This window comes from Pseudomonas thermotolerans DSM 14292, from assembly GCF_000364625.1.
Classification (GTDB): domain Bacteria; phylum Pseudomonadota; class Gammaproteobacteria; order Pseudomonadales; family Pseudomonadaceae; genus Aquipseudomonas; species Aquipseudomonas thermotolerans.
This window is the reverse complement of sequence record NZ_KB822623.1, coordinates 1-51,175: the sequence shown is the minus strand read 5'-3', so window position 1 is coordinate 51,175 and position 51,175 is coordinate 1. Positions and strand designations below refer to the sequence as shown.

Annotated in this window: 45 protein-coding genes, 4 tRNA genes, 1 rRNA gene and 1 pseudogene; 24 read left to right on the top strand and 27 right to left on the bottom strand. The window is 66.6% G+C overall.

Translation table 11 applies throughout. From position 1 onward, the window contains the following. Both H165_RS0116005 and H165_RS0116000 read right to left on the bottom strand, forming a co-directional pair. Nucleotides 1-86: ribosomal RNA gene (locus H165_RS0116005) — 16S ribosomal RNA — on the bottom strand; the annotation flags it as partial. A 401-nt stretch (nucleotides 87-487) separates the two neighbouring features. After that, nucleotides 488-1,039, bottom strand: a complete 552-nt coding sequence (locus H165_RS0116000) for a cytochrome b (protein WP_017939953.1) — start codon at nucleotides 1,037-1,039, stop codon at nucleotides 488-490. A 406-nt stretch (nucleotides 1,040-1,445) separates the two neighbouring features. Here H165_RS0116000 and aroQ point away from each other — a divergent pair, with 406 nt between their 5' ends. Together aroQ and H165_RS0115990 are read left to right on the top strand one after the other, a co-directional pair. Beyond that, the gene (gene aroQ, locus H165_RS0115995) at nucleotides 1,446-1,886 is read left to right on the top strand and encodes a type II 3-dehydroquinate dehydratase (RefSeq protein ID WP_017939952.1); all 441 of its coding nucleotides are present in this window, start codon (nucleotides 1,446-1,448) and stop codon (nucleotides 1,884-1,886) included. A gap of 5 nt (nucleotides 1,887-1,891) precedes the next feature. After that, complete coding sequence (locus H165_RS0115990; RefSeq protein WP_017939951.1) at nucleotides 1,892-2,743, top strand: shikimate dehydrogenase; 852 nt, start codon at nucleotides 1,892-1,894, stop codon at nucleotides 2,741-2,743. Between the two features lie 39 nt (nucleotides 2,744-2,782). On the opposite strand, the gene H165_RS0115985 is transcribed toward H165_RS0115990, so the two are convergent. Further along, the gene (locus H165_RS0115985) at nucleotides 2,783-3,520 is read right to left on the bottom strand and encodes a sulfite exporter TauE/SafE family protein (protein WP_017939950.1); all 738 of its coding nucleotides are present in this window, start codon (nucleotides 3,518-3,520) and stop codon (nucleotides 2,783-2,785) included. A gap of 97 nt (nucleotides 3,521-3,617) precedes the next feature. Next, nucleotides 3,618-4,388: an IclR family transcriptional regulator domain-containing protein gene (locus H165_RS0115980; protein WP_017939949.1), complete on the bottom strand. Its 771-nt coding sequence runs from the start codon at nucleotides 4,386-4,388 to the stop codon at nucleotides 3,618-3,620. 202 nt (nucleotides 4,389-4,590) lie between these two features. Between H165_RS0115980 and H165_RS0115975 the strand changes: the two genes are divergently transcribed. The 4 genes and pseudogenes from H165_RS0115975 to H165_RS0115960 all read left to right on the top strand — a co-directional run bounded on the left by H165_RS0115975 (nucleotide 4,591) and on the right by H165_RS0115960 (nucleotide 9,237). Next, nucleotides 4,591-5,406 (top strand): shikimate dehydrogenase family protein, encoded by an 816-nt coding sequence (locus tag H165_RS0115975; protein ID WP_017939948.1) that lies wholly within the window; start codon nucleotides 4,591-4,593, stop codon nucleotides 5,404-5,406. Beyond that, nucleotides 5,403-7,173, top strand: a pseudogene (locus H165_RS18680) (FAD-dependent oxidoreductase). The gene H165_RS0115975 and the pseudogene H165_RS18680 overlap by 4 nt, the downstream one beginning before the upstream one ends. Then, on the top strand, nucleotides 7,134-7,454 hold the full coding sequence (locus H165_RS0115965) for an NIPSNAP family protein (RefSeq protein ID WP_017939946.1): 321 nt from the start codon (nucleotides 7,134-7,136) through the stop codon (nucleotides 7,452-7,454). The pseudogene H165_RS18680 and the gene H165_RS0115965 overlap by 40 nt, the downstream one beginning before the upstream one ends. A 16-nt stretch (nucleotides 7,455-7,470) precedes the next feature. Continuing rightward, a complete protein-coding gene (locus tag H165_RS0115960; protein WP_017939945.1) occupies nucleotides 7,471-9,237 on the top strand; it encodes an FAD-dependent oxidoreductase in 1,767 nt (588 codons plus the stop codon). On the opposite strand, the gene H165_RS0115955 is transcribed toward H165_RS0115960, so the two are convergent. The 3 genes from H165_RS0115955 to quiC all read right to left on the bottom strand — a co-directional run bounded on the left by H165_RS0115955 (nucleotide 9,160) and on the right by quiC (nucleotide 12,399). Further along, on the bottom strand, nucleotides 9,160-9,666 hold the full coding sequence (locus H165_RS0115955) for an O-acetyl-ADP-ribose deacetylase (protein ID WP_017939944.1): 507 nt from the start codon (nucleotides 9,664-9,666) through the stop codon (nucleotides 9,160-9,162). The two genes, H165_RS0115960 and H165_RS0115955, sit on opposite strands and share 78 nt — an antisense overlap. A gap of 33 nt (nucleotides 9,667-9,699) precedes the next feature. After that, on the bottom strand, nucleotides 9,700-10,359 hold the full coding sequence (locus H165_RS0115950; RefSeq protein ID WP_081609368.1) for a TetR/AcrR family transcriptional regulator: 660 nt from the start codon (nucleotides 10,357-10,359) through the stop codon (nucleotides 9,700-9,702). A 129-nt stretch (nucleotides 10,360-10,488) separates the two neighbouring features. After that, nucleotides 10,489-12,399, bottom strand: coding sequence for a 3-dehydroshikimate dehydratase QuiC (quiC, locus tag H165_RS0115945; RefSeq protein WP_017939942.1), 1,911 nt, complete (start codon nucleotides 12,397-12,399; stop codon nucleotides 10,489-10,491). A gap of 621 nt (nucleotides 12,400-13,020) precedes the next feature. Here quiC and H165_RS0115940 point away from each other — a divergent pair. Next, nucleotides 13,021-14,349 carry an MFS transporter gene (locus tag H165_RS0115940; protein WP_026146675.1) on the top strand — a complete coding sequence of 443 codons (1,329 nt, stop codon included), beginning with the start codon at nucleotides 13,021-13,023 and terminating at the stop codon, nucleotides 14,347-14,349. A 43-nt stretch (nucleotides 14,350-14,392) separates the two neighbouring features. On the opposite strand, the gene H165_RS0115935 is transcribed toward H165_RS0115940, so the two are convergent. The 4 genes from H165_RS0115935 to H165_RS0115920 form a co-directional block, all read right to left on the bottom strand. After that, a complete protein-coding gene (locus tag H165_RS0115935) occupies nucleotides 14,393-15,283 on the bottom strand; it encodes a DMT family transporter (protein ID WP_017939940.1) in 891 nt (296 codons plus the stop codon). 184 nt (nucleotides 15,284-15,467) lie between these two features. Next, complete coding sequence (locus H165_RS0115930; RefSeq protein WP_017939939.1) at nucleotides 15,468-16,283, bottom strand: sugar phosphate isomerase/epimerase family protein; 816 nt, start codon at nucleotides 16,281-16,283, stop codon at nucleotides 15,468-15,470. 61 nt (nucleotides 16,284-16,344) lie between these two features. After that, nucleotides 16,345-17,397, bottom strand: coding sequence for a Gfo/Idh/MocA family protein (locus H165_RS0115925; protein WP_017939938.1), 1,053 nt, complete (start codon nucleotides 17,395-17,397; stop codon nucleotides 16,345-16,347). A 194-nt stretch (nucleotides 17,398-17,591) separates the two neighbouring features. After that, nucleotides 17,592-18,368 (bottom strand): IclR family transcriptional regulator, encoded by a 777-nt coding sequence (locus H165_RS0115920; RefSeq protein ID WP_017939937.1) that lies wholly within the window; start codon nucleotides 18,366-18,368, stop codon nucleotides 17,592-17,594. 268 nt (nucleotides 18,369-18,636) lie between these two features. Here H165_RS0115920 and H165_RS0115915 point away from each other — a divergent pair, with 268 nt between their 5' ends. Beyond that, nucleotides 18,637-19,905: an OprD family porin gene (locus H165_RS0115915; RefSeq protein WP_017939936.1), complete on the top strand. Its 1,269-nt coding sequence runs from the start codon at nucleotides 18,637-18,639 to the stop codon at nucleotides 19,903-19,905. Between the two features lie 218 nt (nucleotides 19,906-20,123). Then, entirely contained in the window at nucleotides 20,124-21,047 is a 924-nt protein-coding gene (gene tal / locus H165_RS0115910) for a transaldolase (RefSeq protein ID WP_017939935.1), read from the top strand. A gap of 67 nt (nucleotides 21,048-21,114) precedes the next feature. Here the strand turns inward: tal and rssC are convergent, their stop codons facing one another. Both rssC and rssB read right to left on the bottom strand, forming a co-directional pair. Continuing rightward, nucleotides 21,115-21,597 carry an anti-sigma factor antagonist RssC gene (gene rssC, locus H165_RS0115905; protein ID WP_017939934.1) on the bottom strand — a complete coding sequence of 161 codons (483 nt, stop codon included), beginning with the start codon at nucleotides 21,595-21,597 and terminating at the stop codon, nucleotides 21,115-21,117. A 21-nt stretch (nucleotides 21,598-21,618) separates the two neighbouring features. Continuing rightward, a complete protein-coding gene (gene rssB / locus H165_RS0115900; RefSeq protein WP_017939933.1) occupies nucleotides 21,619-22,803 on the bottom strand; it encodes a two-component system response regulator RssB in 1,185 nt (394 codons plus the stop codon). A gap of 208 nt (nucleotides 22,804-23,011) precedes the next feature. Here rssB and H165_RS0115895 point away from each other — a divergent pair, with 208 nt between their 5' ends. Continuing rightward, on the top strand, nucleotides 23,012-23,311 hold the full coding sequence (locus H165_RS0115895; RefSeq protein WP_017939932.1) for a PilZ domain-containing protein: 300 nt from the start codon (nucleotides 23,012-23,014) through the stop codon (nucleotides 23,309-23,311). Nucleotides 23,312-23,362: 51 nt separating this feature from the next. Here H165_RS0115895 and H165_RS0115890 read toward each other — a convergent pair whose 3' ends face one another. Next, entirely contained in the window at nucleotides 23,363-24,067 is a 705-nt protein-coding gene (locus H165_RS0115890) for an MlaA family lipoprotein (protein WP_017939931.1), read from the bottom strand. A 221-nt stretch (nucleotides 24,068-24,288) separates the two neighbouring features. Between H165_RS0115890 and H165_RS0115885 the strand changes: the two genes are divergently transcribed. Next, nucleotides 24,289-24,552 (top strand): DUF4404 family protein, encoded by a 264-nt coding sequence (locus H165_RS0115885; RefSeq protein ID WP_017939930.1) that lies wholly within the window; start codon nucleotides 24,289-24,291, stop codon nucleotides 24,550-24,552. A 62-nt stretch (nucleotides 24,553-24,614) separates the two neighbouring features. Here H165_RS0115885 and queF read toward each other — a convergent pair whose 3' ends face one another. After that, nucleotides 24,615-25,448 carry an NADPH-dependent 7-cyano-7-deazaguanine reductase QueF gene (gene queF, locus H165_RS0115880; RefSeq protein ID WP_017939929.1) on the bottom strand — a complete coding sequence of 278 codons (834 nt, stop codon included), beginning with the start codon at nucleotides 25,446-25,448 and terminating at the stop codon, nucleotides 24,615-24,617. A 107-nt stretch (nucleotides 25,449-25,555) separates the two neighbouring features. Further along, nucleotides 25,556-26,101, bottom strand: a complete 546-nt coding sequence (locus H165_RS0115875) for a cupredoxin domain-containing protein (RefSeq protein ID WP_017939928.1) — start codon at nucleotides 26,099-26,101, stop codon at nucleotides 25,556-25,558. Between the two features lie 169 nt (nucleotides 26,102-26,270). On the opposite strand from H165_RS0115875, the gene fusA reads away from it, so the two are divergent. Further along, nucleotides 26,271-28,313 (top strand): elongation factor G, encoded by a 2,043-nt coding sequence (fusA, locus tag H165_RS0115870; protein ID WP_017939927.1) that lies wholly within the window; start codon nucleotides 26,271-26,273, stop codon nucleotides 28,311-28,313. A 66-nt stretch (nucleotides 28,314-28,379) separates the two neighbouring features. Here the strand turns inward: fusA and H165_RS0115865 are convergent, their stop codons facing one another. The 3 genes from H165_RS0115865 to H165_RS0115855 form a co-directional block, all read right to left on the bottom strand. Next, nucleotides 28,380-29,174 (bottom strand): ABC transporter permease, encoded by a 795-nt coding sequence (locus H165_RS0115865; RefSeq protein WP_017939926.1) that lies wholly within the window; start codon nucleotides 29,172-29,174, stop codon nucleotides 28,380-28,382. Further along, nucleotides 29,171-30,103 (bottom strand): ABC transporter ATP-binding protein, encoded by a 933-nt coding sequence (locus H165_RS0115860; RefSeq protein WP_017939925.1) that lies wholly within the window; start codon nucleotides 30,101-30,103, stop codon nucleotides 29,171-29,173. Before H165_RS0115860 ends, H165_RS0115865 begins: the two co-directional genes overlap by 4 nt. A gap of 174 nt (nucleotides 30,104-30,277) precedes the next feature. Further along, nucleotides 30,278-30,952: a transglutaminase-like domain-containing protein gene (locus H165_RS0115855; protein WP_017939924.1), complete on the bottom strand. Its 675-nt coding sequence runs from the start codon at nucleotides 30,950-30,952 to the stop codon at nucleotides 30,278-30,280. 142 nt (nucleotides 30,953-31,094) lie between these two features. Here H165_RS0115855 and H165_RS0115850 point away from each other — a divergent pair, with 142 nt between their 5' ends. Next, nucleotides 31,095-33,542 (top strand): acyl-CoA dehydrogenase, encoded by a 2,448-nt coding sequence (locus H165_RS0115850; RefSeq protein WP_017939923.1) that lies wholly within the window; start codon nucleotides 31,095-31,097, stop codon nucleotides 33,540-33,542. 116 nt (nucleotides 33,543-33,658) lie between these two features. Then, the gene (locus H165_RS0115845) at nucleotides 33,659-34,069 is read left to right on the top strand and encodes a PA2817 family protein (RefSeq protein ID WP_017939922.1); all 411 of its coding nucleotides are present in this window, start codon (nucleotides 33,659-33,661) and stop codon (nucleotides 34,067-34,069) included. A 15-nt stretch (nucleotides 34,070-34,084) separates the two neighbouring features. Here the strand turns inward: H165_RS0115845 and bsrA are convergent, their stop codons facing one another. Then, nucleotides 34,085-35,002 carry a LysR family transcriptional regulator BsrA gene (gene bsrA, locus H165_RS0115840; RefSeq protein WP_017939921.1) on the bottom strand — a complete coding sequence of 306 codons (918 nt, stop codon included), beginning with the start codon at nucleotides 35,000-35,002 and terminating at the stop codon, nucleotides 34,085-34,087. A gap of 92 nt (nucleotides 35,003-35,094) precedes the next feature. Between bsrA and H165_RS0115835 the strand changes: the two genes are divergently transcribed. Then, nucleotides 35,095-36,237, top strand: coding sequence for a sterol desaturase/SRPBCC family protein (locus H165_RS0115835; protein ID WP_026146673.1), 1,143 nt, complete (start codon nucleotides 35,095-35,097; stop codon nucleotides 36,235-36,237). A 111-nt stretch (nucleotides 36,238-36,348) separates the two neighbouring features. Here H165_RS0115835 and H165_RS0115830 read toward each other — a convergent pair. From H165_RS0115830 to H165_RS0115815, 4 genes are all read right to left on the bottom strand, one after another. After that, nucleotides 36,349-36,424 (bottom strand) — tRNA-Gly (locus H165_RS0115830). 16 nt (nucleotides 36,425-36,440) lie between these two features. Then, nucleotides 36,441-36,516 (bottom strand) — tRNA-Glu (locus tag H165_RS0115825). Between the two features lie 32 nt (nucleotides 36,517-36,548). Then, nucleotides 36,549-36,624: transfer RNA gene (locus H165_RS0115820), tRNA-Gly, on the bottom strand. 17 nt (nucleotides 36,625-36,641) lie between these two features. Beyond that, nucleotides 36,642-36,717 (bottom strand) — tRNA-Glu (locus tag H165_RS0115815). Nucleotides 36,718-36,996: 279 nt separating this feature from the next. Between H165_RS0115815 and H165_RS0115810 the strand changes: the two genes are divergently transcribed. From H165_RS0115810 to H165_RS0115770, 8 genes are all read left to right on the top strand, one after another. Beyond that, a complete protein-coding gene (locus H165_RS0115810) occupies nucleotides 36,997-37,764 on the top strand; it encodes a hypothetical protein (protein WP_017939919.1) in 768 nt (255 codons plus the stop codon). 168 nt (nucleotides 37,765-37,932) lie between these two features. Further along, nucleotides 37,933-38,910 (top strand): dipeptidase, encoded by a 978-nt coding sequence (locus tag H165_RS0115805; protein WP_017939918.1) that lies wholly within the window; start codon nucleotides 37,933-37,935, stop codon nucleotides 38,908-38,910. 99 nt (nucleotides 38,911-39,009) lie between these two features. Further along, on the top strand, nucleotides 39,010-39,540 hold the full coding sequence (locus H165_RS0115800; protein ID WP_017939917.1) for a DUF5943 domain-containing protein: 531 nt from the start codon (nucleotides 39,010-39,012) through the stop codon (nucleotides 39,538-39,540). Nucleotides 39,541-39,591: 51 nt separating this feature from the next. Further along, nucleotides 39,592-41,652 carry a dimethylglycine demethylation protein DgcA gene (dgcA, locus tag H165_RS0115795; protein ID WP_017939916.1) on the top strand — a complete coding sequence of 687 codons (2,061 nt, stop codon included), beginning with the start codon at nucleotides 39,592-39,594 and terminating at the stop codon, nucleotides 41,650-41,652. A gap of 140 nt (nucleotides 41,653-41,792) precedes the next feature. Continuing rightward, entirely contained in the window at nucleotides 41,793-43,754 is a 1,962-nt protein-coding gene (gene dgcB, locus H165_RS0115790) for a dimethylglycine demethylation protein DgcB (RefSeq protein WP_017939915.1), read from the top strand. A gap of 160 nt (nucleotides 43,755-43,914) precedes the next feature. Beyond that, on the top strand, nucleotides 43,915-45,144 hold the full coding sequence (gene etfA / locus H165_RS0115780; protein WP_017939913.1) for an electron transfer flavoprotein subunit alpha: 1,230 nt from the start codon (nucleotides 43,915-43,917) through the stop codon (nucleotides 45,142-45,144). 49 nt (nucleotides 45,145-45,193) lie between these two features. Then, on the top strand, nucleotides 45,194-45,967 hold the full coding sequence (gene etfB / locus H165_RS0115775; RefSeq protein WP_017939912.1) for an electron transfer flavoprotein subunit beta: 774 nt from the start codon (nucleotides 45,194-45,196) through the stop codon (nucleotides 45,965-45,967). A 32-nt stretch (nucleotides 45,968-45,999) separates the two neighbouring features. Then, entirely contained in the window at nucleotides 46,000-46,245 is a 246-nt protein-coding gene (locus tag H165_RS0115770; RefSeq protein ID WP_017939911.1) for a hypothetical protein, read from the top strand. A 144-nt stretch (nucleotides 46,246-46,389) separates the two neighbouring features. Here the strand turns inward: H165_RS0115770 and gbcB are convergent, their stop codons facing one another. Further along, nucleotides 46,390-47,490: a glycine-betaine demethylase subunit GbcB gene (gbcB, locus tag H165_RS0115765; protein ID WP_017939910.1), complete on the bottom strand. Its 1,101-nt coding sequence runs from the start codon at nucleotides 47,488-47,490 to the stop codon at nucleotides 46,390-46,392. A 304-nt stretch (nucleotides 47,491-47,794) separates the two neighbouring features. Between gbcB and gbcA the strand changes: the two genes are divergently transcribed. Then, nucleotides 47,795-49,087 carry a glycine-betaine demethylase subunit GbcA gene (gene gbcA, locus H165_RS0115760; protein WP_017939909.1) on the top strand — a complete coding sequence of 431 codons (1,293 nt, stop codon included), beginning with the start codon at nucleotides 47,795-47,797 and terminating at the stop codon, nucleotides 49,085-49,087. Nucleotides 49,088-49,260: 173 nt separating this feature from the next. Here gbcA and gbdR read toward each other — a convergent pair whose 3' ends face one another. Continuing rightward, nucleotides 49,261-50,358 carry a choline metabolism transcriptional regulator GbdR gene (gene gbdR / locus H165_RS0115755; RefSeq protein WP_017939908.1) on the bottom strand — a complete coding sequence of 366 codons (1,098 nt, stop codon included), beginning with the start codon at nucleotides 50,356-50,358 and terminating at the stop codon, nucleotides 49,261-49,263. A 379-nt stretch (nucleotides 50,359-50,737) separates the two neighbouring features. Further along, a partial coding sequence (locus tag H165_RS0115750) for an L-serine ammonia-lyase, iron-sulfur-dependent, subunit alpha (RefSeq protein WP_017939907.1) occupies nucleotides 50,738-51,175 on the bottom strand: 438 nt, incomplete at its 5' end.

The window sequence follows — 51,175 nt, the reverse complement described above, 5'->3', positions numbered from 1 at the left end:
AGCAAGCTCCCGTGCTGCCGCTCGACTTGCATGTGTTAGGCCTGCCGCCAGCGTTCAATCTGAGCCATGATCAAACTCTTCAGTTCAATACTGCTCGGGTTTTGTGAAAACCCTAAACTTGGCTCAGCAATCGCAAATTAACTCTCGAATTCACGAGTGTTTACTTGTGATGCTGATAATCTTGCGATCACCAGCCTTACCTCACAAGCACCCACACGAATTGCTTGATTCACTTGTTAAAGAACAGTTGGGTGAGCCTTTCGCCTCAACCAAGGCCGCGCATTCTACAGCAGCCTTACTTCCCGTCAAGCGCTTTTCAAAAATTTCTTTTCTACTTCAACCGCTTGCGCGCCACCGAAGCTAACAACCCCTCAGCGGCGGGAGGAGAATTCTACAGATTTGGGAGGCAGAGTCAACGCCTTTTTTGTCGCTCTGCCTGCAAATCTTCAGTAGCAGGGAAGGCATCTCTCCCTGCCCTGTTCAAGTTTCAGGCGTCACGGGCAGGCAGCATACGCTTGAGGGTGTTGTCGCGCATCACGTAGTGGTGGAACAGCCCCGCCGCCGCATGCAGGCCGATCAGCCAGTAGCCGAGGGTGCCGGCCAGTTCGTGAAGTTCCTTGATCTGCCCGGCCAGTTCACGGTCTTCCCCAATGAGCGGCGGCAGCTCCAGCCCCCAGAAGGGTATCGGTTTGCCCGCGGCGCTCAGGATGAGCCAGCCGGCCAGCGGCGCGCCGATCATCAGGGCATAGAGGGCCAGGTGTACCAGCTTGGCGAGGAATGCCTGCCAGGCCGGTGGCGCCGGCTCGATACGCGGAGTGGGCGCGATCAGACGGGCGAGGAGGCGCAGCCAGACCAAGGCGAAGACCGTCAGCCCCAGTATGAAGTGCCACTGCTTGAGCAGTTCGCGGGGCTCGCTGCCCTTCGGGTAGAACCCCTTCAGCTCGATGCAGGCATAGACTGCCGCGATCAGCAGCAGCATCAGCCAGTGCAGGCCGATCGACAGGCCGCCATAACGCGTCGAAGTGTTTTTCCAATCCATTTCTTCAATCCCTCATTCAGTTCCGCCGGATGACTTCCGGTCTATCGCCAATCACGTCGACAGCAGCACGGCTAGCATGCCAGGAAGCGTCCGGAACATGGCCGAGTCTGTCTATTGGCCAGCCTATCTCCCGAGACTTAATTCAACCTGAAGCATCGCCGCGGCCCATCTTCCCAGATCAATCTCACCCACAAAAGACCGATAACCGAACGCTTTATTCGCCAGACGATTTCCGTATCGGAGGCCCATATCCCGGTCAAAGCGCCTATTCATGGGGCATTCGGACAAAATCGAGCTGCCGGCCACGCCTAATTGGTCCGATTGACCAAATTAACCGTCTAGTACATTTTTCACCGACCGCCCCGGCTGCTGACGGCAGCCCATAACAACTGAAGAGAGAGACCGCATGACTCGCTCCATTCTGGTCCTCAACGGACCCAACCTGAATCTGCTGGGTACCCGTGAGCCGGCGACCTATGGTCATGAAACCCTGGCTGACATCGAAGCCCTGTGCCGGCGTACCGCGGCTGAGCATGGTCTAGAAGTGGAATTTCGCCAGACCAACCACGAAGGCGAACTGATCGATTGGATCCATCAGGCCCGCGGCCGGCACGCCGGCATCCTGATCAACCCGGCGGCCTGGACCCACACCTCGGTGGCCATCCGCGACGCCCTGGCAGCGGTCGAGCTGCCGGTGATCGAGGTGCACCTGTCCAACGTGCACAAACGCGAGAGCTTCCGGCACCACTCCTTCGTCTCGCCGATCGCCGTCGGCGTGCTGGCCGGCTTCGGCTCCCACGGCTACCGCCTGGCCATCGAACATTTCGCCCACCTGCTGAAAGACTGATCTCAATGAGCAATGCATCCATACTGGCCGGCCTGATCGGCGCCGGCATCCAGGCTTCGCGCACCCCCGCCATGCATGAACACGAGGGCGATGCCCAGGGCATCCGCTACCTGTACCGGCTGATCGACCTCGACCAGTTGAAGCTGGATAGCTCCGCCCTGCCCGAGCTGCTTACCGCCGCCGAACGCATGGGCTTCACCGGCCTGAACATCACCTTCCCCTGCAAGCAGGCGATCATTCCCCTGCTCGACGAGCTTTCCGCCGAGGCGCGAGGGATCGGCGCGGTCAATACCGTGGTGTTCAAGGACGGCAAGCGCATCGGCCACAACACCGACTGCCTGGGCTTCGCGGAGGGCTTCCGCCGCGGTCTGCCGGACGTCGCCCGCAACCGCGTGGTGCAGATGGGCGCCGGCGGTGCCGGTGCTGCGGTGGCTCACGCCCTGCTCAGCGAAGGCATCGGACAACTGACCATCTTCGAAGTGGAGGCGAGCCGCGCCCAGGGCCTGGTGGACAGCCTGAACGCGCACTTCGGCGCAGGCCGTGCCGTGGTCGGCCAGGATCTGGCCGGCGCGCTGGGCGCCGCCGACGGTCTGGTCAACACCACCCCGGTGGGCATGGCCAAGCTGCCCGGAACGCCGGTGCCGGTCGAACTGCTGCGCCCCGAGCTGTGGGTGGCGGAGATCATCTACTTCCCGCTGGAAACCGAGCTGCTCAGGCACGCCCGATCCCTCGGCTGCCGCACCCTGGATGGCGGCAGCATGGCGGTGTTCCAGGCGGTCAAGGCCTTCGAGCTGTTCACCGGCCAGCCAGCGGATGCCGCGCGCATGCAGGCGCACTTCCATAGCATGAACGGCTGATCGCCCGCACATGGAGCCGGCCTTTCCGGCTCCTGCTGCTTACCAGTTCTGCACGATCAGCTGGATGCCGGTCACCAGCAGCCCCAGTCGCGCAATGCGGTAGAACCATAGGTGGTTGACCCGTCCCTGCAGCCACAGCCCGAGCCAGACCCCGACCACCACCACCGGCACCAACGACAGGCTGGCCAGCAGGTTGTCCACGCTGAACTGTCCCAGCCAGGCATAAGGGATCAACTTGATGGCGTTGGTGAGCAGGAAGAAGGCGTTGATGGTGGCCACGTAGCGCAGCTTCTCGAGGTGCTGTGGCAGCAGATACATCATCACCGGCGGGCCGCCAGCATGGGCGACGAAACTGGTGAAGCCGGCGACCGCCGAAAGCAGCGTGCCCTTCCCCACCGCCGGCTCGGCCACCTGGGCCGCCGCACGATCGACCAGCGCATTGATCAGCACGAAGCCGATGGAGATGGCCCCCAGCAGCAGACCGACGAAGCGCTCGCTGAACACCCCGAAGGTCAGGCTGCCGATCAACACGCCAAGCAGCGCCCCGGGCAGCATGATCTTCAGGTTGCGCACATCCCACTTGCCATAGAAGCGCTTCAGACCGACCAGGTCGGCCATGCAGAGGATCGGCAACATGACTGCCGCGGCCTGGGTCGGCGGCAGCACCAGAGCCATCAGCGGTACGGCGAGGCCACCGAAGGCGCCCCCGAAGCCGCCCTTGGAAATGCCGGTGAGCAGGACGGCCGGCAGCGCCACGAGAAAGAAGTCGAAGGTCATGAACGACTCGCTCGAAAAAGGGAAAATGGAACGGCGTTCATTATGTCCTTGCGGTCCCTCTGGCTCGGGACTCCGGTGCGATCAGCGCACGCATTCTTCAGTCCAGGACCGGCTTGAGCAAGGCCTGGGCCTCATAGAGCGGCGCCAGGTAGCGAAAGCGCAGCTCCTCCACGCTCAGCCGCGAGGCGTGGGTGGTGATCGCCAGGGTCGCCCGGAGCCGCCCCGTGCGGTCGATCAGCGGGACGCCGATCACCCGCATGCCGATCTCGTACTCCTGGTCGACGACGGCGAAGCCCTGGCTGGCGATCCGGGCGATCTCCGCCCTGAGCGCCGGCAGGTCGGTCTGGGTGTAGGGAGTGAGCTGGCGCAGCGGATTGCGCTGGAAGTAGGCGTTCAGCTCGGCCTCGTCCAGGCTCGCCAGCCAGAGCCGGCCGCTGGCGGTGCAGTACATAGGCACTCGCGAACCGGGTCGGATCGACAGCGAGGCGATGTGGCTGTAGCGGCTGCGCACCACGTGGACGATCTCGTCGCCGTCGCGGGTGCCCACCGAGACGTGCTCCTGGGTCTGTCGCGCCACCTGCTCCACCACCGGACGCAGCATGCGTGGCAGCTGCGCCGAGTCGACGTAGGCCTGGCCGATGCGCAGGGCCTTTGGGGTCAGCCAGTAGTGGCGACCGTCGGTCTCCGCGAAGCCCTCGTGGACCAGGGTCAGCAGGAAGCGTCGCGCGGCGCTGGGCGTCAGCCCGGCCTGCCTGGCCGCCTGAGGCACGCTCAGGCGCGGCTGGTCGGCATTGAACAGCTGCATCAGCGCCAGGCCCTTCTGCAGGCCGGCGATCAAGTCGCGGGGGTGAATGGTCGGTTTGTTCATGGTCGGTTCCGGAGGCCCTCTGGGCAGCTGCCAGCTTCGCGCAGCCGCGAGACTCCGGGACGGAAGATTCGCGGGAATGATGCGATTATCGCATTGATAATGCGATAAACGAAGCAATCGCCCGAAAAACGCATTGTTGGAACCGAGTTCCGCCAGCACTCTTGCCTCCACGACAACAGCAATCGACCCCGTGGAGGACAGCATGATCCAAGGCTCGACCGAACTGGTCGCCATCGTCGGCTCACCCATCGCCCAGGTGAAATCACCGGAAAACTTCAACACCTGGTTTGCCAATAACGGTCGCGATCTGGCGATGATCGCCATCGATCTTCGGGAGAACGCCCTGGATGCCTTCCTGAGCACCCTGCGCGGTTGGCAGAACCTGCGCGGCTGCGTGGTCACCGTGCCCTACAAGCAGGTTCTCGCCACCCGCCTGGATGGTGTCAGCAATCGCGCCAAGGCGCTCTGCTCGGTCAACGTGATCCGCCGCGAGCCGGACGGCCGCCTGCTCGGCGACAACGTGGACGGCGAAGGCTTCCTCAATGCCGCGCGCCGCCAGGGCTTCCAGTCCGCCGGCAAGCGCGCCCTGGTGATCGGCTGCGGAGGCGTCGGCAGCGCCATCGCCTATGCGCTGTGCGAGGCCGGGGTGAACGGCCTGGTGCTCGACGACGTCAGCGCCGAGCGCGCCGATGGCCTGGTCGAGCGGCTTGGCAGCCTCTTCCCGGCGCAGCGCATCGAGCGCGCTTACGAGTCGCTGGCCGACTTCGACCTGCTGGTGAACGCCTCGCCAGTCGGCATGGGCGACAGCGGCGAGCTGCCGCTGCCCGCCGCCATGCTGGAAAGCCTGCAGCCCGACACCTACGTGGCCGACGTGGTCACCTCGCCGGAGATCACCCCGCTGCTGGAGTTCGCCCGCGCCCGGGGCTGCACGATCCAGACCGGCCCGCAGATGGCCCTAGCCCAGCTCGGCAACCTGGGTGCCTTCATGGGCGCCACCCCTCTGGAGATCCAGCCATGAGCGGCCAAGGGCAGTCCACCCTCGACCGCGACTACGACGTGGTGGTGCTCGGCAGCGGCGCCGCCGGTTTCGCCGCGGCCGCCACCGCCGCCTGCCGCGGCCTGAAGGTGCTGATCCTGGAGAAGGCCGAGCACTTCGGCGGCACCTCGGCGATCTCCGGTGGGGCCGCCTGGATCTACGGCAGCGACCAGGCCCGCGCCGCCGGCGTGCAGGACTCCCCGGAAGCCGTGCGCACTTACCTGCGCAAGATCATCGGAGACGGCTACAACGCCGAGCTGGTGGACGCCTTCATCGAGCGCGGCCACGAGGCGCTGCGCTGGCTGGAGGCCAACACCGAGCTGCGCTACGCGCTGCGCCCCTTGTCGCCGGACTACTACCCGGACGAGGACGGCGCCACCGACTACGGCCGTGCCCTGGAGATGGTCGAATACGACGGCCGCCGGCTGGGGGCGCGCTTCAAGGACCTGAAGATGCCGCCGCCGGGCATGCTGCTGTTCGGCGGCATGATGGTGAACCGCGTCGACATCCAGCATTTCCTCAGCTTCAAGTACTCGCCGAAATCCCTCTGGCACTGCATCAAGCTGATGGCCCGCTACGGCCTGGACCGCCTCAGCCATCACCGCGGAACCCGCCTGACTACCGGCAACGCGCTGATCGCCCGGCTGGCCACCACGGCCTTCGCCAAGGGCGCGGAACTGTGGCTGAACAGCGAGGCGGAATCGCTGCTCGTCGAGAACGGCGCGGTGACCGGCGTGCTAGTCCGCCGCGAAGGACGTCACGAGCGGGTACGTGCGCGCGGCGGCGTGGTCTGCGCCATGGGCGGTTTCGCCGCCGGAGCGATCGCCGCCGCCAACCGCCCGAACACCGGCACCCCACACCTGACCATGTCGCCGCCGACCAACACCGGCGACGCCCTGCGCCTCGGCGAGGCGGTGGACGCGGCCAGCGGCGCAGGGCTGCCGAGCAACTTCTTCTGGGCGCCGGTCTCCGAGCTGGTGCGCCCCAACGGCGAACGCGAGCGCTTCCCGCACCTGGTCACCGACCGCGCCAAGCCGGGGGTGATCGCCGTCAACCAGGCCGGCCGCCGCTTCGTCAACGAATCCAATTCCTACCACCACTTCGTCGAGGCCATGTTCGCCAGCGGCAGCACGCCCTGCTGGCTGATCTGCGACGCCGAGGCGATGAACCGCTACGGCCTGGGCCTGGCGCGGCCGAAGCCGGTGGACAACTCGGCACTGATCGAGGCCGGCTACCTGTACCGCGCCGAGTCTCCGGAAGCCCTGGCCCGGGCCATCGGCGTCGACCCGCAGGGCCTGCGGCAGACCCTGGAGCGCTTCAATGCCGATGCACGCGAGGGCGTCGACCGGCAGTTCGCCAAGGGCGGCAACAGCTACAACCGCTACATGGGCGACCCGGACCACAAGCCCAACCCCTGCCTGGCCCCGCTGACCAAGGCGCCCTTCTACGCCATCCGCATCCACACCGGCGACCTCGGCTCGGCCCGCGGCCTGGTCACCAACGGCAACGCCAACGTGCTGGACCGCAGTGGCAAACCGATCCCCGGCCTGTATGCGGCGGGCAACGACATGAACTCCATGATGAACGGCACCTACCCAGGTCCCGGCATCACCATCGGCCCCGGCCTGACCTTCGGCTGGATCGCCGCCACCCACATCGCCGAGCGCCTCGCCACGGCGCACTGACCGACCTTCCAAGGAGACCCGAGCATGTACTACGAACTGCGTACCTACACCATCGATCCGCTGAAGCTGGCCGATTGGCTGGCCCTCTACAAGAGCCACGCCTATGAGGTGCAAACCGAGCACCTGGGCAACCTGGTGGGCTTCTTCACCACCGAGTTCGGCGAAGCCAACCAGGTAGTGCACATCTGGGCCTACGAGAGCCTCGACGACCGTATGGCCCGCCGCGCACGGATGGCCGCCGACCCGCGCTGGGCCGAGTTCGGCAGGCTCAACAAGGAGCTGGGCGCGGTGCTCAAGCTGGAGTCGCGGCTGATGCGCCCGACCACCTTCTCGCCCCTGCACTGAGCCGGGACGCGCCGCCATGTCACATCCTGATGCGCTGCACTGCGACGTCCTGGTCATCGGCTCCGGTGCCTCGGGCCTGGCGGCGGCGGTGACTGCCGCCCACCACGGCCTGGAGGTGCTGGTCGCCGAGAAGGAAAGCCTGCTCGGCGGCACCAGTGCCTGGTCCGGCGGCTGGCTGTGGATTCCTCGCAATCCGCTGGCGGTCGCCGAAGGCATCATCGAGGACGGCGATGCGCCGGAGCGCTACCTGCGCGCCCAGGTGCACGCCTCGGAACTGGACGAACGCCAGCGCACCTTCCTGACCCGTGGCCCGGAGATGGTGGCGTTCTTCCAGGAACACACGGCGGTGCGTTTCTACTCGGGCAGCCGCATGCCGGACATGCGCGACGGCGACGGTGCCGTCACCGGCGGCCGCTCGCTGTGCGCCCAGCCGTTCGACGGCCGGCTGCTCGGCGACTGGCTCCACAGGCTGCGGCCGCCACTGGACATCGTCAGCCTGGCCGGAATGGGCATCGCCGGCGGCGCGGACATGGCCAACTTCTTCAATGCCAGCCGCTCGCCGAGGGCTGCCTGGTACGTGGCCGGACGGCTGCTACGGCATTTCCGCGACCGTTTGGTGCACGGCCGCGGCCTGCACTTGGTGAACGGCAACGCGCTGGTCGCCCGCCTGCTGCGCAGCGCCCTGGACCGGAACGTGCGCCTGCTCACCGATGCCCCGGCGCGGACGCTGCTGGAGCGGGATGGCCGGGTGAGCGGGGCACGCCTGGAACTGGCTGGCCGCACCCTGGAGGTTCACGCCCGACGGGGCGTGGTGCTGGCCTGCGGCGGCTTCCCCCACGATCCTGAGCGCATCGCCCAGCTGATGCCTCATGCGCCCAGCGGCCGGGAGCACCATTCCGCCGCGCCGCCCTGCAACACCGGCGACGGCCTGCGTCTGGGCGAACGGATCGGCGGCCGGGTGAGCGACGACCTGGCCCATGCCGGGGCCTGGGCGCCGGTGTCCCTGGTACCGCGCCGGGACGGCAGCACCGGTCACTTCCCGCACCTGATCGAACGGGCCAAGCCCGGCTTCATCGCCGTGCGCCGCGACGGCCGGCGCTTCACCAACGAGGCCGACTGCTACCACGACTTCATGAACGCGCTGTTCGCCGCCACCCCGTCGGGCGAACCCCACGAGGCCTGGCTGATCTGCGACCACCGCGCGCAGCGCCGCTACGGGATCGGCTGGGCCAAGCCCTTTCCCTTCCCGACGGCCTGGTACGAACGCCGCGGCTACCTCCGCAAGGGCCGCACTCTGGCCGAGCTGGCCGCACGCTGCGGCATCGATGCGCAGCAGCTGCAGGCCACGGTGGCGCGCTTCAACCGCTACGCCGCGCAGGGCGAGGACCCGGACTTCGGGCGCGGCCGCTCGGCCTACAACCGCGCCCAGGGCGAGCCGCTGCACGGCCCGAACCCGTCGCTACGGCCGCTCGAGCACGGGCCCTTCTATGCGGTGAAGCTAATCCCCGGCAGCCTGGGCACCTTCGCCGGGCTGCGCACCGACGCCGCGGCGCGGGTGCTGGACGGCAGCGGCCGGCCGATTCCCGGGCTGTTCGCGGTAGGCAACGACATGGCCAGCATCATGGGCGGCCACTACCCGAGCGGCGGCATCACCCTCGGCCCGGGGATGACCTTCGGCTACCTGGCCGGACTGGCGCTGGCCGGCTCAGAGGCCGAGCAGCCGGCGGTAGATCGCCAGGTCCGTGGCGGAGAAGCAGCAGAACAAGACCTCCCGGAGGGCTGAACCATGCAGCGCCTCGCGCACCGTGGTCACCGCGATCTGCGCCGCTTCCTCGGCCGGATAGCCGTAGATGCCGGTGCTGATGCAAGGAAAGGCCAGGGAGTGCAGGCCGTGGCGTGCCGCCAGCTGCAGGCTGTTGCGATAGCAGGCGGCGAGCAGCTCCGCCTCGCCGTGCCGACCGCCGCGCCACACCGGGCCCACGGTATGGATCACGTGACGCGCCGGCAGCCGGTAGCCTGCGGTGATGCGCGCCTCGCCGGTCGGGCAGCCGCCCAGCCTACGGCACTCCTCCAGCAGCCCGGGACCGGCGGCACGATGGATGGCCCCGTCCACTCCACCGCCGCCAAGCAGCGATTCGTTCGCCGCGTTGACGATGGCGTCGACCTGCAGGCAGGTGATGTCGGCCTGCAGGGCATTCAGCAGCATAGTCATGGCGTCACCTCCGCAATCCGCGGCCGGATGGACTCAGACCTGGATATAGCGCAGCACAGCCTCGCAGATCATCTGCTTGTGGCGCTGCTTGATCTGCTCGTCAGCAAGGTCGATCTGGAAGATCTCGCCGAAGGTGTGGCGGTTGGACATGCGGTAGAAGCAGAAGGAGCTGATCAACAGGTGCACGTCGAGCGGGTCGATGCCGCTGCGGAACACTCCCGCCGCCTCGCCGCGGCGGAGGATTTCCGCCAGGGAGTGGAGCATGGTGTTGCTCATCGAGCGGATCGCCGTGGACTTCTTCACGTACTCGCCGTGGTGGATGTTCTCGACGCTGACGATGCGCACGAAATCACCGTTGCGGTCGTGGTGGTCGAAGGCGAACTCCACGGTGCGGCGGATCGCCTCGCGGGGCTCCAGTTCGGTCAGGTGCAGCTCGCTCTCGGTCTTGCGGATGTCGCCGTAAAGCTTCTCCAGCACCTCGACGTAGAGCTGCTCCTTGCTGCCGAAGTAGTAGTAAATCATGCGCTTGGAGGTGTGGGTGCGCTCGGCGATGGCATCCACGCGGGCGCCGGACAGGCCCTCGCTGACGAACTCGGCGATGGCCGCCCTGAGGATGTCCTCTCGGGTCTTTTCCGGGTTGTTCTTGCGGGGGTTGCGCGCGTTGGCGACAGGAGGTTCGGCTATCTCGTTCATGTACAACTCACGGCCATCCGTTGGAATGGGCCGATTATGGGCCGGCAAAACGGCAGAAGGAAGTTGACGCCTCCCGCAGACGGGCTGGGCCGCGTCCCGGAAGGCGTCCGTTGCGGGACTGACGGGACTTCAGAGCCTGGGCTGACGAGCGGCGCCGCTGCGCGTCTTGGCCAGCGCGGCCAGACGTACGGCGACGTTGGCCGCACCGTAGCCGGTATAGCCGTTGCGCCGCTGCAGCAGCTCGAAGAAGAAGCGTCCTTCGAAAGGCTCGGTGTAGACGTGGAACAGCTCGCCACCCTGGGCATCGCGATCGTAGAGCACGTTGTAGTAGGCCAGCTCGCTGAGGAATTCGTCGTCGAAGTCGAAACGCGCGGCCAGGTCGTCGTAGTAGTTGAGCGGGATCTCCAGCAGCGGCACTCCGGCGTCCTTGGCGCGGCTCACCTCGGCGAACAGGTCCTCGCAGGAGAAGGCGATGTGGTGCACGCCGGAGCCGCGGTAGCTGGACAGCGCGTGGGAGATCGCCGTGTTGCGGTTCTCCGAGATGTTCAGCGGCAGGCGCACGGTGCTGCAGCGGCTGCGGATGGCCCGGCTCTTCACCAGGCCGTAGGGGTCAGGTAACACCACCTCGTCGTCGGCCTCGAAGTCGAACAGGCTCTTGTAGAACAACACCCAGCTATCCAGGCTGTCGGCCGGCAGCGCCACGGCCATGTGGTCGATGCGCTTGAGGCTGCCGCTGGGCCGGGCCTGCCCGTCGAGCAGGAAGTCCTTGTCGTAGATGGTCTGCCCCGGTGCACTGCGCTCCACCAGATAGATCAGGCTGCCGTCCGGGGCACGCACCGCGGGGATCTCGGTCTCGTTGGGACCGACCAGGCCGCGGAACGGCTGGCCCCTGAAGGACTGGGCGCGGGCCAGGGCGCCAGCCTGGTCGCGAACCCGCAGCGCGGTGGCGCACAACGAGGGACCATGGGCCTCGAAGAAGTTGCGGGCGAAGGAATAGGGCTCGGCGTTGAGCACCAGGTTGATATCCCCCTGGCGCAGCAGGCTGACCTCCTTGGAACGGTGTCGGCCGACGCGGGCGAAACCGAGTTTCTCCAGCCAGCTAGCCAGGCGCGCACCCTGCTCCTCGTCCACGGCGAACTCGAGGAACTCCACGCCCTCGTAGGGGCTGGCAGGCGGCGGTGCGAACAGTTGCTCCGACTCGGCCAGCGGACTACCCTCCGCGGCCAGGCGCTGCCGAGTTTTCTCCTCCAGGTAGAGCAGCGAGCGCAGGCCGTCGGCGGCATTGGAACGCGGCGGCGCGGCGCGGAAGCCGTCATTGAAGATCTCCAGGGACAGCGGGCCGCGGTAGCCGCTCTTCAGGATCGGCGCCAGGAAGCCGGCCAGATCGAACTCGCCCTGTCCGGGGAAGCAGCGGAAGTGGCGGCTCCACTCCAGCACATCCATGGCCAGGATGGGCGCGTCGGCCATCTGTACGAAGAAGATCCTGTCGCCGGGAATCTCGGCGATGCCGCTCGGGTCGCCCTGGATCGACAGGGTGTGGAAGCTGTCCAGCAACACGCCGAGGGCGGGGTGGTCCACCTCGCGAACGATGTTCCAAACCTGCTGCCAGCTGTTCACGTGGCGGCCCCAGGCCAGGGCCTCGTAGCCGATGCGCAGGCCGCGAGCGCCGGCCCGCTCTGCGAGGCGCTGCAGGTCGTCGGCGATGATACGCGGATCGCCCAGGGAATCCGGTGCCACGTTGCTGCACACCAGAATCAGGTCGGTGCCCAGCTCCTGCATCAGGTCGAACTTGCGCTCGGCGCGGTCGAGATTCTTCTCCAGGCGGTCGCGACGGCAGCCCTCGAAGTCGCGAAACGGCTGGAACAGCGTGATGGCCAGGCCGAGGTCGGCGCATAGCTGACGCACTTCGCGGGGACTGCCGGCGTAGTAGAGCAGATCGTTCTCGAATATCTCCACGCCGTCGAATCCGGCGGCGGCTATGGCTTCGAGTTTTTCCGGAAGTGTACCGCTCAGGGAGACGGTGGCGATCGAACGCTGCATGCTTCAGCTCCTGGTGGGCGCGTGACCTCTGCGGGTCCGGCGCAGGTGAAACGGGTCGCCGGAAGGCGCGCGCAAGGGCGCGTATCCGACAGACAAACCTCTGGTACATCGATTATTCGCAGGGTATTTTCGAACCTCAATGCAAATTGTACGAACTAGTTAGTTTTCTGTTCGTTTAACGAACAAAAGACCGATTATCGAATTGACGGTCTTTCTCTCGCTCCGCAACATCGAATTACGTCGCAGGGCGTCATCCCACGGTCGAAGCCTGCCCTTCCATGCCGGATGCCCGCGAACGAAAACGCCATCAGGCCCGCATAACAATTTCAAGAATCAGGTACATGCCATGCCCGTACTGACCGCCCGCCCAGCCGGTAACACGCACCACGCTTCCCTCGTGCGGCCGAACCTCCCCTCCCGGCTTTCCGTCGCGCTGCCCACTCGGATCGCACGCCCGTCGCCACAAGCGACTGCCGACCTCGACGCCTGAGCCATCAGCGGAACACGCCCCGATCGCTGCCCGCGTCCCGGACCTGCCGGCTCCGGCAGGCCGCCCGCGAGCGCGCGCAGCGTAGAAACAGTTCCGGCGGGTCACCCGCCGCACACAACGGATGAACAACGATGCACCACACTGAAACCCCTGCAATGCCGAGCCTGTCCCGCGGCTCCATCGGCGACAAGATTCGCGGCGCCTTCGCCGTCGGCAGGACCCGCTGGGTCATGCTGCTGCTGGTCTTCCTGGCCACCACCCTGAACTACATCGACCGTGCCGCGCTGGGCATCATGCAGCCGATCCTCGCCGAGAAGATGAACTGGACGGCGATGGACTACGCCAACATCAACTTCTGGTTCCAGGTCGGCTACGCCGTCGGCTTCGTGTTGCAGGGCCGCTTCATCGACAAGGTCGGCGTGAAGCGCGCCTTCTTCATCGCGGTGCTGCTCTGGAGCCTGGCCACCGGCGCCCACGGCCTGGCCACCTCGGCGGTCGGCTTCATGGTCTGCCGTTTCATTCTCGGCCTCACCGAAGCCGCCAACTACCCGGCCTGCGTGAAGACCACCCGCCTGTGGTTCCCGGCCGGCGAACGCGCCCTGGCCACTGGCATCTTCAACGCCGGCACCAACGTCGGCGCCATGCTGACCCCGATGCTGCTGCCGCTGCTGCTCAGCCTGTGGGGCTGGCAGGCGGTGTTCATCGGCATGGGTGCCATCGGCTTCGTCTGGGTGACCGCCTGGGCAATCAAGTACTACAACCCCGAAGAACACCCGAGCGTGCGCAAAAGCGAACTGGCTTACATCCAGCAGGATCCCGAGCCGGAGCAGCCGCAGGTCCCCTTCAGCCGCATCCTGCGCATGCGCGGCACCTGGGCCTTCGCCCTGGCCTACTCGATCACCGCGCCGGTGTTCTGGTTCTACCTGTACTGGCTGCCGCCGTTCCTCAACCAGCAATACAACCTGGGCATCAGCGTCACCCAGATGGGCATCCCGCTGATCGCCATCTGGCTGAGCGCCGACTTCGGCAGCGTGGGCGGCGGCATCCTGTCCTCCTGGCTGATCGGCCGCGGCGTCAAGGCCACCACCGCGCGCCTGGTATCCATGCTGATCTTCGCCTGCACCATCGTCAGCGTAGTGTTCGCTGCCAACGCCAGCGGCCTGTGGATCGCCGTGCTGGCCATCGCCCTGGCGGTGGGTGCGCACCAAGCCTGGACCGCCAACATCTGGAGCCTGGTGATGGACTACACCCCCAAACACCTGGTCAGCTCGGTGTTCGGCTTCGGCGGCATGTGCGCAGCGGTCGGCGGCATGTTCATGACCCAGATCGTCGGCCACGTGCTGACCGCCACCAACAACAACTACGCGGTACTGTTCACCCTGATCCCGACCATGTACTTCCTGGCCCTGACCTGGATGTTCTTCATGGCCCCGCGCAAGGTCGAGACGGTCGAGGACTGATTCCCAGCCAGCGGAAAGCGAGGCCTCCTTCGGGAGGCCTTTTTCATGAGTCGCCGGAACGCCGCTTCTGCAGCCAGACGGCGGCCAGCCCGCTGAGGCAGATCACCGCGATGCCGAACAGCGCGGAAGCCTCGGGAGTATGGGAGAACACCAGAAAGCCGAGCAGCCCGGCGAAGACCATCTGGCAATAGCCGAACGGCGCCAGCAACGCCGGCGCGGCATGCCGGAAAGCCTGGGTGAGGAACAGGTGCGCGGTCATCCCGCAACCGCCCAGCGCCAGCATCAGCAGGCCGTGGCCGAGGCTCGGCACCTGCCAGAAGAACGGCACCAGGGCGCTCATCGCCAGGGTGTTGAACAGGCCGGCGAAGAAGTTGCTGGTGGTCGGGCTGTCGATCCCGCTGAGCATGCGGGTGAGCAACTGGTAGAAGCAGAAACACAGCGCCGAACCGAGCGGCAGGAGGATCGCCGGGGTGAACAGTTCGCCGCCCGGATGGACGATGAACAACACGCCGACGAAGCCCAGGGAAACCGCCAGCCACTGGCCGAGCGTGACCCGCTCGCCGAGCAGCGGCACCGACAGCGCGGTGACCAGCAGCGGCGCGAGGAAGTTGACCGCCGTGGCCTCGGCCAGCGGGATGAACATCAGGCCGCTGGTGAACAACAGGCTGGTGCCGAGCAGGCACAAGGCCCGCAGCACCTGCAGCAGCGGACGCTTGGTGCGCAGCACGCGCAACCCCGATTGCGGCAGGAAGATGCCGGCCATCAACAGGGTGTGCACCACATAGCGCGCCCACACCACCATGATGACCGGGTAGAAACCGGACAGGTATTTCGACAGGGCGTCGTGGCTGGAAAACAGGAAGGTAGCCAGCACGATGAGCAGGATGCCCTTGAATGGCTGGCTCGCGCCGGAAAGCGCGCGGGAGGTACTCATCGGAGATCCTTGCCCGGAGCGTGGAACCGCTCCGGTGCATGATGAATGGTTGCGAAAGGATATAGAGCCCGGCACCGGCGCTCAATTCATCGAATGGCCAGCATCGGGCCGTAGGGTGCGCCGTGCGCACCGACAGGGAGAAACCCGGGAGTCCGGGTGAACGGTGCGCGCGGCGGTTCGGGTATCAGACCCGGCTCAGGACTTCACGCGCCTTGTCCAGCGCCATCCGCGCCCGCTCCTGGGCACTGACGCCCTGCTCCATCAACTGCCGAGTGGGGATTTCCAGGCTCAGCGGCACCGTCGCCGGCAATGCGCGCAGCAGGCTGGCCAGGTCGCAGTCGCCATCGCCGGGGAAACGCCGCTCGTTGCGTGCCTGGCGGAGGATCTCGTCCATGTCGTCCGGGCGCGGGCCGGCCACGTCGCACAGCTGGGCATAACGGATGCGTCCCGGCAGCAGCGCCGGCAGATCCGCCAGCGAGGAACCGGAGCGGTCGAAGTGGAAGGCGTCGACCAGCACGCAGCCGTTGTCGCGGCCGGCGTTTTCCACCACACGCAGGGCCTGCCTGAGATCGCGCACGTCGGTCCAGGGCATGAATTCCAGGTGCGGGCGGATGGCGTAGTCGCGTGCCAGGTCACAGAGCGCGGCGAAGTTGTCGGTCAGGCGCGCCTCGTCAGGGTCGTTGCCAGCGATCAGCAGCTCGCTGCCGCCGAACTCGGCACCGACCTCAAGGATCCGGGCGAAGTCGGCGACCCGGGTTTCCGGCTTCAGGCGAAGGATTTCCAGGTCCAGCACGCGCACGCCGGTGTCGCGCAGACGGGTCAGAGTCTGGCGGCGCAGCTCGGCATCGGCCACCAGCGGGAAGTGGTGCTCCTCGGGGGTCGCCGGCACCAGGCGCAGGCCGACGTGGCTGTAGCCGGCACGGGCGGCGACTTCCACCATCTCCGGCGGGGAAAGTTCGAGAACGGTCAGAGCGGCAAGGGAATAGATGCGTTCGGTCATGGAGGCTTGCTTCAAGGGGATGGTCCGGGCCCGCCTGACGGGCCCAGTGGAAAGGGTTCGTCTAGCCCACCGGCTCCGGAGCACAGGCCCGGCCGCTCTCGGCGGCTCGGCGGATGGCCTCGATCAGCGCCAGGGTACGCCCGGCATCGGCGGCGGTCACCAGCGGCTCGGCCTCGCTGCGGGCCACCGCGACGAAGTGCTCCAGCTGACGGCGCAACGCCTGATCCGGGGCGTGGCTCTCCTCGTGACTCAGCAGCGGCTGGTGCCAGCCGGCGCCGGGCTTCGCGTAGTACCAGCGGCGCAGCTGCGGCACGCTGAGCGCTCCGCGCGTGCCGGCGAACAGGTAGCAGGGCTGGTCTGGCTGGCGCGGGTAGACCGGGTTCTCGCCGGAATCCAGCTCCCAGCTCCAGGGCGCGGCCACCGCGTCGGAGCCGATCAGGCTGCCCAGGGCACCGCTCTCGAACTGCAGCAGCACCGCCGCGCTGTCTTCGTTGGCGAAGCCGCGCACGCCGTTGCTGGTGAAGGCCTGTACCTGGCGTACCTCGCCGCACAGGTGGCGCAGCAGGTCGAGGTCGTGGATCAGGTTGGTGAGCAGGAAGCCGGCACCCGGCTCGCGGCGCCAGGGCACGTCGAAATAGCTATCCGGCTTCTGCAACTGCCAGAGGGCGGTGACATTGATCAGCCGGCCAAGGACGCCGCTGGCGATCAGCTCGCGTGCCCTGGCGATCAGTGGGTTGTGGCGGCGATGGTGGCCGACCAGCACCGGCACGCCGTGGCGACGGGAGGCCTCGACCAGCATGCGCACCTCGTCCAAGCAGACGCCCACCGGCTTCTCCACCAGCACTGGCACCCCGGCCTCGATGCAGTCCAGGGCCGTGCTCACATGCAGGTTGTTGGGGGTGGCGATCAGCGCTGCCTGCGGGCGCACCTGCTCCAGCATCGTACGGTGCTCGGCGTAGTACGGCACCCCGCATTCGGCGGCGAAGGCCGCGGCTTGCTCGCCGGGATCGGCCACCGCGCAGAGCCGCGCGGCCGGTACCTCACGCAAGTGCTGACAGTGCTGACGGCCCATGCTGCCGGCGCCGATCAGGGCGATGCGTAGGGGGGAATCCAAGGGCGCTCCTCACTTGTGATTGTTCTGCGGACGGCGATTCAGGAAAAACGCCGGCAATTTAGAACCAGGTTCCATTTATAAACAAGCGAGGAAGGCACAAGACCGTGCGATTACCGCACGAGAGCGCATGGACAGCCGGAGGCTGGCAGCAATCAGGACAAGACGGGGACGCAGCCCGGGGCTGCGCCCGCAGGTCAGACGAACAGTTCCGAGGCGGGACTGGCGGCGGACAGCTCGGCGGCGGCGGACAGCAGCTGCGGCGCCAACTCGTGGATGCGCGCCTCGGGCAGCCGCGCGCTGGGCCCGGCAATGCTCAGCACGCCGATAACCCGGCCTTCGAGGGGATGGCGCACCACCGCCGCCAGGGCCGACATGCCCAGCGCCGAGCTTTCCACTACCCAGGCATAGCCACGCGCACGGGCCAGGCGCAGACGGGCCAGCAGCTCGTCGGTGCTGCGCGGCGCGTTGGGCCCGAACAGGGCCGGGTCATCGATGCCCTGCCGCTCCACCAGGGCCAGCGCCTCCTCGTCGCTCATGCTGGCCAGCCAGGCATGTCCCGAAGCGGTGTAGAACAGCGGCGCGTCGCGGCCCATGTCCGGGTCGTAGCGCAGGCCGGAACGGGCGCCCTGGGATTTGGCTATCCAGGTCTGGCGGTCGCCGTCGATCACCCCGAGGCGCACCAGCTCGCCGCACTCCCCGGCCAGGCGATCGAGGATCGGCTGGACGATGTCGGCGCCGCTGCTGGACAGGTAGCGAAAAGCCACGGCGATCAGCTTGGTGGACAGTTGGTAGCGCAGGTTCTCCGGATTCTGGCGCACGTAGCCCAAGCGGATCAGCTCGGCCAGCATGCGGTGGGTGGCGCTCTTGGGAATGCTCAACTCGTCGGCGAGACTTTGCATCGGCAAGCCACGCGGTTCGCTGGCAAGCCGTTCCAGCAGGCTGAAGGCTCGTTCGATCTGGCTACCGGCCATGAGGTCTGGGTTCCTGTCCGAAATATCCGGCGGATTCTAAAGACAATCCGTCCGCCCGGAAAACACGCCTTCACCCGGCAGTGACCGCCTGCCAAAATGTTCTAACCAGTTAATTAATGTTCGGTATTCGCCCAAATTGGCGATTATCGGATTGAAAGCGGGACCAGCCAGCTCGCACTATCCCGCCAGCCGCGAAGCGCCGGGCCGCTCCTTCCTGGCCTGTGCTCTTCCTGCCTTCAACACTCATAACGACAAAAAGGTCCCTGACATGCTCCAGCAAAGCTCGCTGTCTGCTGCCCGCCTGTTACCCGCCCCCCTGGCCCTGGCCATTGCCGCCACCGCCCTGCCCGCTTCGGCCGCAGGCTTGTTCGACGACGCCAAGGCGACTCTGAACCTGCGCAACTTCTATTTCCACCGCAACTACGTGGATGACAGCTCCCAGGGTAAGGCCCAGGAGTGGACCCAGAGCTTCATCCTCGACGCCCGCTCCGGCTTCACCGAAGGCACCGTCGGCTTCGGCGTCGACGTGCTCGGTCTGTGGTCGGTCAAGCTGGACGGAGGTCGCGGCACCCGCGGCACCCAGTTGCTGCCGGTGATGGATGACGGCCGCCCGGCCGACGACTTCGGTCGCCTCGCCGTGGCGGCCAAGGCGAAGGTTTCCAATACCGAAATCAAGGTGGGCGAATGGGCGGCGGTGCTGCCGATCCTGCGTTCCGACGACGGCCGCTCGCTGCCGCAAACCTTCCGCGGCGGGCAGATCACTTCCAGGGAAATCGACGGTCTGACCCTCTACGCCGGCCAGTTCCGCGGCAACAGCCCGCGCAACGACGGCAGCATGGATGACCTGTCGCTGTCCGGCGACAGGTCCGGCGCCACCTCGGACCGCTTCAACTTCGGCGGCGCGGAATACAGCTTCAACGACAATCGCACCATGATCGGCGCCTGGTACGCCGAGCTGGAGGACATCTACAACCAGCGCTACTTCAACCTGGTGCACAGCCAGCCGCTCGGCGACTGGACCCTGGGGGCCAACCTCGGCTACTTCCTCGGCGACGACGACGGTAGCGCCAAAGCCGGCAAGCTGGACAACAAGACCTGGTCCGGACTGTTCTCCGCGCGCTACGGCAACCAGACCTTCTACGTCGGCCTGCAGAAGGTGGACGGCGACAGCGCCTGGATGCGCGTCAACGGCGCCAGCGGCGGCACCCTGGCCAACGACAGCTACAACTCCAGCTACGACAACGCCAAGGAACGTTCCTGGCAGCTGCGCTACGACTACAACTTCGCTGGCTGGGGCATCCCGGGCCTGACCCTGATGACCCGCTACATCAGCGGCGACAACGTGCACGTGGCCAACACCACCGATGACGGCAAGGAATGGGGCCGCGAGTCCGAGCTGGCCTACACCGTGCAGAGCGGCACCTTCAAGGACCTCAACGTCAAGTGGCGCAACTCCAGCATGCGTCGCGACTGGGGCAATACCAACAGCTTCGACGAGAACCGCCTGATCATCAGCTATCCGCTGTCGCTGCTGTAAGCATCCCCTTGCCCGTCACCCAGCGGGCTGCCCTCCTGCCCCCGCGCAGGAGGGCTTTTTTCATGTCCACGCCTCGCTCCCTGCCTCGCCCCCATTGGCCACCTGCCACCCGCCCGAACGCCGCCCGGAGCAGCTCCGGATGCCCGCCGTACTGCCCGTTGCTGACGCCGCCACGCCTCGGTTAAGGTCGGAACACAAGCGCAGACAAGGCCATCACCATGACTTCCAAGCTGGACCAACTGAAAGCCGTCACCACCGTGGTCGCCGACACCGGCGACATCGACGCCATCGCCCGGCTCAAGCCGGTCGACGCCACCACCAACCCATCCCTGCTGCTCAAGGCCGCCGCCCTGCCCCGCTACGCCCGGCTCCTGCAGGAAGCCGTGGCTGGCTGTGATGGCGACCTCGGCCTGGCCTGCGACCGCTTTGGCGTGGCGGTCGGCCAGGAGATCCTCAAGGTGATTCCCGGGCGCATCTCCACCGAGGTGGACGCCCGCTTGTCCTTCGACAGCCGCGCCACTCTGCAGCGAGCCGAGCGCCTGATCGGCCTCTACGAGCAGGCCGGCATCGGCCGCGAGCGGGTGCTGATCAAGATCGCCGCCACCTGGGAAGGCATCCGCGCCGCCGAGCAGCTGGAGAAGGCCGGCATCCAGACCAACCTGACCCTGCTGTTCTCCTTCGCCCAGGCGGTGGCCTGCGCCGACGCCGGGGTGTACCTGATCTCGCCCTTCGTGGGCCGCATCTACGACTGGTACAGAAAAGCCGAAGGCCGCGACTTCACCGGCGCCGAGGACCCCGGCGTGCGCTCGGTGACGCGTATCTACCGCCACTACAAGGCCAACGGCTACCCCACCGTGGTGATGGGCGCGAGCTTCCGCAACCTCGGCCAGATCGAGCAGCTGGCCGGCTGCGATCGCCTGACCATCAGCCCCGAGCTGCTCCAGCAGCTGGCCGAGGACCAGGGCCCGCTGGAGCGCCGGCTGGCCCCCAATCAGCCCGGCGAAGCGCGCCAGACGCTGGACGAGGCGGCGTTCCGCTGGCAGCTGAACGAGGACGCCATGGCCACCGAGAAGCTGGCCGAGGGCATCCGCCTGTTCGCCCGCGACCAGGAGAAACTGGAAGCCCTGCTGGCCAAGCTCTGAGCGTTCGCATGCGGAGACGAAAAACGCGCGCCACAGGGCGCGCGTTTGCTTTGGAGCTGCGAAGCGGTCAGCTGCGCTCGAGGGCGTTGACCAGGTCGTGGAAAGCTTCGCGGTTGGACTCGTTGAGGCCCATGAGGATCTTGTGGGCCTCCAGCACCTTGGCCTTCACCACGTCCTCGGACTGGTCCTGGGACGGCAGGTCGTCCAGAGCTCCCGGACAGGCCACCGGGCGGTCGACGATGTTGAACACCTGATCGAAGCCCATGGATTCCAGCACCCGAGTGACGTCGTCGTTGGTGGTCACCAGCGTCGGCAGCAGGCCGACCTTCTGCCGGGACAGGATGGACAGCTTGGCAAGCAGCCCCAGGGTGGTGCTGTCGATGCTCAGGGTTTCGGTGAGATCAATGATGATCGCGTTGAAATTCCGGGCGGAGAAGATGCTCTCGATCGTGGCATCCAGCGCCGAACAGAGAGTCAGGCGCACTTCGCCGATGAACTTGAGGACGAAGGTGCCGTCCTGCTCGGCGAATTGAATTCTACCGGTACTCATGCATGCCTCTCATGCGCTTGCTCATGCAAAGTTTCGGGTCAGGACCAGCAGGGCTATGTCGTCGGGCATGTCGGCGAGGTCGTTCAGGCCGAACACCTCGCGCAGGCCGTTGAGGGTCCCCCCTGCCTTGCATACCAGTTCGGGCAGCGCCGCTTCCTTATCTTTGAGCGTGTCGCCGGGCAAAAGGTCCAGAATGCCATCGGACAGCAAGGTGATGCTGAAGGAGCCTGGCATCTCCATCACCAGGTCAGTGTAGGTGGCGTCCTCGAACAACCCCACCGGCAGCCCCTTGCCTTCCAGGTAGCGGGCCTGGCCTTCGCTGTACAGCACTGGCAGCGGCAGGTGGCCGCCGATGCTGTAGGTCAGTGTGCCGGCCGCCTGGTCGATCACCCCGCCGAGCATGGTCACGTGCTTGCCCAGCTTGCAGTTGATCAGCCCCCGGTTGATGTGCGCGAGCACGTCGGAGGGCTTGAACGGCGGCAGCTTGCCACCGCGGCGCGACTCATAGAGCAGCCGGGTGGTCATGAACTTGAGCAGCACGGTGACGAACGCCGAGGAGGCGCCGTGACCGGACACGTCGGCCAGGTAGAAGGCTACCCGGTGTTCGTCGAGGCGGAAGTAGTCGACGAAGTCGCCGGACAGGTACAGCGAGGGAATGATCTGGTGGGAAAAGCTCAGGTCATCCGCCTGCCAGGGGGTGAGCGGGAGCATGTTCATCTGCACCTGGCGGCCGGCGTTCTGGTCTTCCTGCAGCAGGTGCAGGCTGGCCTCCAGCTCCCGGTTGGCGGTTTCCAGCTTCTCGCGGTATCGGCGGTTCTCCAGACGCAGGCGCGCGCGGTCCAAGGCACGCTGAACCGAGTGTTCGAGGACGCTGAGATCCTCCAGGGGCTTGATCAGGTAATCGGCGGCGCCCAGGCGCAAGGCCTCGACCACGTCGCTCATGCCGCCGGCGCCGGAGACCACGATCACCGGCACCTCGGCCTCGAGGGCGCTGATCCGACGGATCAGCTCCAGGCCGTCGATCTGTGGCATGCGCAGATCGCAGATCACCAGGTCGGGCTTGTCGCGCTCGAATACTTCCAGCCCCTGCAGACCATTGGCGGCCTGCAAGACGCTGAAACCGCTGTCTTCCAGATAGGCCGCCAGACTGGCACGGACTACGTCGTCGTCGTCGATGATCAGCAGCGTGGCACTGGGATTGTGCATGGGATACCAGGCATACGGCGCCAGGAAAATTGACGAAAGCGCCGGGGACCGCCCCTGGACGCGTGTACTCGGTTCACATCAAGGCGCAGACGGTACTCCCATCCGGGGACCGATTCAAGCTCGACGCCCCTGCTCTGACGCCGCCTTTACAGTTGCAATAATCGAAGGTTATAAGAGCCTAACCAGCCTATATACAGAGGATCGGCGCATGTCCCGCAACGACCGCGACTACAGCGAGAAACGCGACTTCATCCGCATGCGCCTGGAAGTCCCCGTCACCCTGGTCCATGCCGGCCGGGAGATCCCGGCGATCTGCCTGGACCTGTCGAGCAGCGGCATGCAGCTGGAAGCCGACTGCGCGCTGAGCGTCGGCGACCGCGTGCGGGTCCTGATCCCGTCCGCCCATGCCCAGCTCAAGGGGCTGGACGCCGAAGCCGAGGTGGTGCGTCTGGTCACCCTGGACTCCGGCCGCCAGGCGCTGGGGCTAGCCATCGTCAACCTCAGCTGAGGTCTGCCTTGCGGGCTCCTGCCGGCGCGGGAGCCCGAGGCGCACGAGGACTCAGAAGTCGTCCTCGACCTCCCCGTTCTTGACCTTGAACTCGCGGTTCTGCAGATAGACGTTGCGGATGAACACGTACTTGTCGCCACTGATCAGCTTCTCGGCGGAGAGCAGATTGGCGCGGGTGTCGATGGCATCCACGGCGAAGGTCACGTTGCGGGTCGGCACGTGGTCGATGTAGGGGTATGGGCCGAGGTAGCCGTCCGGAATCCGCGCTGGGGCATCGCGCAGGGTGCTCGGGCCGAAGAACGGCAGCACCAGGTACGGGCCGCTGCCCACGCCCCAGGCGCCCAGGGTCTGGCCGAAGTCCTCGTCGTTGCGGTCCAGGCCCATCTTGGTGGCGACGTCGAAGAAGCCGAGCAGGCCGAAGGTGGTGTTGAACAGCAGGCGGCTGGCATCCACACCAGCGGCATGGAACTTGCCCTGCAGCAGGTCGTTCACCAGGTTGCCGACGTCACCCACATTGCTGAAAACGTTGTGAACCCCGTCCTCAAGGAACTGCGGCGTGACCTTCTGGTAGCCCTGGGCCAGGGGCTTCATGGCGTAGGTGTCGAGGGTGTCGTTGAAGGTGAAGATCGCCCGGTTGAAACCTTCCCAGGGGTCTTCCTCGGTGGCGCCGCTGGCGACCAGCGGGAGCAGCGCCAGGCCGGCACAGGCCAGGCAACGCCCCAGCCGATCGATCCAGTTCGCAGCTGGCAAACGCATTGCAATCTCTCCATGAGAGTGGATGTGCGACGCCCCATGATGCCGAGACGCCATATTGTGTGGCGCGCAGTATAAAGCCTCGCCTGTCGCTTAGGCAGCCCACCGCCACTAGCGGGCAGGAACTGCGATCTCGTGTCCGGGCAGAGGCCGTCGGCATGGAGTAGGCTTTAGGCATGGACTGTCGCCTGGCGATGGGGTCGCCGACAATGGAGGGAATACGCATGCCTGCCCGCGAACTGCAACAGCAACTCAACGAATTGCGCGAACAGCTCGAAACGGGTGCCCCGCTGTCCGCCGAGGATCAGGAGCGGCTGCGCGACCTGATCCGGCAGATCGAGCTGAAGCTGGAACTGGAAACCGTCACGCCGGACACCGGCCTGGTGGACGGCGTCAACCTCGCGGTGGAACGCTTCGAACTGGAACACCCGACCCTGGCCGGGACCTTGCGCAACATCGTGCAAAGCCTGGCGAACATGGGCATCTGATGCACCCACGCGCGGCGGGCTACAGGCCTGCCGCCCTCCCTTCCTTTTCCGTTGTTACTGGCTTACTGACGCACCAGCCGGCGGTTGTCCGGGGTGATCGGCGCCGTGCTGCGGTAGGGGTTGATGTCCAGCCCGCCACGCCGCACGTAGCGGGCATGGACACTCAGCCACTCGGGCTCCAGACACTTCTGCAGGTCGAGGAAGATGCGCTCCACGCACTGCTCGTGGAAGTCGGCATGCTGGCGGAAGCTCACCAGATAGGCCAGGAAGCTGGCCCGATCCAGACGCCGGCCGCCACGGTAGTCGACCACCACGCTGCCCCAGTCGGGCTGCCCGGTGACCGGACAGTTGGACTTCAACAGATGGCTGTGGAAGCGGTCCTCGGCCCCATCCTCCGCCACGACGCGCAGCAGTTCCGGGCGCGGCTGGCTGTAGTCGGACACCTCGATGTCCAGATCATCGATGCACTCGCCAGGAGGCGTCGCCACGCCTTCGGCCGCCACTGCGTCCAGATCCCGCACGCGCACCGCCACCGGGGCGCCGGCGGCGGCGGACAGGTCGCGGGTCAGCACCGCCTGCAGCTCGCCGTGATCGGCGAAGCGGCTCTGGTTCAAGGAGTTCAGGTAGAGCTTGAAGGACTTGGACTCGATGATGTTCGGCGAATCGGCAGGGATCGCGAACTCGCCGATGGCCACCACCGGCTTGCCCGAGGGCAGCAGCCAGGACAGCTCGTAGCAGTTCCAGTAGTCGACCCCCTGGTACGGCAAGTTGCCGCCGTCCAGCCCCAGCTCTGCCCACTTGGTTGCGCGGGAGATGGGGAACAGCAACTCGGGGCTGTAGGTGGAAACGTACTCGCTGGGCTTGCCCAGGGGGGAATGTTCGGCAGGATGCTGCATGGCTAGAACCTGGTGGAGCTAAAAACCACCCAGTGTATACAGAGTTGCCGGCAAATGCTCTGCCCCGCCGGCTGCGCAGCGCCAGGCCCGGCGCTGCGTAGTACGCCTCAGGGGACGATGCGCAGCCTGCCGGCCATGCCCGCCTGATAGTGGCCGGGAATGTTGCAGGCGAACTCCAGCTCCGCGGCCCTGGTGAAGGTCCAGGTCAGCTCGGCGTTCTTGCCCGGCTCGACCAGCACGCTGTTGGGGTCGTCGTGCTGCAGCATGCCGTGTCCGCCGGCGTCCGTGCCGTGCCCCATGTGGGCGTGGTCCCTGTGCGCCATTCCGGTGGGAGTCAGCAGGCCCTGCTCGAGCATCCGAGCCATTTGCTTCTGGTGTTCGGCATGCATGGCGGCACTGCCCAGGCCGAACTCGTGGAGCAGGCTGCCCTCGTTCTTCAGCACGAAGCGCACCGTCTCGCCAGCCTTCACCTGCAGACTGGCCGGTCCGTAGAACATCTCACCCATGCGGATCTCCACGCTGCGGGTGGCCTCGGCGGCGCCGGCCGGGTGGCCGAAGTCGTAGTGTTGCGAGTGACCCTGAGCATGGCCGGCGTCGGCCAGGGCGGGAGTGGCGAAGAGTACGGCAAGCAGCGGAAGAAGATGGGCGGACATGCAGGACCTCGAGGTGTTCAGTCTCCAGCCAGTATGACCGACGACTCCGCCGTTCACGAGCGAGGCCGAGAGCCCATGCGTAACCTTTTTTGCCGGCCTCCCGGGCCTTCCGCCGAGCGGTCGGCGGTGCCTGCCTATACTGCTGGTACCCCGGAATGCGGAGGTGGTCATGAGCTATTCGGTCCAAGACATCCGCAGCATCGCCTTGGTCGGGCAGAGCAACGGCGGCAAGACCAGCCTGGTCGAAGCACTGCTCCAGCGCAGCGGCGCCATCGGCAGCATGGGCAGTCTCGAACGCGGCGACACGGTCTGCGACTTCGATCCCCTGGAACGCGAATACCGCCACTCCCTAAGTTCGGCGCTGGCGCACTGTTCGCACGCCGGCGCCGAGATCAACCTCATCGACACTCCCGGCTATCCCGACTTCATCGGCCAGGCCATCGCCGCCCTGGCCGCGGTAGAGACCGCCTTGGTAGTGGTCAACGCGCAGAGCGGCATCGAGCTGATGACCCGGCGGATGATGGCTCTAGCTGCCGAGCGCGGCCTGTGCCGGATCCTGGTGGTCAACAAGATCGACGCCGAACGGCTCGACCTGCCCGGCCTGGTCGCCGAACTGCGCGAGACCTTCGGTAAGGAAGTGCTACCCATCAACCTGCCGGCCGACGGCGGCAGCCGCGTGGTGGACTGCTTCTTCACGCCGGACGGCGAGGCCGACTTCTCCTCCGTGGCAGAGGCCCACCAAGCGCTGGTCGATCAGGTGGTGGAGGTGGACGAGGAGCTGATGGCCCGCTACCTGGAACAGGGCGAGATCAGCCCCGAGGAGCTCCACGAGCCCTTCGAGCGGGCGCTGCGCGAGGGCCACCTGATCCCCCTGTGCTTCGTCTCGGCACGCACCGGAGCCGGGGTCGACGAGTTGCTGGAGATCCTCGCCCGCCTCGCCCCCAACCCGCTGGAAGGCAACCCACCGCTATTCCTCAAGGGCCAGGGTCCGGACGCCCAGCCGTTCCGCTCCACCCCCGATCCTGAGGCCCACGTGCTGGCCCACGTGTTCAAGGTGGTGATGGACCCCTTCGTCGGCAAACTGGGCATCTTCCGCGTCCACCAGGGCACTCTGCAGCGCGACATGCAGCTGTTCGTCGGCGATGGCCGCAAGCCGTTCAAGTTGGGCCACCTGCTGCGCCTGCAGGGCAAGCGCCACGAGGAAGTGCCTCGGCTGATCCCCGGCGACTTCGGCGCCCTCACCAAAGTGGAGGATGTGGAGTTCGACACGGTACTGCACGACTCCCACGACGAGGATCAGATCCGCCTCAAACCGCTGGACTTCCCCGAGCCCATGCTCGGCCTGGCCATCGAGGCCAGGCGGCGCGGCGACGAGCAGCGCATCGCCGAGGTGCTCTCCCGCCTGCAAGCGGAAGACCCCTGCGTCAAGCTGGACTACCGGGCGGCGACCCAAGAGACCGTGCTGCGCGGCATGGGCGAACTGCACCTGCGTTACCTGCTCGACCGCCTGGCGGGCAACTACAAGCTGGAGGTGGACACCCGCCCGCCCCGGGTACCCTATCAGGAAACCATCACCCGCCGGGCCGAAGGCCACTGCCGGCACAAGAAGCAGACCGGCGGCGCCGGCCAGTTCGGCGAGGTATTCCTGCGCGTCGAGCCGCTGCCGCGCGGCGCGGGCTTCGAATTCGTCGACGAGATCAAGGGCGGGGTGATCCCCTCGCAGTTCATCCCCTCCGTGGAGAAAGGCGTGCGTGCAGCCATGGAGAACGGCCCGCTGGCCGGCTTTCCGGTGGTGGACGTGCGGGTCACCGTCTACGACGGCAAGCACCACCCGGTGGATTCCAAGGACATCGCCTTCCAGGCCGCCGGCCGCAAGGCCATGCTCGACGCTCTGCGCAACGCCGGCTGCATGATCCTGGAGCCCATAGTGGCCATCGAGATCAGCGCCCCGGAAGCGAAGATCGGCGACATCACCACCGACCTGATCGCCCGCCGCGGCCAGGTGCTCGGTACCGAAACGCTGTCTCTGGGCCTGGCGGCAATCCGCGGCCAGGTGCCGCTGGCCGAGCTGGAAGGCTATGCCGGACGGCTCAAGTCGCTCACCTCCGGCCAGGGCAGCTACAGCATCCTCCTCGACCACTACGACCGCGTGCCGCAGGACGTGCAGCAGCGCCTGGCGGCAGACTTCAAGGGTGTGCAGGACGAGGACTGATGCGGTCGGCGCTGCCGACCCGGGCGGCAACAGGGTGGGCGCGCCCCACCCTGCCGATCGGCGCCGCTACTGGCGCATGCCGCGGCCGCTGACCAGCAGCCGGATGCAGATGGCGTAGAGCACCGCGCTGGCCACCAGCATGAAGGCGATCGCCACGCCGATGCGGATGTCCGACACGCCGAGAATGCCGTAGCGGAAGGCGTTGACCATGTGCAGGATGGGGTTGGCCAGCGACACCGTCTGCCAGAACGGCGGCAGCATGCTGATCGAGTAGAACACCCCGCCCAGGTAGGTCAGCGGGGTCAGCACGAAGGTCGGGATGATCGAGATGTCGTCGAAGTTGCGGGCGAACACCGCGTTGATGAAGCCGCCCAGGGAGAAGATGGTGGCGGTCAGCAGCACCACCACCACGGTCACCCCCAGGTGGTGCACCTGCAGCCTGGTGAAGAACAGCGACAGCACGGTGACGATCAGCCCCACCGCCAGGCCGCGCAGCACGCCGCCGATGGTGTAGCCGAGCAGGATGGTGTGCGCCGACACCGGTGAGACCAGCAGCTCCTCGACGTTGCGCTGGAACTTGCTGCCGAAGAAGCTGGACACCACGTTGCCGTAGGCGTTGGTGATCACCGACATCATGATCAGCCCCGGGACGATGTAGTCCATGTAGCTGAAGCCGCCCATGTCGCCGATCTGCCGGCCGATCAGGTTGCCGAAGATCACGAAGTACAGAACCATGGTGATCGCCGGCGGCAGCAGGGTCTGCGGCCAGATACGCAGGAAGCGGCGCACCTCGCGGTGCACGATGGTCTTCAGGGCGATCCAGTTGGCGGCCAGTTCGGATTGCGCGAATTCCCGCCTCATACCGCCACCTTCGTCAGATTCTTCTCGACCAGGGACACGAACAGCTCCTCCAGACGGTTGGTCTTGTTGCGCAGGCTCAACACCTGGATGCCGTGGCCGGCCAGCTGGGTGAACAGCCCGTTGAGGCCGAGGTTCTTCTCCACCTGCACTTCCAGGGTGTGGTTGTCGATCAGCCGCGCCGGGTAGCCGTTGAGCTGAGGCGCCACCCGCAGCGGATCACGTAGGTCGAGGAGGAAGGTCTCCACGTGGAGCTTCATCAGTAGCTCCTTCATGCTCGAATGCTCGACGATCCGCCCGTGGTCGATGATCGCGATGTTGCGGCAGAGCTGCTCGGCCTCCTCCAGGTAGTGGGTGGTGAGGATGATGGTGATGCCCTGCTGGTTCAGCTCGGTGAGGAAGCTCCACATGGAGCGACGCAGCTCGATGTCCACCCCGGCGGTGGGCTCGTCGAGGATCAGCAGGCGCGGCTGGTGGATCAGCGCGCGGGCGATCATCAGGCGGCGCTTCATGCCCCCGGACAGCTCACGGGAAGCGGCATTGCGCTTCTCCCACAAGCCCAGCTGGGTCAGGTAGAGCTCGGCGCGCTCCTTGGCCAGGCGGGCGGGAATCCCGTAGTAGCCGGCCTGGGTGACGACGATGTCGAGGACCTTCTCGAACTGGTTGAAGTTGAACTCCTGGGGCACCACACCCAGACAGCGCTTGAGCGCGTAGGGCTCGCGATCCAGGTCGTGGCCGAACACCTCCACGCTGCCGCTGGTCTTGTTCACCAGGGTGGAGAGGATGCCGATGGTGGTGGACTTGCCGGCGCCGTTGGGGCCGAGCAGGGCGAAGAAATCGCCTTCGGCGACCTCCAGGTCGATGCCGTGCAGGGCCTGGAAGCCGTTGCCGTAGATCTTGGTCAGCTGCCGGATGGATAGGGCGGAACTCATGACTGGCAGGTACTCAACATAAGGAAGTGGCCCTAGATAAGGGTTGGAACGGTCAATTGCAACCGTTGTCGCCGGCATTTCGCAATCACGGGGCCACTCCGGGTTCGCAGCCGACAACTCGCTACCCTGCACCCTACCAGCTGTGACACGGGAAAAAAGCCGTGAATCCCGATATCAACTATCGATACGGCTCATCTGTGCTTCCGCCTGCAGGTCCCCTTCGAGCAGGAAGGCGGTACCGGCGGCGAACAGGTGCGGGTAGCAGTGCGCCAGGTGGCCGAAGAACAGCTCCAGCGGCAGATCGGCGAACTGGCCGTGGTCGGCCAGGTACTCCATGTAGCGCTCGCCACGCTGGTTGTAGGGATGGAACACGCTGTCGGCCAGGCCGTCGAACTCCAGGGGCGCGACGCGGAAAGCGCGGCACAGCTCGCGGTTGAACGCCGGAGTGGCCTTCACCCAACGCCCGCACAGGTACAGCTCGGTGTAGCCGTGCATGGCGAACACCTCGCTGCGCAGCAGGGCCAGCAGGCGCGGCGTGGCCAAGTGGTTGCGCACGTCGGCCAGGCCGATGCGCGCGGGAATCCCGCAATGCCGTGCGCAGGCGGCCAGCAGCAGGGCCTTGGGCACGCAGTAGGACTCGCCGGCTGCGAGCGCGTAGCTGGCCGTCAGGGTCTGCGGGTCGCAGCTGAAGCTGTAGGGGTTGTAGCGGATGCCGTCGCGCACCGCGTAGTAGAGGCTGACCGCCTGCTCCAGCGGATCGTTGCCCGGGCCGCGGTGCGCCTCGGCGAAGGCGATCACCGCCGGGTGGTCGCTGTCGATGAAGCGACCGGGTTGCAGGTACTCGCGCATGGCTGCATTCCTCGACTTCGGCGGCCAGTCTAGCCAGCCGGCCACGGCTGCGCCGACGACGTTTCCGCCAAGCTCGCCGCCCATGCCGCCATCTGGTTCTATGCTGTTGGTGGACCGACCAACCCATCCATGGAGGATTCCCATGCCGTTCATCTGGTTGCTGGTTCTGTTCCTTGGCGTGCTCTGGCTGGCCCACCGCCGCTTTGCCGCACTCCACGCGCTGGGTGCGGTAGCTGTCTACCTGGTTGCCATGGCCCTGTTCAGTCCGGTGCCCACCTGGCTGCAGCTGATCTTCTGGGTGCTGCTGGTGGTGGTGGCCGCGCCCCTGTTGCTGCACGACTGGCGCCGTCAGTTGATCACCGCCCCGCTGTTCACCTGGTTCCGCAAGGTGCTGCCGCCCATGTCGGACACCGAGCGCGAGGCCATTGAGGCGGGCACCGTATGGTGGGACGGCGAGCTGTTCAGCGGCCGGCCGGACTGGAACCAGTTGCTCGGCTACCCGCCGGCGCAGCTCAGTGAAGAGGAGCGAGCCTTCCTCGACGGCCCCGTGGAGGAGCTGTGCTCCATGGTCTCCGACTGGCAAGTGGGCCAGCAGCTCGACCTGCCGGAACAGGCCTGGCAGTTCATCAAGGACAATGGTTTCTTCGCCCTGATCATTCCCAAGGAGTACGGCGGCAAGGGCTTCTCCGCCTACGCCCACTCCCAGGTGGCGATGAAGCTGGCCACCCGCTGCGGCGACCTGGCCTCCACGGTGATGGTGCCCAATTCCCTCGGCCCCGCCGAGTTGCTGCTGCACTACGGCACCGAGGCGCAGCGCAACCACTACCTGCCGCGTCTGGCCCGCGGCGAGGAGATACCCTGCTTCGCCCTCACCGGCCCGCTGGCCGGTTCCGACGCCGGCGCCATGCCGGACACAGGGATCGTCTGCAAGGGCCAGTGGAACGGCGAGGAAGTCATCGGCCTGCGCCTGAACTGGGAGAAGCGCTACATCACCCTCGGCCCGGTGGCCACCCTGCTCGGCCTGGCCTTCAAGGCCTATGACCCCGATCACCTGCTCGGCGACCGAGAGGATCTCGGCATCAGCCTGGCGCTGATCCCCACCGACACCCCCGGGGTGGAGATCGGCCGCCGCCACCTGCCGCTCGGTGCCGCCTTCATGAATGGCCCGAATCGCGGTCGCAACGTGTTCGTGCCCCTCGACTACCTGATCGGCGGCCGCGACTACCTGGGCAAGGGCTGGATGATGCTGATGAACTGCCTGTCGGTGGGGCGCGCCATCTCCCTGCCCGCTGGCGGCACCGGGGCGGCCAAGTACTGCAGCCTGGTGACCGGCCGCTACGCGCGCGTCCGCGAGCAGTTCAACGTGCCGCTGAACGCCTTCGAGGGCATCCAGGAAGCCCTGGCCCAGATCGGCGGCAGCACCTGGCTGATGGATTGCGCACGCATCCTCACCGCCCGGGCCGTGGACCTCGGCGAGAAGCCCTCGGTGCTCTCGGCGATCCTCAAGTACCACCTCACCGAGCGCGGCCGCGCCTGCATCGGCCACGCCATGGACGTGCACGGCGGCAAGGGCATCGTCCTCGGGCCCAACAACTACCTGGGCCGCGCCTGGCAGACCGCGCCCATCTCGATCACCGTGGAAGGCGCCAATATCCTTTCGCGCAACCTGATGATCTTCGGCCAGGGGGCGATCCGCTGCCACCCCTTCGTGCTCAGGGAAATGGCCCTGGCCAGCCGTGAGGATCACGATCAGGCCCTGGTGGAATTCGATGCGCTGCTGCTCAGGCACGCCGGCTTCGCCATCGGCAACGCCGCCAGCAGCCTGTTGTACGGGCTGAGCCTGGGGCTGCTGGGCGACGTGCCCGGCGATCTGCTCAGCCGCCCCTACTTCCGCGCCCTCAACCGCCTGGCCGCGGCCTTCGCCCTGCTCGCCGACTTCAGCATGCTGCTGCTCGGCGGCGAGCTGAAGCGCCGCGAACGCCTCTCGGCGCGCCTCGGCGATGCGCTCAGCTATCTCTACCTGGCCTCGGCGGCGCTCAAGCGCTACCACGACCTGGGCAACCCCGACCACCTGCGCCCGCTGCTGCGCTGGGCCCTGGAGGAATGCCTGGAGAAGGCCGAAAGCGCCCTCGACGGGCTGCTGCGCAACTTCCCCAACAAGGCCCTCGGCTGCCTGCTGCGCGTGCTGGTGTTCCCCCTGGGGCGCCGCCACAGCGGCCCGTCCGATGCCCTGGATGCGGAAGTCGCCGCCCTGCTCGGCCGCGACGACGGCGACCCGGCCCTGGAGGCGCTGCTCGAGGGCTGCTACCGGCCACACGATGAGCAGGACCCGGTCGGCGCCCTGCAGCAGGCCGTAACGCTGCTCGATGCCTGCCGCGAGGAGCGCCGCAAGCTGCAGCAGGCGCTGAAGAGCGGCGAATGCCGCCCGGCACCCGGTCAGTCGGAGATCGACGCCGCCCAGGCGGCGGGCATCCTCAGCGAAGAGGAAGCCGACAAGCTGCGTAGCGCCGAGGCGGCGCGCCGCCGGGTGATCGACGTGGACGACTTCGCCAAGGAGGAGCTGCTCCTCCCTGCCGGTCGGGTGCGCTGAGCCGGCCGATGCAGCGCCCCTCTCCCGAGGCCGCGGAGAGGGGCGCCCGATTCGCACCCTGAGGCGCAGCTGCCTTATACTCCGCGCCTATTTTCCGCTTTCAGGACTCCCCCCCCATGGCCAGCAGCTACCTCGACCACCACCTCGCCCTGCTCAAACACCTGCGCGGCATCCTGGTCGCCCTCAGCGAGGCCGAGCAGGTGGAGGACGAAAACCACGCCCTGTTCCTCGAACGCTTCGACGAGCTGCTCGACAACCTGCCGGAAGACACCGAGGGCAACCTGTTCCTCGGCCAGGACCTGATCAGCCAGATCTTCCACCGCTACCCGCAGATCGCCCACCTGATCCCCCGCGACCTGCTGTGGTTCTTCGGCGGTGACTGCCTGCACTTCATGCCCGACGAGGAGATCGAGCTGTACCAGACCCTCGACGAGCGCCGCTACCAGGCCGAACAGCAGGGCGAAGTCTTCGACTGGAACCAGGAGAAGCAGCTGCTCGCCCTGCCGGCGGACAGCAGCAAGCACTGAGCCCCGCTCCCAATCTCAGCCCACGGCCAGGCTCGTGCAGACCTGGCCTATTCGCTCGCGCAGCCAGCGCAGTCCTGGCGACAGCTCCTGCTGACGGTGCCAGATCAGACTGACCTGCACGTCCGGCATTTCCACGGGCAAAGGCGCCACCTCCAGCGCGTAGACGGGGGCGAACTGCTCGGCCAGCCGGCGCGGCACCGTGCCGAGCAGCTCGGAGCGCGCCACGATCGGTGGAATAGTCAGGTAGTGCGGCACGTGCAGCTGCGTCTGGCGGCGTACCTTGGCCGAGCCGAGGACGATCTCCAGCGGCGAGCCGCGCCCCGCCCGGGGCAGGATGGAGACGTGCTGGCTACGCTGGTAGCCGTCCAGGTCGAGGCCACCGGCAAAGGCCGGATGCCCAGCGCGGCCGATCACCACCAGTTGTTCGGTCAGCAGCGGCTGGTAACACAACTGGTCATCGTCGAAATACAGGTAGTCAATCGCCAGGTCCAGCTCGCCGCCAGCCAGCCGCCTGGTCAGGGTCTCGGCGTCATCGCCCTGCACGGTCAACACGGTGCGCGGCGCATGTTCGGAGAGGCGGGCCAGCAGGCTCGGCAGCAGGATGGCCTGGGCGTAGTCGTTCATCGACAGGCGGAACAGGTGCTCGCCCGCCGGATCGAAGGCCTCCCGGGCGTCCAGGCCGAGACGCAGCAGGTGCAGGGCCTGGCGTACCGGTTCGTAAAGCGCCTGGGCCTGCGGCGTCGGCGACATGCCGCGGGCGGTGCGGACGAACAGCGGCTCGCCCAGCTGCGCGCGCAACCGCGCCAGGGCATTGCTCACCGCCGGCTGGCTCAGGTGCAGGCGCTGCGCGGTGCGGGACAGGTTCTGCTCCTGCATCAGGGCGTCGAAAACCAGCAGCAGGTTAAGGTCCAGGGTGCGCAGATTAACGGGCATGAATAAAGCTCATCATGAATATCCATTTCACCAATAATTCTTCCGCCACTAGACTGCTGTCAAATCGACAAGAACCCATGGAGGCCGCGGTCATGAGCCACGACGTGGAAGCCTTCCGCACCCGCTACCGGGCCGGCATCTCGCCGTTCTACAACCCCTGGCTGCACGCCCTCTTCGTCCTTGCCTACGGGCTGACCTGCCTGGTCTTATTCGCCAGCACCCTGGAACAGGTCCGCCCTCTGGAATGGCTGACGGTGCCGCTGGCCCTAGTCTTCTACAACTGGGGCGAATACCAGGTTCACCGCAACTTCGGGCATCGCAAGAAGCGCCTGGGCGCGCTCTTCTACAAGCGCCACACCGGCGACCACCACAGTTTCTTCGTGGCCGGTCGGATGCCCTACGAGACCAGCCGAGACTGGCGGGTGATTCTCTTCCCGGCCTGGCTGATCGTGCTCTACAGCCTGGTGCTGTTCGCCGTCTGGTGGCCACTGGCGCAGCTCAATGGCAACGTTGCCGGGTTGTTCGCCCTCACCCTGCTGGGCGGCTACCTTAGCTACGAAATCTTCCACGCCTGCGAGCACCTGCCCGCCAGCCACCCGCTGACCCGGCTGCCGTGGATCCGCCAGATGCGCCGGCTGCACGAGCTGCACCACCGCCGCGACCTGATGCAGACCCACAACTTCAACCTGGTCCTGCCGCTCAGCGACTGGCTGTACGGCACACTGCACTGGGAACCCCCACAAGAACAACGACAACAGGAGGAACGCCCGATGACCCTGATGCGCCACACGGTCGAGATCGCCGGCCAACCGGAACAGGTACTGGCCTATGCCGCCTCGGCCACCCGCTGGCCGGAATGGCACCCCTCCTCCCTACGCGTGGACGGCCCCGCCGGGCCGCTGCCGACCGGCAGCCACTTCGAGGAGGACATTCACGCCGGCGGCCGCGACGGCCACCTGAGCTGGGATGTGGACGAGTACGTCCCCGGCCGCCTGTGGCGAGCCCATGCCCGTGGCGACAACGGTCTGAGCCTGCTGCGGCTCACTTACGAGTGCCAGCCGTGCACCGGTGGCACCCGCTTCGTGCGAACCCTGGAATACAGCTTCGACAGCTGGCTGATGCGCCTGGCCAACGCCCTGCTGCTGCGCCGGCGCATCGATCGGGAGTCCGCGGAATCCCTGAGCATCCTCAAGGAAGTCGCCGAGCGCCGTCTGCCGCGCCAGGATGCCGCCTGACGCTGGCCGGGAAGTGACGAGAGGGAAAAAGCGCAACGGCGAAAACGAAAAAGGGACCCGAGGTCCCTTTTTTTCAGGTCTTCATGAAGAGGATCTTCACGAAGCGGAGATTGGAGCGGGAAACGAGACTCGAACTCGCGACCCCGACCTTGGCAAGGTCGTGCTCTACCAACTGAGCTATTCCCGCATGTACAACTTCAAACTGGCGTCCCCTAGGGGACTCGAACCCCTGTTACCGCCGTGAAAGGGCGGTGTCCTAGGCCACTAGACGAAGGGGACAAACAACGCTTGCGCATCGTTTGCGCGAAATTTGGAGCGGGAAACGAGACTCGAACTCGCGACCCCGACCTTGGCAAGGTCGTGCTCTACCAACTGAGCTATTCCCGCGTGTACAACTTTCAAACTGGCGTCCCCTAGGGGACTCGAACCCCTGTTACCGCCGTGAAAGGGCGGTGTCCTAGGCCACTAGACGAAGGGGACGCGGCCCGGAGCTTACAACAGCAAACGCCTTTGTTCCGGCTCTCGGCGCTCTGCCTTGCGGCTTAGCGCTGAAAGTGGCGCGCATTCTATGGAGCCTTCCGGACCCCGTCAACCACTCAAACAAAATTTTTTTAAAATCAAAGAGTTCTGGTCGAAAATCGAACAGAGCTCCGAATCTCCTTCGCTTGCCCCCGGAACGACGGCTGGTCCGCCCCTCTAGGAGGCTGCGGCGCCAGGCACTACACTCCCCGGCCATCGTCCATTTCGAAAGGTGTCCGGATGTCTCCAGTCGTTATCACCCTGCTGGTGGTAGGTGGCATCGCCATTCTCCTTGCCATCGGCTACATCAACAGCCTGATCGAAAGCCGCAACCTGGAGCGGGCACGCCGCAAGGCGGAACTCGGCGACCTGATCAAGCGCTGTGCCCGCCTCAGCGAAGGCCTGCCTGGCCAATTCATGAGCGGCCCGCTGAAGCTGCTGCTCGCCCGCCTGGAGCTGCTCGACTGCGAGCACCTGCTGCCCCTCGACAAGCAGAACACCGCGCTGCGCGAGCGCATCGAGGAACTCCGCAGGCTGATCGCCCAGGGCGAGGCCATCGCCGTGCCCAACGCGCCGCAGAAGGTATTCAACGAGGCCAAGGCCAAGGAGATCCGCTACCAGCTTGATGACCTCCACGCCCAGATCGGTCGTGCCGCCCGTGCCGGACTGCTCGGTACTCAGGAAGCCAAGCGCTGGGTCCAGCAGATCCGCGACATGCTGGTGCGCACCCACCTCGAGCTGTTCAACAACCTCGGCCAGGCGGCGCTGCAGCAGAATCGCCCCGGTCAGGCCCGTCTGGCCTTCGAGCGCGGCGTGCAGTACCTGCGCAAGCTCGCCGACCCGACGCCCTACGAGGCCGAGCTGATGCGCCTGGAGGTGCAGCTGGAGCAGGCCAACGCGCTGGTCCTGGATCGGCTCAAGCCGGGCGCCGGCGATCCCAGCGAGCTGACCGAAGCGCTCAAGACGCTGGAAGACGACGACTGGAAGAAGAAGCAGATCTACGACTGATTCCCGCCCCGCAGCGCGGGCGCCTGCCCCGCCGCCCTGCCGCAGGCTTGACGCTTTCGGCAATCCCCCGGTCGCTTTTGCGCGATAGCGTCGCGGATACCGACGATATGCTCCCCCTCAAGGCGCCGACAGAAGGTCCGGCGCACGGATATCAAGGGGGACAGCCTGATGAGCCCAGCCGAACTTCATGCCGACAGCATCGTCATCGACGGTCTGATCATCGCCAAGTGGAACCGTGAACTCTTCGAGGACATGCGCAAGGGCGGCCTGACTGCCGCCAACTGCACCGTGTCCGTTTGGGAGGGATTCCAGGCCACGGTGAACAACATCGTCGCCAGCAACAAGCTGATTCGCGAGAACAGCGATCTGGTCATCCCGGTGCGCAGCACCGCGGACATCCGCAAGGCCAAGGAACAGGGCAAGACCGGGATCATCTACGGCTTCCAGAACGCCCATGCGTTCGAGGACCAGATCGGCTACGTGGAGATCTTCAAACAGCTGGGCGTGGGCATCGTGCAGATGTGCTACAACACCCAGAACCTGATCGGCACCGGCTGCTACGAGCGCGACGGTGGCCTTTCCGGCTTCGGCCACGAGATCGTCGCCGAGATGAACCGGGTCGGTATCATGTGCGACCTCTCCCACGTCGGCTCCAAGACCAGCGAGGAAGTCATCCTCGCCTCCAAGAAGCCGGTCTGCTACTCCCATTGCCTGCCCTCAGGGCTCAAGGCCCACCCGCGCAACAAGTCCGACGAAGAACTGAAGTTCATCGCCGACCACGGCGGCTTCGTCGGCGTGACCATGTTCGCGCCGTTCCTGGCCAAGGGCATCGACTCGACCATCGACGACTACGCCGAGGCCATCGAGTACGTGATGAACATCGTCGGCGAGGACGCCGTCGGCATCGGCACCGACTTCACCCAGGGCCACGGCCAGGATTTCTTCGAGTGGCTGACCCACGACAAGGGCTACGCCCGCCGCCTGACCAACTTCGGGAAGATCGTCAACCCGCTGGGCATCCGCACCGTGGGCGAGTTCCCCAACCTCACCGAGACGCTGCTGAAGCGCGGCATGCCCGAACGCGTGGTGCGCAAGGTCATGGGCGAGAACTGGCTGCGCGTCCTCAAGGAAGTCTGGGGCGAATAAGCACACCCCTCCCCCCCCTGAACCCTACTCGAACCCTCCCCGCCGGGGAGGGATAACCGCCCCGCTGCCGGGCCAAACCGAATTCCGGAGCAAGAACACATGGCCACCCACGCCCCCGAACTGCCCATCGAAGTCGACAGCGAAACCGGTGTCTGGACCACCGACTCCCTGCCGATGCTCTACGTGCCGCGGCATTTCTTCGTCAACAACCACATGGCCATCGAGGAGGCCCTCGGTGCCGAGCGCTATGCCGAGCTCCTCTACCAGGCCGGCTACAAGTCCGCCTGGCACTGGTGCGAGAAGGAAGCCGAATGCCACGGTCTGGCTGGCGTCGAGGTCTTCGAACATTACATGAAACGCCTCTCTCAGCGCGGCTGGGGCCTGTTCCAGATCGAGGAGATCGACCTCGACCAGGGTACCGCCAAGGTACGCCTGAAGCACTCCGCCTTCGTGTACGTCTACGGCAAGGTCAACCGCAAGGTGGACTACATGTTCACCGGCTGGTTCGCCGGCGCCATGGACCAGATCCTCGCCGCTCGCGGCAGCAGCCTCCGTACCGTGGCCGAGCAGGTCTACAGCGGTGCCGAGGAAGGCCACGACGACGGCCTGTTCATCGTCAAGCCGCGCTGATCCCGGCCCGCTCCCACAACCACAAAGCTCTGATTCCGTGAGGATGCCGCAATGGCTTTCGAGGCAATGTTCCAGCCGATCCAGATCGGCAAGCTGACCATCCGCAACCGCGTGCTGTCCACCGCCCACGCCGAGGTCTACGCCACCGACGGCGGCATGACTACCGAACGCTATGTGAAGTACTACGAGGAGAAGGCCAAGGGTGGCATCGGCCTGGCCATTTGTGGCGGCTCCTCGGTAGTGGCCATCGACAGCCCGCAGCAATGGTGGAGCTCGGTCAACCTGTCCACCGACCGCATCATCCCGCACTTCCGGAACCTCGCCGACGCGGTGCACAAGCACGGCGCCAAGATCATGATCCAGATCACCCACATGGGCCGCCGCTCGCGCTGGGACGGCGAGCACTGGCCGACCCTGATGTCGCCGTCGGGGATCCGCGAGCCGGTGCACCGCGCCACCTGCAAGACCATCGAGCCGGAGGAGATCTGGCGGGTGATCGGCAACTTCGCCCAGGCCGCACGCCGGGCCAAGGAAGGCGGCCTGGACGGCATCGAGCTGTCCGCCGTGCACCAGCACCTCATCGATCAGTTCTGGAGCCCGCGGGTCAACAAGCGCACCGACGAATGGGGTGGCAGCTTCGAGAACCGCATGCGCTTCGGCCTGGAAGTGCTCAAGGCGGTGCGCAAGGAGGTCGGCGACGACTTCTGCGTCGGCATGCGCATCTGCGGCGACGAGTTCCACCCGGACGGCCTGTCCCACGAGGACATGAAGCAGATCGCCAAGTACTACAGCGACACCGGCATGCTCGACTTCATCGGCGTGGTGGGCTCCGGCTGCGACACCCACAACACCCTGGCCAACGTCATCCCGAACATGAGCTTCCCGCCGGAGCCCTTCCTGCACCTGGCCGCCGGCATCAAGGAAGTGGTCAACGTGCCGGTGCTGCACGCGCAGAACATCAAGGACCCGAACCAGGCCACCCGCATCCTCGAAGGCGGCTACGTGGACATGGTGGGCATGACCCGCGCGCACATCGCCGACCCGCACCTGATCGCCAAGATCAAGATGGGCCAGGTGGATCAGATCCGTCAGTGCGTCGGCGCCAACTACTGCATCGACCGCCAGTACCAGGGCCTGGACGTGCTGTGCATCCAGAACGCCGCCACCAGCCGCGAGTACATGGGCGTGCCGCACATCATCGAGAAGTCCACCGGGCCGAAGCGCAAGGTGGTAGTGGTCGGCGGCGGTCCCGCCGGCATGGAGGCGGCCCGGGTGGCGGCCGAGCGCGGCCACGACGTGACCCTTTTCGAGAAGAAGGAGCAGCTCGGCGGACAAATCACCATCGCCGCCAAGGCGCCGCAGCGCGACCAGATCGCCGGCATCACCCGCTGGTACCAGCTGGAGCTGGCGCGCCTGGGCATCGACCTGCGCCTGGGCACCGCCGCGGATCCGCAGAGCATCCTCGACCTCCGCCCGGATATCGTGGTGCTGGCCAACGGCGGCCATCCGTTCCTCGAGCAGAACGAGCACTGGGGCGCCGCCGAGGGCCTGGTGGTGAGCAGCTGGGACATCCTCGAGGGCAAGGTCGCCCCGGGCAAGAACGTGCTGGTCTACGACACCATCTGCGAGTTCAGCGGCATGTCGGTGGCCGACTACCTGGCCGACAAGGGCGCCAAGGTGGAGATCGTCACCGACGACATCAAGCCGGGCGTGGCCATCGGCGGCACCACCTTCCCCACCTACTACCGCAGCCTGTATCCCAAGGAAGTGATCATGACCGGCGACCTGATGCTGGAGAAGGTCTACCGCGAGGGCGACAAGCTGGTGGCGGTGCTCGAGAACGAATACACCGGCGCCAAGGAAGAGCGTGTGGTCGATCAGGTGGTGGTGGAGAACGGCGTGCGTCCGGACGAGTCGCTGTACTACGCGCTCAAGCCCGGCTCGCGCAACAAGGGCCAGATCGATATCGAGGCGCTGTTTGCGATCAAGCCGCAGCCTTGCCTGTCCGAGCTGGGCGACGGCTACCTGCTGTTCCGCATCGGCGACTGCGTGGCCCAGCGCAACACCCACGCGGCGATCTACGACGCCCTGCGGCTGTGCAAGGACTTCTGACGCCCATCCCCCCTCTCCCGCATCGGGAGAGGGGCCGGGAGTGAGGAGCGGAACGGTTCCCCCTCTCCTTGGCCCTCTCGCCCGCCGGGCGGGGGAGCGTTCCGCAGTGCTCTCACGGTCCCGGCTAGGAGACCAACGAAATGCTCAACACCATCCTCCCCATCCTGCTCTTCGCCGCCCTGGCCCTCGCGGTGCTGGGCGCGCTCAGGCGCTTCCGCATGTGGCGGCGCGGCCGGCCGGCGCAGGTCGACTGGCTCGGCGGCCTGCTGAAGATGCCGCGCCGCTACCTGGTGGACCTGCACCACGTGGTCGAGCGCGACAAGTACATGTCCAGGACTCACGTGGCTACCGCCGGCGGCTTCGTCCTGGCGGCCCTGCTGGCCATTCTGGTGCACGGCTTCGGCCTGCGCTCGCAGCTCCTCGGCTACGCCCTGCTGGCCGCCACGGCGCTGATGCTCACTGGCGCCATCTTCGTCCTCAAGCGCCGTCTGAACCCGCCGTCGCGGCTATCCAAGGGCCCCTGGATGCGCCTGCCGAAAAGCCTGTTGATGTTCTCCGGCAGCTTCTTCGTCGCCACCCTGCCGGTGGCCGGCATCCTCCCGGAAGGCTTCGGCGGCTGGCTGCTCGCCGTGCTCCTCGCCGTGGGCGTGGCCTGGGGCGTCTCCGAGCTGTTCTTCGGCATGACCTGGGGCGGGCCCATGAAGCACGCCTTCGCCGGCGCCCTGCACCTGGCCTGGCACCGGCGTCCCGAGCGCTTCGGCGGCGGCCGCTCCACCGGCCTCAAGGCCCTCGACCTGAGCGATCCCAGCGCGCCGCTGGGCGTCGAGAAGCCCAGCGACTTCACCTGGAACCAGCTGCTCGGCTTCGATGCCTGCGTGCAGTGCGGCAAGTGCGAGGCCATGTGCCCGGCCTTCGCCGCCGGCCAGCCGCTCAACCCCAAGAAGCTGATCCAGGACATGGTGATCGGCCTGGCCGGCGGCAACGACGCCAAGTTCGCCGGCAGCCCCTACCCCGGCAAGCCGCTCGGCGAGCACAGCGGCGGTCCGCACCTGCCCATCGTTTCCCTGGACGGCAAAGCCCTGGTGGATGCCGAGACCCTGTGGTCCTGCACCACCTGCCGGGCCTGCGTCGAGGAGTGTCCGATGATGATCGAGCACGTCGATGCCATCGTCGATATGCGTCGCCATCTCACCCTCGAGAAGGGCGCCACCCCGAACAAGGGTGCCGAGGTGCTGGAGAACCTGATCGCCACCGACAACCCCGGTGGCTTCGCCCCCGGCGGCCGGCTGAACTGGGCCGCCGACCTCAACCTGCCGCTGATGAGCGAGAAGAAGCAGGCCGACGTGCTGTTCTGGGTCGGCGACGGCGCCTTCGACATGCGCAACCAGCGCACCCTGCGGGCCTTCGTGAAGATCCTCCGGGCCGCCAGGGTGGACTTCGCCGTGCTCGGCCTGGAAGAGCGCGACAGCGGCGACGTGGCCCGCCGCCTGGGCGACGAGGCCACCTTCCAGAGCCTGGCCCGACGCAACATCGCCACCCTGAGCCGATACCGCTTCAAGCGCATCGTCAGCTGCGACCCGCACAGCTTCCACGTACTGAAGAACGAGTACGGCGCCCTGGGCGGCCACTACGAGGTGCTGCACCACACCACCTTCATCGACGAGCTGGTGCGCCAGGGCGCCCTGCGACTGGGTCGCAGCAAGGCGGACAGCGTCACCTACCACGACCCCTGCTACCTGGGCCGTTACAACGGCGAGTACCAGGCGCCGCGCAACGTACTCAAGGCCCTCGGCATCGAGGTCCGGGAAATGCAGCGCTCCGGCTTCCGTTCCCGCTGCTGCGGTGGTGGCGGTGGCGCGCCCATCACCGACATCCCCGGCAAGCAGCGCATTCCGGACATGCGCATGGCCGACATCAAGGAAACCGGCGCCGCGCTGGTGGCCGTGGGCTGCCCGCAATGCACCGCGATGCTCGAGGGTGTGGTCGCCCCGCGGCCGGAGATCAAGGACATCGCCGAGCTGGTGGCCGAGGTGCTGATCGAGGGCGCCGAGGCCCCGGCCAGCCAGCCCGCGGCCCGGCGCGAAGCGGCGGAGGTGCACTGATGGCCTTCACTTGCCGCAGCCGTTGCCCCTCTCCCACCGGGCGAGGGGCCGAGGGTCGGGGCCCGGCCTGCCACAGCGACGCCGTCCGTTCCTCCCTGCTCCCAGCCTTCGCCCCCGAGGGGGCGAAGGACATGTTCATGCCTGACCAGGAGATCGCAGCATGAGCGAGATCATCCGCCGCGACCCGCGTGCCGAGTGGATCGCCCGCAACCGTCTGCACCCGCTGCACGCGGCCCTGCAGAGCCAGAACCAGACCGTCTGGATAGGCCCCAACGGCATCGTCCGCAAGAATCCGCACGCCATCGCCGCCGGCTTCATCGGCCCGGCCGGCATCAAGCGCATCGACCGCAGTGGCGCCCAGCAAGGCACCGGGACCAGGCGCAGCGCCAGCGTCGAGGTACAGCTGCCGCTGCACGTCGTCGAACAGCCGGCCTACTACGTCGCCGTGGTGCCAGACATGGTCGGCGGTCGCCTGTCCAGCCACGACAAGGACCTCCTCGGTCTGGCCCGCAGACTGGCCGGCAGCGAAGGTGCGGTACTGGCCGTGGTGTTCGGCGAACACAAAGAAAGCGCCTTCGACAGCGCCGGCGTGGACCGCCTACTGCTGCTCGACGGCGAGCAATACCAGGGCTACGCGCCGGAACAGCGGGTACTCGCCCTGCGCGCGGTGGACAACCAGTTCGCTCCGCGCCACTGGCTGCTGCCCGACAGCCGCACCGGTGGCGGCGAACTGGGCCGCCGGCTGGCCGCCAGCCTCGGCGAGCGCCCGGCAACCCGTGTCTGGCAGGCCGAGGGCGAGCGCTGCGTCGGTCGCGCCGGGGCCGGTCAGCAGGACATCCAGCGGCCGCTGGCCCGTCTGATCCTGGCCGCCGCCGAGTGCGCCGAGCCGGTCAGCGAGACCCGCCACGAGGCCCGCCCGGTGGAACTCGCCTGGCAGGTGGCGCGCAACCTGCCGCGCATCGAGGACCTCGGTCCGGTGGCCGTGGACCCGGCGCAGATCCCCATGGCCGAGGCCGAGTTCATCCTTTCCGGCGGCAACGGCGTCAAGGACTGGGAGCTGTTCCACCGCGCCGCCAGCGCCCTGGGTGCCACCGAAGGCGCCTCGCGCGTGGCGGTGGACGACGGCCACATGCCGCGCAGTCGTCAGGTCGGTGCCACCGGCACCTGGGTCACGGCCCGGGTCTATCTGGCGGTGGGCATCTCCGGCGCCATCCAGCACCTGCAGGGCATCGGCGCCTGCGACAAGGTGGTGGCGGTGAACCTCGACCCCGGCTGCGACATGATCAAGCGCGCCGATCTCTCGGTGATCGGCGATTCCTCCGCGATCCTCCAGGCGCTGATCGAGCGAGTCGCCGCCTGGCGCCAGGAAGGCAGGCGCGATGCGGCCTGAAGCAGCCACGGGCGCAGCCCTGGCGCCCCTCCAGTCAGAGGTACGAACGATGACCGACCTGAACATAGTCGCCCTGGTTTCCATCGGCGCCCACCCGGCCTCCGGGCGTGCCCGCCGCGCCGAACAGGATGCCCGCGCCGTCGAGCTCGGCCTGCGCCTGGCCGGCAAGCGCCTACGCGTGCTGCACGCCGGCAACCCGCGGGAAGAGGCCCTGCGCAGCTACCTGGGCATGGGCCTGGACGAACTGGCGGTGCTCGAACAGCCGGCCGGCGCCGACGCCCTGCCCGCCCTCGCCGACTACCTGGCCGATGCCGGCGCCCAACTGGTGCTCACCGGCAGCCAGGCGGAGACCGGCGAAGGCTCCGGGATGCTGCCCTTCCTGCTCGCCGAACGCCTCGGCTGGCCCCTGGTGGTCGGCCTGGCCGAGGTGGAGAAGGTCGAGGACGGCAGCGCCCAGGTGCTCCAGGCCCTGCCCCGCGGTCAGCGGCGCCGCCTGCGGGTGCGTCTGCCCTTCGTCGCCAGCGTCGACAGCGCTGCTCCCGGCGCCCGGCAGAGCGCCTTCGGTCCGGCCCGCCGCGGACGCATCGAAGCCCACGAGGTGGCGGTGGTGGAGGACCAGTTGCTCGCCGCTAGCACCCTGCAGCCGGCGCGGCCGCGCCCGAAGCGCCTCAAGGTGATCAAGGCCAAGACCGGCGCCGAGCGCATGAAGGCGGCCACCGCCAAGGCCGCCGGCGGCACCGGCCAGGTGCTCAAGGACGTCAGCCCGCAGGCCGGCGCCGAAGCCATCTTCAAACTGCTGCTGGACGAGGGCGTGCTGCGCTAGGCCGCACGCCCCACGACAAGAGGAAACGGACCATGATGCATGCCGATCTGATCGACCAGGAAGACTTCCGCGAACGCCTGCTGGCCCTGGGCTTCAGCATTCCCCAGGGGGTCAGCGCCGACCAGGCCTGCAGCCATGCGCTGAGCGGCCTGAACGCCGAGCGCTCCACCGCCCTGCGCCGCCTGGTGGAGGAACTGCTGGGCGGCAGCGCCACCCTGCTGCCGGCGGTGCGCGAGGCGATTTCACGCACCCTGCTGCCGGCCCTGGCGCCGCGCTGAGCCCCTGCCCCACCCGAGCCGCTCACCGCAAGGTCAGCGGCTTTTTTGCCTGCCGCTGCCTGGCCAGGCCGTCTCCTCTGGCGTTTCCTTCGGGCAAAGAAAAGCCCCGGCCATGGCCGGGGCTTCCTGGGAACGAGCAGCGTTTCAGTAGTCGATCACCACGTCCCCCTTGGGCACGCTGCAGCAGGACAGGATGTAACCCTCGGCCAGGTCCTCATCGGTGATCCCGCCGTTGTGCTCCATCTCCACCTCACCGGCGGTCTTGAGAACCCTGCAGGTGCCGCAGATGCCCATGCCGCAGGCCTTCGGAATGTGCAGGCCGAGCCTGGCGGCGGCAGTGTGGACGGTCTCGCCGGGCGCCACGCGGATGCTCTTGCCGGTCCCGCTGAAGGTCACCTCGCGCAGGTCGGCGTCGGTCAGGCCGCCGTCCCGGGCCGCCTCGGCGGCGTGCTCGCGCACTTCCTCGCCGACCTCCGGCGGGGTCGCGCCGAAGGCTTCCTCGTGGTAGTGCCGCATGTCGAAACCGTTGGCCTCCAGGAGACGCTTGACCGCGTTCATATAGGGGGTCGGACCGCAGCAGAAGATCTCCCGCTCCAGGAAGTCCGGAGCGATCAGCTCCAGCATCGGCTGGTTCAGGTAGCCACGGTAGCCGGACCAGGCCTCGCCGATGTCGTAGCGCTCACAGACCAGGTGCAGCTTGAAGTTGGCGATCCGCGAGGCCATGTGGCGCAGTTCGCGGTGGTAGATGATGTCCTTCGGGGTGCGCGCGCTGTGCACGAACACCATGTCGACATTGGCGTTGGTGTCGAAGAACCAGCGCGCCATGGACATCACCGGGGTGATGCCGACGCCGCCGGAAAGAAACAGCACCTTGTCCGCCGGGAAGTCGATGGCGTTGAAGTTGCCGACCGGCCCGTGCACCGGGATCACGTCGCCTTCCTTGAGGTTGTCGTGCAGCCAGTTGGATACCTGGCCGCCCGGCACCCGCTTGATGGTGATGGAGAAGCTGTAAGGCAACGAGGGCGAGCTGGAAATGGTGTAGGAGCGCATCACCAGCTGACCGTCGATCTCCAGTTCCAGGGTGACGAATTGCCCCGGCTTGAAGAAGAACAGCATAGGCTGGTCGGCCATGAAGCAGAAAGTACGCACATCCCAGGTCTCCTGGATGGCCTTGACGCAACGCACCAGATGGCGGCCGTTGCTCCAGGTCTGGGTGGTCACCGGATTGAGAAAAGTGTTGGTCATGGACAGGGCTCCGCGCACAGCCGGGTATCGGCCTGTTGCCCGCGATTGTGCGCAGCCGTGCCGCGGCCCGTTTGCCTGTCCGCGACATTCACATGCTAATTGCGCACTGCCGGCCGTTGCTGGCCTTTCTGGTCGGAAACGATTTTCCGCATGTCGCCCGTAGACAAGGCAGGGCCTCGCATCGCACCCACACTCCTCCCCAGAGCGAACCGCCCGCAGAAGGACGGATCACGCGCCTTGCGTCACAACCGAAACAGCCACTGTGCGGCGCTCGCGACGGCGAGCTGCCCTTGAGGAGTTACCGATGGATGTCATCAACAACGCGGTTCTCGGCGACCTGCTGGAGCCTGCCCGCAAGATCACTGCGCAGATGCTCCGTGAGCGCGATCACAGCTTTTCCCTGCCGCAGCCCTTCTACAACGACGAGCGGCTGTTCCAGATCGACATGCAGGAGATCTTCTACAAGGAGTGGCTGATCGCCGGCATGACCTGCGAGATCCCCGCCAAGGGCAACTACCTGACCCTGCAGATCGGTGACAACCCGATCATCGTGGTGCGCGGCGCCGAGGGCCGGATCCATGCCTTCCACAACGTCTGCCGGCACCGCGGCTCGCGCCTGTGCCTGAATGACAAGGGCAAGGTGGCCAAACTGGTCTGCCCCTACCACCAGTGGACCTATGAGCTGGACGGCCGCCTGTTGTTCGCCGGCACCGAGATGGGCGCCGATTTCGACCTGAACCAGTACGGCCTCAAGCCGCTGCACGTGAAGACTGCCGGCGGCTACATCTTCGTCTCCCTGGCCGACAACCCGCCGGAGATCGACGACTTCCTGCGCACCCTCGAGCACTACATGGAGCCGTACGACATGGAGAACGCCAAGGTGGCGGTGCAGGGCACCCTGGTGGAGAAGGCCAACTGGAAACTGGTGATGGAGAACAACCGCGAGTGCTACCACTGCAGCGGTTCGCACCCGGAACTGCTGAAAACCCTGCTGGAATGGGACGACGTCACCGACCCGCGCGCTACCCAGGAGTTCAAGGACCAGGTGGCGGCCTGCACCAAGGCCTGGGAAGACGAGAAGATCCCCTACGCCCATGCCAGCTTCGGCTTACGCAACCGTATCGTGCGCATGCCACTGCTGCAGGGCACCGTGTCCATGACCCTGGACGGCAAGCCGGGCTGCAAGAAACTGATGGGCCGCATCCAGAACCCTGATCTCGGCTCCATGCGCATCCTGCACCTGCCGCATTCCTGGAACCACTGCATGGGCGACCACATGATCGTCTTCACCGTGTGGCCGGTCAGCGCCCAGGAAACCATCGTGACCACCAAGTGGCTGGTGCACAAGGACGCAGTGGAAGGCGTGGACTACGACCCCAGCCGCCTGCGCGAGGTCTGGGACGCCACCAACGACCAGGACCGCCGCCTCGCCGAAGAGAATCAGCGCGGCATCAACTCCACCGCCTACCAGCCGGGCCCCTACTCCAAGACCTACGAGTTCGGGGTGATCAACTTCCTCGACTGGTACAGCGAACGCATGCTGGCCAACCTCGGCGACACCCCGGCCACCCCGGTGCTGCGCCAGGTCAATCAGTAACCGAAGGCTTCACACTGAGGCTCGACACGAGCCTGCTCCCTTACCCCCGTCGGAGCACCGGCCCTGACGGGGGCTTTTTTTCCGCAACCCACCCATCCCTGGCGGTTCCCCGGGCACGAAAAACCCGGAGGGGCGCCGCCGCCTGCTCCGGGTTTCCGCTCCGCGTCCCGGCGTTACAGGCGCACGCTGGCGAAGGTGGATTCGCTCTGCGCGCGGGACAGCGCAGCCTGGGCCGCCGAGCTGGCCATCAGGGCCTCCTCGGTCACTGGCACCAAGCGCACCACGTTGCCGTTCTGGCCGGCGCGCTCGTCGCGCGGCGGGATGCCGAAGTACTCGCGATAGCACTTGGAGAAGTGCGGGGTGGAGACGAAGCCGCACACCGAGGCCACCTCGATGATCGACATGGAGGTCTGCTTGAGCAGCTGGCGGGCGCGGATCAGACGCAGCTTCAGGTAGTAACGCGAGGGCGAACAGTGCAGATACTTCTGGAACAGGCGCTCCAGCTGGCGGCGCGAGACGTCCACGTAGCTGGCCAGCTCGTCGAGGTCGATGGGCTCCTCCAGGTTGGCCTCCATCAGGGCGACGATCTCCTGCAGCTTTGGCTGGTTGCTGCCGAGCATGTGCTTGAGGGGCACCCGCTGGTGGTCCTGCTCGTTGCGTATGCGCTCGTAGATGAACATCTCGGAGATGCCGGCAGCCAGCTCGCGACCGTGCTCGCAGCCGATCAGGTGCAGCATCATGTCCATGGGTGCGGTGCCGCCCGAGGAGGTGGTGCGATTGCGGTCGATAGAGAACAGCCGGGTGGTGATGGCCACCCGCGGGAAGGCTTCCTGCAGGGCGGCCAGACATTCCCAGTGCACGCTGCACTCGTAGCCGTCGAGTAGCCCGGCCTTGGCCAGCGCCCAACTGCCGGTGCACACCGCGCCGAGCTGGCGTCCCTGACGGGCCTGGGCCTGCAGCCAGAGCACCTGCTCGCGGGTAACGCTGTTCTGGATGTTGACCCCGCCGCAGATGATCACCATGTCCAGCGGCGGCGCTTTGGCCAGCCCGGCATCCGGGGTGATCTGCAGACCGTCGCTGGCGGTCACCGCGTGGCCGTCCTGGGTCAGTGTGCACCACCGATAGAGCTCGCGGCCGGACAGATGGTTGGCCATCCGCAGCGGTTCCACCGCCGAGGCCAGGGATATCAGGGTGAAATTATCGAGCAGCAGGAAACCGATGGTTTGCGGTGCACGGTTACGGATCGGAGATCCTTGCTTGAACTCAGACATTGGGTGCCCTCACGCATGGCATTACGGCTGGCCTCCGAGGCAGGAGGCCTTGATTGTTATTGGTTACACTTCCGGCAGCGCGTTTCGGAAACGCACGGGGAACAAGGCAAACCCCGTGCCTAAATTGATCAACCATTCAATAAAGATTCCGGAGCCGCTCTGACGCGAGCAGAAAAAAGACGACCAACGCAAATGGGTGACCGTCTGGTCACCCGCGAACCGAGCCCGTGTGGACTCCAGTAGCACCCCTGGAAACACCGCCCTGGCCGAAGCTGTTTCCGGTAACGCAAGCTGTTTCCGGTAACGCCGACCTCCTCCGCTTCCGCCCGGGCCGCGCACCAGCGTCGGGCAGGCCGATCGGCCGGCGAGCCAAAACGGTTCAGCACTCGATGGCGCTGACCGCCAGGCCGCCACGGGAGGTCTCCTTGTACTTGTCGTGCATGTCTGCACCGGTATCGCGCATGGTGCGGATCACCTGGTCCAGGGAGATGAAGTGCTCGCCGTCGCCGCGCAGGGCCATCTGCGCGGCATTGATGGCCTTCACCGCGGCTATGGCGTTGCGCTCGATGCAGGGCACCTGAACCAGCCCACCCACCGGGTCGCAGGTCAGGCCCAGGTTGTGCTCCAGGCCGATCTCCGCGGCATTCTCCACCTGCTGCGGGGTACCGCCGAGCACTTCGGCCAGGCCCGCCGCGGCCATGGCGCAGGCCGAACCCACCTCCCCCTGGCAGCCCACCTCGGCACCGGAGATGGAGGCGTTCTTCTTGCAGAGGATGCCCACCGCCGCCGCCCCCAGGAAGAAACGCACCACGTCGTC

Excerpts from the sequence above, each read along its gene's own strand:
- H165_RS0116000 (WP_017939953.1), bottom strand. The coding sequence starts at position 1,039 with ATGGATTGGAAAAACACTTCGACGCGTTATGGCGGCCTGTCGATCGGC.
- aroQ (WP_017939952.1), top strand. The coding sequence starts at position 1,446 with ATGACTCGCTCCATTCTGGTCCTCAACGGACCCAACCTGAATCTGCTG.
- H165_RS0115990 (WP_017939951.1), top strand. The coding sequence starts at position 1,892 with ATGAGCAATGCATCCATACTGGCCGGCCTGATCGGCGCCGGCATCCAG.
- H165_RS0115985 (WP_017939950.1), bottom strand. The coding sequence starts at position 3,520 with ATGACCTTCGACTTCTTTCTCGTGGCGCTGCCGGCCGTCCTGCTCACC.
- H165_RS0115980 (WP_017939949.1), bottom strand. The coding sequence starts at position 4,388 with ATGAACAAACCGACCATTCACCCCCGCGACTTGATCGCCGGCCTGCAG.
- H165_RS0115975 (WP_017939948.1), top strand. The coding sequence starts at position 4,591 with ATGATCCAAGGCTCGACCGAACTGGTCGCCATCGTCGGCTCACCCATC.
- H165_RS0115965 (WP_017939946.1), top strand. The coding sequence starts at position 7,134 with ATGTACTACGAACTGCGTACCTACACCATCGATCCGCTGAAGCTGGCC.
- H165_RS0115960 (WP_017939945.1), top strand. The coding sequence starts at position 7,471 with ATGTCACATCCTGATGCGCTGCACTGCGACGTCCTGGTCATCGGCTCC.
- H165_RS0115955 (WP_017939944.1), bottom strand. The coding sequence starts at position 9,666 with ATGACTATGCTGCTGAATGCCCTGCAGGCCGACATCACCTGCCTGCAG.
- H165_RS0115950 (WP_081609368.1), bottom strand. The coding sequence starts at position 10,359 with ATGAACGAGATAGCCGAACCTCCTGTCGCCAACGCGCGCAACCCCCGC.
- quiC (WP_017939942.1), bottom strand. The coding sequence starts at position 12,399 with ATGCAGCGTTCGATCGCCACCGTCTCCCTGAGCGGTACACTTCCGGAA.
- H165_RS0115940 (WP_026146675.1), top strand. The coding sequence starts at position 13,021 with ATGCACCACACTGAAACCCCTGCAATGCCGAGCCTGTCCCGCGGCTCC.
- H165_RS0115935 (WP_017939940.1), bottom strand. The coding sequence starts at position 15,283 with ATGAGTACCTCCCGCGCGCTTTCCGGCGCGAGCCAGCCATTCAAGGGC.
- H165_RS0115930 (WP_017939939.1), bottom strand. The coding sequence starts at position 16,283 with ATGACCGAACGCATCTATTCCCTTGCCGCTCTGACCGTTCTCGAACTT.
- H165_RS0115920 (WP_017939937.1), bottom strand. The coding sequence starts at position 18,368 with ATGGCCGGTAGCCAGATCGAACGAGCCTTCAGCCTGCTGGAACGGCTT.
- H165_RS0115915 (WP_017939936.1), top strand. The coding sequence starts at position 18,637 with ATGCTCCAGCAAAGCTCGCTGTCTGCTGCCCGCCTGTTACCCGCCCCC.
- tal (WP_017939935.1), top strand. The coding sequence starts at position 20,124 with ATGACTTCCAAGCTGGACCAACTGAAAGCCGTCACCACCGTGGTCGCC.
- rssC (WP_017939934.1), bottom strand. The coding sequence starts at position 21,597 with ATGAGTACCGGTAGAATTCAATTCGCCGAGCAGGACGGCACCTTCGTC.
- rssB (WP_017939933.1), bottom strand. The coding sequence starts at position 22,803 with ATGCACAATCCCAGTGCCACGCTGCTGATCATCGACGACGACGACGTA.
- H165_RS0115895 (WP_017939932.1), top strand. The coding sequence starts at position 23,012 with ATGTCCCGCAACGACCGCGACTACAGCGAGAAACGCGACTTCATCCGC.
- H165_RS0115890 (WP_017939931.1), bottom strand. The coding sequence starts at position 24,067 with ATGCGTTTGCCAGCTGCGAACTGGATCGATCGGCTGGGGCGTTGCCTG.
- H165_RS0115885 (WP_017939930.1), top strand. The coding sequence starts at position 24,289 with ATGCCTGCCCGCGAACTGCAACAGCAACTCAACGAATTGCGCGAACAG.
- queF (WP_017939929.1), bottom strand. The coding sequence starts at position 25,448 with ATGCAGCATCCTGCCGAACATTCCCCCCTGGGCAAGCCCAGCGAGTAC.
- H165_RS0115875 (WP_017939928.1), bottom strand. The coding sequence starts at position 26,101 with ATGTCCGCCCATCTTCTTCCGCTGCTTGCCGTACTCTTCGCCACTCCC.
- fusA (WP_017939927.1), top strand. The coding sequence starts at position 26,271 with ATGAGCTATTCGGTCCAAGACATCCGCAGCATCGCCTTGGTCGGGCAG.
- H165_RS0115865 (WP_017939926.1), bottom strand. The coding sequence starts at position 29,174 with ATGAGGCGGGAATTCGCGCAATCCGAACTGGCCGCCAACTGGATCGCC.
- H165_RS0115860 (WP_017939925.1), bottom strand. The coding sequence starts at position 30,103 with ATGAGTTCCGCCCTATCCATCCGGCAGCTGACCAAGATCTACGGCAAC.
- H165_RS0115855 (WP_017939924.1), bottom strand. The coding sequence starts at position 30,952 with ATGCGCGAGTACCTGCAACCCGGTCGCTTCATCGACAGCGACCACCCG.
- H165_RS0115850 (WP_017939923.1), top strand. The coding sequence starts at position 31,095 with ATGCCGTTCATCTGGTTGCTGGTTCTGTTCCTTGGCGTGCTCTGGCTG.
- H165_RS0115845 (WP_017939922.1), top strand. The coding sequence starts at position 33,659 with ATGGCCAGCAGCTACCTCGACCACCACCTCGCCCTGCTCAAACACCTG.
- bsrA (WP_017939921.1), bottom strand. The coding sequence starts at position 35,002 with ATGCCCGTTAATCTGCGCACCCTGGACCTTAACCTGCTGCTGGTTTTC.
- H165_RS0115835 (WP_026146673.1), top strand. The coding sequence starts at position 35,095 with ATGAGCCACGACGTGGAAGCCTTCCGCACCCGCTACCGGGCCGGCATC.
- H165_RS0115810 (WP_017939919.1), top strand. The coding sequence starts at position 36,997 with ATGTCTCCAGTCGTTATCACCCTGCTGGTGGTAGGTGGCATCGCCATT.
- H165_RS0115805 (WP_017939918.1), top strand. The coding sequence starts at position 37,933 with ATGAGCCCAGCCGAACTTCATGCCGACAGCATCGTCATCGACGGTCTG.
- H165_RS0115800 (WP_017939917.1), top strand. The coding sequence starts at position 39,010 with ATGGCCACCCACGCCCCCGAACTGCCCATCGAAGTCGACAGCGAAACC.
- dgcA (WP_017939916.1), top strand. The coding sequence starts at position 39,592 with ATGGCTTTCGAGGCAATGTTCCAGCCGATCCAGATCGGCAAGCTGACC.
- dgcB (WP_017939915.1), top strand. The coding sequence starts at position 41,793 with ATGCTCAACACCATCCTCCCCATCCTGCTCTTCGCCGCCCTGGCCCTC.
- etfA (WP_017939913.1), top strand. The coding sequence starts at position 43,915 with ATGAGCGAGATCATCCGCCGCGACCCGCGTGCCGAGTGGATCGCCCGC.
- etfB (WP_017939912.1), top strand. The coding sequence starts at position 45,194 with ATGACCGACCTGAACATAGTCGCCCTGGTTTCCATCGGCGCCCACCCG.
- H165_RS0115770 (WP_017939911.1), top strand. The coding sequence starts at position 46,000 with ATGATGCATGCCGATCTGATCGACCAGGAAGACTTCCGCGAACGCCTG.
- gbcB (WP_017939910.1), bottom strand. The coding sequence starts at position 47,490 with ATGACCAACACTTTTCTCAATCCGGTGACCACCCAGACCTGGAGCAAC.
- gbcA (WP_017939909.1), top strand. The coding sequence starts at position 47,795 with ATGGATGTCATCAACAACGCGGTTCTCGGCGACCTGCTGGAGCCTGCC.
- gbdR (WP_017939908.1), bottom strand. The coding sequence starts at position 50,358 with ATGTCTGAGTTCAAGCAAGGATCTCCGATCCGTAACCGTGCACCGCAA.